The organism is Streptomyces sp. NPDC002328 (genome assembly GCF_042890065.1).
Taxonomy (GTDB): domain Bacteria; phylum Actinomycetota; class Actinomycetes; order Streptomycetales; family Streptomycetaceae; genus Streptomyces.
Genome location: NZ_JBIARQ010000022.1, coordinates 1 through 57,671 on the forward strand (window position 1 = coordinate 1; position 57,671 = coordinate 57,671).

The window sequence follows — 57,671 nt, forward strand, 5'->3', positions numbered from 1 at the left end:
ACATTCCGAACCCGGAAGCTAAGCCTTACAGCGCCGATGGTACTGCAGGGGGGACCCTGTGGGAGAGTAGGACGCCGCCGAACAATCATTCAAAGGGTTGGGCCCTGAACTTCGGTTCAGGGCCCAACCCTTTTTTGTTCCCGGTCACTTGAAGTTCACGTTGCGCGCCCAGCATCCAGCACATGGGTACTGCTGCATTGCTCAGGGCCGCAGGCGTCGGGATCGGTGACGAGGTCATCGTGCCGGCCTTCGGGAACGTCGACGTAGCCGAAGCGGTGGCCCAGGTGGGCGCGCTTCCCGTCTTCGCCGACGTCGACCCGACGACGTACTGCCTCGACGCGGCGGCCGTCGAAGCCGTCATAACTCCGCGGACCACAGGCGTCGTTGTCGTGCATCGCTTCGGGCGGCCCGCCGATCTTGTGCGGCTGCACGAACTGGGGCGGCGGCACCAGCTGTTGGTGCTCGAACGGGGAGAGACCGAAGCCCCGCACGACGAGGTCGCGCAGCGCAGGGAGCGAGCCGCGTACCTCAACTCACGCCTGCGGGGGGTGCGGACGCCGGACAGTGGCGACGGGCACACCTACCAGCAGTACGTGGTGCGGGTGCCGGGCAACGGCCGGCCCGATCGGGACGCGTTCGCAAGGGCCCTGCGCGCACGGGGAGTCGACTGCCGCGTGCCTGTGAAGACCCCGCTGCACCGGCTGCCCGAGTTCCGGCGCTGCGTCACCCTGCCGCAGACCGAGCTGGCCGCCGACGAGACGCTCGCGCTGCCCGTGGACGCCTCGCTCACCCGAAGGGACATGCAGCGCGTCGTCGCCGCCTGCAACGCGCTCGGCGGACTGCTTCAACCTGCCTTCTGAACGAGTTTGGGAACACCGGCCAGTTCGGGGTACGATCTGTTCTGTTGCCGCGAGGGAAGCCTCGAAAAGTGACCAGCCCCCTTAGCTCAGTCGGCAGAGCGTCTCCATGGTAAGGAGAAGGTCAACGGTTCGATTCCGTTAGGGGGCTCCACAAAGAAAGCCCCCGCCCATTCGGGCGGGGGCTTTCTTCATGTTCCGGATGTTCCGGGTGCCTTTCTCACGCCACTCGCATCGCCAGGATCGCCATGTCGTCGGACGGGGCGTCCGAGGCGAAGCGCTCCACCGCGCGCATGATGCGGGCCGCGACCGCGCCGGCCGTCAGGCCCGTGCAGGTGGTGAGGACGTCGGCGAGGCCGTCGTCGCCCAGCATGCGGGTGCCCTCACGGCGTTCGGTGACGCCGTCCGTGACACAGAGCAGGACGTCGCCGGGGTCGAGGGTGACCGTCTGCTCGTAGAGCTCCAGGTCCTCGATGACGCCGAGGAGCGGCTGCGGTTCGGCCGCGGGCTCGACGGTGCCGTCCTGGCGGAGGCGCAGCGGGAGGGGGTGGCCGGCGCAGACCACCTTCAGCTCGGCGCTGCCGTCCTCCTGCGGGCGCATCTCGCCGTAGAGCAGCGTGAGGAAGCGGCTGCGGGCGCCCTCGTCGAGGATCGCGGAGTTCAGACGCTCCAGGACCGCGGGACCGCTGAGGCCCTCCCGGGCAAGGAGCCGCAGGGCATGGCGGGCCAAGCCCGTCACCGCGGCGGCGTTCGGGCCCGTTCCGCAGACGTCGCCGATGGCGAAGCCGTACGCGCCGTCGCTGATCGGGAAGACGTCGTAGAAGTCGCCGCCGACCTCGTTGCCCTCGCCGGCCGCGCGGTAGATGACCTCCACCTCGACGCCGTCGACCTGCGGGAGCTCCGGGGGCAGCAGGCTGCGCTGGAGGGACTGGCTGATGGCCGTGCGCTCGGAGTAGAGGCGGGCGTTGTCGAGGGCGAGGGCCGCTCGGCGGCTCAGGTCCTCGGCCAGTTCCAGGATCTCCTGACGGAAGTGCTCGTCGGTGGGCTTGCCGAGGGTGAGCATGCCGATGACGCGGTTGCGGGCGACCAGGGGGAGGACGACGGTCTCGCCGCCGACCGCCGAGGCGGTGGCCAGCGTCGGACCGATGCCCGAGGTGACCTGGTGGGACGGGCCGCCGGTCAGGCCGAGGCTGCGCATGGAACTGCGCAGCGCCGCCTCGTGCGCGGCCTCGCCTGGGGCGGACCAGACGCGGGCGCCCGGGGTGGGGACCGGGTCCGGCGGGGCGATCTTCGAGAGCAACGACTTGATGCCGTCGATGAGTTCCTCGTCCTCGTGCAGGACGTACGACAGGTAGGGGTCGGAGGCCTGGTCGGCGATCGTGTAGACCGCGCACCAGGTCGCCAGGGTCGGGACCGTCATCTGGGCCATCAGGGCGAGGGTCTGGTCGCGGTCGAGGGTGCCGGCCAGGAGGTCGGAGGCCTCGACGAGGAAGCTGAGGGAGCCTCGGCGCAGCCGTTCCAGCTCGCCGAGGCGGGCCGACTCGACCGCCAGCGCGATGCGGTCCGCGGCGAACTGGAGGCGCAGGGCCTCCTCGTTGGAGTATCTGCCGGGGCCTTCGGCGGCGACGCCCAGGGAGCCGGTGAGGCGGCCCTCGACCTTCAGCGGGACGGTGACCACGGAGCGCATGCCCGTGCCGCCGAGCAGGGGCACCGCGCCGGGGACGGCGAGGAGGTCCTCGTGGACGGCCGGCATGCGCGCGGAGCCGTAGCGGCCGGGGCCCGCCTCCACGGGCACGCGCGCGAAGCGCTGGCGGGCGGAGGGCAGGCCGGTGGAGGCGCGGACCTCCAACTCCGTCTCGTCGTCGGTGGCGAGGAGGAGGAAGGCGGAGTCGCCGTCGAGCATGTCGCGGGCGCGTTCGACCGTGCGCTGGAGGAGGCCGTCGAGGTCGTCCGGGGCCGGGGAGCCGATGAACACCTCGAAGGGGTCGGCGTTCTGGCCGTCCCCGGAGGAGGAGGCGTCGGAGGACGGCAGGCGCAACGGGGTCTGGAGGACCGCGCGTTCGTGGTCGCGGACGAGGAGGCAGACGGTGGAGGGGTCGCCGTCGGTGTCGCGCACGCGCAGGTGCGAGGCGTAGACGGGGGTGACGCGGCCGTCGGCGCCGCGGATGCCGTAGCTGCCCTCCCAGCGCGAGAGTTGGAGCGCCTCGGCGATGCCGGTGCTGGTGCCGGGGGTGTGGGGCCAGGCGGCGAGGTCGGTGAGGGGTTTGCCGGTGACTTGGTCGGCGGGGTAGCCGAAGAGTTCCTCCGCGTCCTCGTTCCAGGCGGAGATGGCGCCCACGCGGTCGATCTGGACGACCGCGACGCGGACCCGGCTGTCGGCGAGGGGGAGGAGGTCGGAGGGGAGGGAGGGGCCCGCGGCGCGGGTGCCCACCGGGCGGTCGGGGAGGTCGAGTCGGAACCAGACCTGCTTGTGCGTCGGCGTGTACTCGACGCCCCAGCGGCCGGCGATCGCCGCGCACAGCTGGAGGCCGCGGCCGCCCTCGCGGTCGGGGCTGCCCATGGTGGCGGGGGAGCCCTGGAGCGGGATCTCGCGCTCCGGGTAGCGGTCGGAGACCTCGATGCGGATGCCGTCGTCGGTGCGCAGGCACAGGACGTCGGCGTGGGTGCCGGCGTGGACCACGGCGTTGGTGACCAGTTCGCTGGTGAGGACCACCGCGTCGTCGACGATGTCGGCGAATCCCCAGCCCTGGAGGGTGTCGCGGACGAAGGAGCGGGCGGTCGCTACCGATCGCCCGACGGGCTCGAAGCTGGCGGCCGCGCGCGCGGTGATCACAGAACTCCTCGGCCGGTTGTCGACATGCGGGGCTGCCCGGCCGTCCGGTTCGTGCCGCTGCTGCGGCAGCGTGCTCGTCGGCCGGGGGTCCGGGTTCTGTCCCCCCGGGATCAGTCCGGTGGTCATGTGTGCGGCCGCCCTCCGATGCCCGCTCGTGCTCGTGCCACCGCCCAGGCCGGACGGACCGGTGCGGCTGGACAGCCGCATGCAAGGTTACTTACCTTCCCCGTCCGTACGGATGCCGGTCGCCGGTGTTTCCGTCCCCGGCGTGTGCGGACCGTGTGCGAAGCTGCCGAACTGTTATGGCCTGGTTCGGCGAGGGTGAAACACTGGGCAAGCTTCTTGTGAAGGTCCGGGCAGACTGGGTGTCTTGTGTGTACGGCGGGCAGCAGCCCCTCGGGCCTGCCTGATTTCATCGGGCAGTAAGACGGTCGATCCCTGCGGGAGGGACAAGTGGAGTCTGGCGCAGCGACGCGGGGCACTAAGGCGCGCGCGAAAGGCGGACAGTCCCTGAACAGGCAGCGCACGTCCCGGACGGGGACCACGGAGGTGGACACGGCGGCGCTGCACCGGCTGCTGGCGGCTCTGGTGTCCATGCGGGACGGGAACTTCCGCAAGCGGCTCACGGTGTCCGGTGACGGCGTGATGTCGGAGATCTCGGCGGTCTTCAACGAGGTCGCCGACCGCAATCTCCACCTCACGGGTGAGTTGTCGCGGGTGCGGCGCGTGGTGGGACGTGAGGGAAAGCTCACGGAGCGGCTGGAGACGGGCGCCTGTGAGGGTTCCTGGGCGACCGCCGTCGACAACTCGAACGCGCTGGTCGACGACCTGGTGCGGCCGGTGTCGGAGGTCGGGCGGGTGCTGTCGGCGGTGGCCGAGGGCGATCTGTCGCCGCGTATGGAGCTGCGGGCGCACACCCCCGAGGGGGCCGGGCATCCGCTGCGCGGTGAGTTCCTGAAGGTGGGTCGGACCGTCAACAACCTGGTGGACCAGTTGTCGACGTTCACCGACGAGGTCACGCGTGTGGCCAGTGAGGTGGGGACCGAGGGCAAGCTGGGCGGTCAGGCCCAGGTGCGCGGTATGTCCGGTTCGTGGAAGGACCTCACGGAGTCCGTCAACACGATGGCGGAGCGGCTGACGGCGCAGGTGCGGGACATCGCGCTGGTGACGACGGCGGTGGCCAAGGGCGACCTGTCGCGGAAGGTCACCGTGCATGTCGAAGGCGAGATGCTGGAGCTGAAGAACACCGTCAACACGATGGTGGACCAGTTGTCGGCGTTCTCGTCCGAGGTGACGCGGGTGGCCCGTGAGGTGGGCACCGAGGGCATTCTGGGCGGTCAGGCTCAGGTGACCGGCGTGGACGGGGTGTGGAAAGAGCTGACGGATTCCGTGAACACCATGGCCGGCAATCTCACGGCCCAGGTGCGGGGGATCGCCGAGGTGACGACGGCGGTCGCGAACGGCGACCTGTCGCGGAAGGTGACGGTGCCGGCGCGCGGCGAGGTCGCGCAGCTCGCCGAGACGATCAACCAGATGACCGAGACGCTGCGGATCTTCGCGGACGAGGTCACGCGCGTGGCCAACGAGGTCGGCGCGGCGGGGCAGCTCGGCGGGCAGGCGAACGTGCCGGGTGCGGCGGGGACGTGGAAGGACCTGACGGACTCCGTCAACACGGTGTTCCGGAATCTGACCACGCAGGTGAGGGACATCGCCGCGGTGACGACGGCGGTGGCCAACGGTGATCTGTCGCAGAAGGTCACGGTGGACGTGGCCGGGGAGATGCTGGAGCTGAAGAACACCGTCAACGGGATGGTGGACCAGCTGTCGGCGTTCGGCGCCGAGGTGACGCGCGTGGCGCGGGAGATCGGTGTCGAGGGCGAGCTCGGCGGTCAGGCGCAGGTGTCGGGTGCGGCGGGGACGTGGAAGGACCTGACGGACTCCGTCAACACGGCGTTCCGGAATCTCACCGGACAGGTGAGGAACATCGCGCAGGTGACGACGGCGGTGGCCAACGGCGATCTGTCGCAGAAGGTCACCGTGGACGTGTCCGGTGAGATGGCGCAGCTGAAGAACACCGTGAACACGATGGTGGACCAGTTGTCGTCGTTCGCCGACCAGGTGACGCGGATGGCCCGGGACGTGGGCACGGAGGGTCGGCTCGGCGGTCAGGCCCGGGTGGACGGTGTCTCCGGCACGTGGAAGGAGCTCACCGACTCCGTCAACTTCATGGCCGGCAACCTCACCTCCCAGGTGCGGCAGATCGCGCAGGTGACGACGGCGGTGGCCCGCGGTGACCTGTCGCAGAAGATCGACGTGGACGCGCGCGGGGAGATCCTGGAGCTGAAGAACACCATCAACACGATGGTGGACCAGCTGTCGGCCTTCGCCGACCAGGTGACCCGGGTCGCGCGCGAGGTGGGCACGGAGGGCCGGCTGGGAGGTCAGGCGCAGGTGCCCGGCGTGGCCGGTGTGTGGCGCGATCTGACGGATTCCGTGAACGGCATGGCGTCCAACCTGACCGGCCAGGTGCGCAACATCGCCCAGGTGGCCACGGCGGTGGCGCGGGGCGACCTGTCCCAGAAGATCACCGTGGACGCGCGCGGGGAGATCCTGGAGCTGAAGAACACCCTGAACACGATGGTGGACCAGCTGTCGTCGTTCGCGGAGGAGGTCACAAGGGTGGCCCGTGAGGTGGGCACGGAGGGCATTCTCGGCGGTCAGGCCGAGGTGCAGGGCGTCTCCGGCACCTGGAAGGACCTCACGCAGTCGGTGAACTTCATGGCGAACAACCTGACGATCCAGGTGCGCAACATCGCCGAGGTCACGACCGCGGTCGCCAAGGGCGACCTGTCGAAGAAGATCACGGTCGACGCCAAGGGCGAGATCCTGGAGCTGGTGACGACCGTCAACACGATGGTGGACCAGCTGTCGTCGTTCGCCGAGCAGGTGACGCGGGTGGCCCGTGAGGTGGGCACCGAGGGCATCCTGGGCGGTCAGGCGCATGTGCCGGGCGTGGTGGGCATCTGGAAGGACCTCAGCGACAACGTCAACCTGATGGCCAAGAACCTGACCATGCAGGTGCGCAACATCTCCCAGGTCGCGGCGGCCGTCGCCAACGGCGATCTGACGCGGACGGTGACGATCGAGGCGCGTGGCGAGGTGCAGCAGCTCGCGGACACCTTCAACACGATGGTGAAGACGCTGAGCTCGTTCGCCGAGCAGGTCACCAAGGTGGCCCGTGAGGTGGGCACGGACGGCATCCTGGGCGGTCAGGCGCATGTGCCGGGTGTGGCGGGCACGTGGAAGGACCTCACCGACTCGGTGAACGGGATGGCGTCCAACCTGACGGGTCAGGTGCGCAACATCGCCATGGTGACGACGGCCATCGCCAAGGGCGACCTGACGAAGAAGATCGACATCGACGCGCGCGGGGAGATCCTCGAGCTGAAGACGACCATCAACACGATGGTCGACCAGCTGTCGTCGTTCGCCGAGGAGGTCACGCGGGTGGCCCGCGAGGTGGGCACCGAGGGGCAGCTCGGCGGTCAGGCACGCGTGCGTGACGTCGACGGCACCTGGCGCGACCTCACCGAGTCGGTGAACGAGATGGCCGGGAACCTGACCCGGCAGGTGCGTGCCATCGCGCGCGTGGCGACCGCGGTGACCCGCGGCGACCTGAACCTGAAGATCGACGTGGACGCGTCCGGCGAGATCCAGGAGCTCCAGGACTACATCAACAAGATGATCGCCAACCTGCGTGACACCACGATCGCCAACAAGGAGCAGGACTGGCTCAAGGGCAACCTCGCGCGCGTGTCCGCCCTGATGCAGGGGCGGCGCGACCTGGAGGACGTGGCTTCGCTGATCATGAGTGAGCTGCCGCCCCTGGTGGCCGCGCAGCACGGCGCGTTCTTCCTGGCGATGCCGTCGGCCGACGGCAGCGGTGACCACTACGAGTTGCGGATGCTGGGCTCGTACGGCTACTCGATGGGTTCGATGCCGACGTCTTTCCGCCCGGGTGAGGCGCTTGTGGGGACGGCCGCGGAGGAGAAGCGGACGATTCTCGTCTCCGACGCCCCGACCGGCTATCTGAAGATCTCCTCCGGGCTCGGTGAGGCGCCGCCCGCGCAGGTGATCGTGCTGCCGGTGCTGTTCGAGGGCCAGGTGCTGGGTGTGATCGAGCTGGCGTCGTTCACGCCGTTCACGCAGATCCAGAAGGACTTCCTCAATCAGCTCGCCGAGATGATCGCGACGAGCGTCAACACGATCTCCGTCAACACCAAGACGGAGCAGCTGCTGAAGCAGTCGCAGGAGCTCACCGAGCAACTGCGGGAGCGGTCGGCGGAGTTGGAGCAGCGGCAGAAGGCCCTCCAGGCGTCCAACGCCGAACTGGAGGAGAAAGCCGAGCTGTTGGCGCGGCAGAACCGGGACATCGAGGTGAAGAACACCGAGATCGAGGAGGCGCGCCAGGTCCTGGAGGAGCGGGCCGAGCAGCTCGCGGTGTCGATGCGCTACAAGAGCGAGTTCCTCGCCAACATGTCGCACGAGCTGCGCACGCCGCTCAACTCGCTGCTGATCCTGGCGAAGTTGCTCGCGGACAACGCGGACACGAACCTGACGCCCAAGCAGGTCGAGTTCGCCGAGACGATCCACGGCGCGGGTTCCGATCTGCTCCAGCTGATCAACGACATCCTCGACCTGTCGAAGGTGGAGGCGGGCAAGATGGACGTCTCGCCGACGCGGATCGCGCTGGTCCAGCTCGTCGACTACGTGGAGGCGACCTTCCGGCCGCTGACGGCGGAGAAGGGCCTGGACCTGTCGGTGCGGGTGTCGCCGGAGCTGCCGGCGACGCTGCACACGGACGAGCAGCGGTTGTTGCAGGTGCTGCGCAACCTGCTGTCCAACGCGGTGAAGTTCACCGATTCGGGGTCGGTCGAGCTGGTGATCCGGCCGGCCGGCGGGGATGTGCCGGTGGCGATCCGGGAGCAGTTGCTGGAGGCCGGGTCGCTGACCGACGCGGACGCGCCGCTGATCGCGTTCTCGGTGACCGACACCGGCATCGGGATCGCGGCCGGAAAGATGCGGGTGATCTTCGAGGCGTTCAAGCAGGCGGACGGCACGACGAGCCGCAAGTACGGCGGTACGGGTCTCGGGCTGTCCATCTCGCGGGAGATCGCGCAGTTGCTCGGCGGTGAGATCTACGCCCAGAGCGAGCCGGGCCGCGGTTCGACGTTCACGCTGTACCTGCCGCTGCATCCGAGCGAGCTGCCTCCGCAGGGCTACCAGCAGATCGTGCCCTCGCTGGAGGCGGGCGACCTGGTGGCGTCGGAGAACGGGACGGCGGAGGTGTCCGACGTGGAGGTCGAGACGCCGGCCGAGGTGAAGTCGTACCAGGAGACGCAGAACGGCGCCGCCGCGCTGTTCCGGCGCCGGCGGCGGACGGTGGCCGGCGACGAGCCTCAGGTCGGGCGGCCCGAGCAGTGGGCGCCGCTGGGGCAGGAGGCGGCGCGGCACGGGCACCGGGGCGTCCGGTTCGGCGGCGAGAAGGTGCTGATCGTCGATGACGACATCCGCAACGTGTTCGCGTTGACGAGCGTGCTGGAGCAGCACGGTCTGTCGGTGCTGTACGCGGAGAACGGCCGTGAGGGCATCGAGGTGCTGGAGCAGCACGACGACGTGGCGGTCGTCCTGATGGACATCATGATGCCCGAGATGGACGGGTATGCGACGACCAACGCGATCCGGCGGATGCCGCAGTTCTCCGGGCTGCCGATCATCGCGCTGACCGCGAAGGCGATGAAGGGCGACCGGGAGAAGGCGATCGAGTCGGGCGCCTCCGACTACGTCACCAAGCCGGTCGATCCCGATCATCTGCTGTCGGTGATGGAACAGTGGATGCGGGAGGAGTGACGGGAACCATCCGAGGACACGAGAAGTTGCTGACTCAGGGTGTCCGAAGTCGTGTAGCGGGGCGGGATTCGGGGAACCTTCTGGTCTCATGCCGCGTTCCTGCTACGTGCACAGTGACATCACGGTGACAGGGTGTGGCGACGGTCGGGGTACGGCTACCATGACCGGCACAAGGAAGGGCGGCGCAAAGGAGTCGTCCCCAGGGGCGGCGCCCGGTGCACTGCCGGGGCGAGGAGGGCGGGCCATGGTGCAGAAGGCCAAGATCCTCCTGGTCGATGACCGGCCGGAGAATCTGCTGGCGCTGGAGGCGATCCTCTCGGCGCTCGATCAGACGCTGGTGCGGGCATCGTCCGGGGAAGAGGCGCTCAAAGCACTGCTGACGGACGACTTCGCGGTCATTCTGCTGGATGTCCAGATGCCGGGAATGGACGGTTTCGAAACGGCCGCGCACATCAAGCGGCGAGAACGGACGCGGGACATCCCGATCATCTTCCTGACGGCGATCAACCACGGTCCCCACCACACCTTCCGCGGGTACGCGGCGGGCGCGGTGGACTACATCTCCAAGCCGTTCGACCCGTGGGTGCTGCGCGCGAAGGTGTCGGTGTTCGTCGAGCTGTACATGAAGAACTGCCAGCTGCGTGAGCAGGCGGCGCTGCTGCGGCTCCAGTTGGAGGGCGGCGGGAAGTCGGCGGTCGGCGGCGCCAAGGAGTCGGCCGGGCTGCTCGCCGAGCTCTCCGCGCGGCTCGCGGCGGTCGAGGAGCAGGCGGAGGCGCTGTCCAAGCAGCTCGACGACGAGTCGGCGGACGCGGCGGCGGTGGCCACGGCGGCGCATCTGGAGCGCAAACTCACCGGCCTGCGGCGGGCGCTGGACGCGCTGGAGCCGGGCACGGGCAGCGGTACGGCGTCGGTGCCGTCGCCGAGCTGAGCGGAACTGACGCGTGCCGCGCCGGGAGTTGCGCGTGAGCGGGCGTCAGTTTCACGCCTCTCCCCGGACGACACGAACGGGTGAAGCAGTGGCCACACGTGTCCGCTTGCGTCTCCACCGGTAATCTCACACCCATGGCCTCACGTCCCTCCGCAGCCAAGAAGCAGCCCGCCAGGAAGGCGGCTGCTCCCGCGAAGGCTCCGGCGAAGAAGGCCGCCGCGAAAAAGCCGCCGGCGAAGCGGGCGCCCGCGAAGAAGGCGGCCGTCAAGAAGGCCGTGGCCAAGAAGCCCGCACCCAAGCCGGCGCCCAACCCCACCGGGGGCGTGTACCGGCTCGTGCGCGCCCTCTGGCTGGGCCTGGCGCACGCTGTGGGCGCGGTGTTCCGCGGCATAGGGACCGGCGCGAAGAACCTCGACCCCGCCCACCGCAAGGACGGCGTCGCGCTGCTGCTGCTCGGCGTCGCGCTGATCGTCGCGGCGGGCACCTGGGCCGATCTGCGCGGCCCCGTCGGCGACCTCGTCGAGATCCTGGTGACCGGCTCCTTCGGCCGGCTCGACCTGCTCGTGCCCATCCTCTTCGCGGTCATCGCGGTGCGGTTCATCCGCCACCCCGAGCAGCCCGAGGCCAACGGCCGCATCGTGATCGGGCTGTCCGCGCTGGTCATCGGCGTGCTCGGCCAGGTCCACATCGCGTGCGGCGCGCCCGCCCGCAGCGACGGCATGCAGGCCATAAGGGACGCCGGCGGGCTCATCGGCTGGGGCGCGGCCACCCCGCTGACGTACGCCATGGGCGAGGTCCTCGCCGTGCCGCTGCTCGTGCTGCTCACGGTCTTCGGGCTGCTGGTGGTCACCGCCACGCCCGTCAACGCCATTCCGCAGCGGCTGCGGCAGCTCGGCGTGCGCCTGGGCGTACTGCACGACCCCGCCGACGACTACGACGAGTTCACGGACGACGTGGAGCGCTACGACGACGAGCGCTACGACGAACAGTGGCGCGAGGCGCTGCCCGCGCGCCCCCGCAGGCGGTCGGGCGCCCCGCAGGCGTACGACCCCGACGGGACCGAGCAGGATGCGCTCTCCCAGCGCCGCGGCAGGCCCCGGCGCTCCGCGGTGCCGCAGCCCGCGATGGACCGGGAGATGGACGCCGTGGACATCGCCGCCGCGGCGGCGGCCGACCTCGACGGGGCCGTCCTGCACGGCATGCCGCCCTCGCGGACCGTCGCCGACCTCACCCAGGGCGTGCGCACGGGCGAGCGGGAACCGGCCACGCCGACGCCCGTCCCCGCGCCGGACGCGCGCCCGGAGCAGGGGAGCACGCGCCCCGCGCCGGAGAGCGCGCGTCCCGAGCAGGAGAAGAAGTCCGCGTCGGGCCCGGTCCCCGACCTGACCAAGGCCGCCCCCGACCAGCCGCGCGACCTGCCGCCGCGCGCCGAGCAGCTCCAGCTGTCCGGCGACATCACCTACTCGCTGCCGGCGCTGGACCTCCTCACGCGCGGGGGGCCCGGCAAGGCGCGCAGCGCGGCCAACGACGCCGTCGTCGCCTCGCTCACGACCGTCTTCACCGAGTTCAAGGTCGACGCCGCCGTCACCGGCTTCACCCGCGGCCCGACGGTCACGCGCTACGAGGTCGAGCTCGGCCCCGCCGTCAAGGTCGAGCGGATCACCGCGCTGACGAAGAACATCGCGTACGCCGTCGCCAGCCCCGATGTGCGGATCATCTCGCCGATCCCCGGCAAGTCGGCGGTCGGCATCGAGATCCCCAACACCGACCGGGAGATGGTCAACCTCGGTGACGTGCTGCGGCTCGCGGAGTCCGCGGAGGACGACGACCCGATGCTGGTCGCCTTCGGCAAGGACGTCGAGGGCGGCTACGTCATGCACTCGCTGGCGAAGATGCCGCACATGCTGGTCGCCGGCGCCACCGGCTCCGGCAAGTCGTCCTGCATCAACTGCCTGATCACGTCGATCATGATGCGGGCGACGCCGGAGGACGTCCGGATGATCCTCGTCGACCCCAAGCGCGTCGAACTGACCGCCTACGAGGGCATCCCGCACCTGATCACGCCGATCATCACCAACCCCAAGCGGGCCGCCGAGGCCCTCCAGTGGGTCGTACGCGAGATGGACCTCAGGTATGACGACCTGGCGGCATACGGCTACCGGCACATCGACGACTTCAACCGCGCCGTGCGGGAGGGCAAGGTCAAGCCGCCCGAGGGCAGCGAACGCGAGCTCCAGCCGTACCCGTACCTGCTGGTGATCGTCGACGAGCTCGCGGACCTGATGATGGTCGCTCCGCGCGACGTCGAGGACTCGATCGTGCGGATCACGCAGCTCGCGCGCGCGGCCGGCATCCACCTGGTGCTCGCCACCCAGCGGCCCTCCGTCGACGTCGTCACCGGCCTGATCAAGGCGAACGTGCCCTCCCGGCTCGCCTTCGCCACGTCGTCGCTCGCCGACTCGCGGGTCATCCTCGACCAGCCCGGCGCCGAAAAGCTCATCGGCAAGGGCGACGGGCTGATCCTGCCGATGGGGGCCAACAAGCCGACCCGTATGCAGGGCGCGTTCGTCACCGAGGCCGAGGTCGCGGCCGTCGTGCAGCACTGCAAGGACCAGATGGCGCCCGTCTTCCGGGAGGACGTCACCGTCGGCTCCAAGCAGAAGAAGGAGATCGACGAGGACATCGGCGACGACCTCGACCTGCTGTGCCAGGCGGCCGAACTCGTCGTCTCCACGCAGTTCGGGTCGACGTCCATGCTCCAGCGCAAGCTGCGCGTCGGCTTCGCCAAGGCCGGCCGGCTGATGGACCTCATGGAGTCGCGCAACATCGTCGGGCCGAGCGAAGGATCGAAAGCACGTGACGTTCTTGTGAAACCCGACGAGTTGGACGGCGTGCTCGCGGTGATCCGTGGGGAGTCTGGAGGGTAGGCGTTTCCCGCGGGGAGGGAGGCCGTCCGTGACTCACCCGTTAGAGAGCGACGCGCAACCGTTTCCCGTCGGGACACGTCAAGTTCAGCGAGACAGACGAGGGTTCCGACCTCGGGATTCGCGTCTGACCCGTCATCGGCGTGTCCGGCCATACCGATGGCGTACAAAGTGCTACCGCCCGGTTGCCCCTCCCTTTGGCACCCCCCCTAGACTGAACCTCCAGCACAGGTGGCTACACGCTCGAAAGGCGCCCCCGTGTCCATCGGCAACTCCCCTGAAGACGAGCGTCCCTTCGCAGACGTTCCCGAGGAAGCCCGCCCGTCCATCGGCCGAACCCTGAAGCAGGCGCGCATCGCCGCCGGCATGACCGTCGACGACGTCAGCACCGCGACCCGGGTCCGCATCGCCATCGTGCACTCCATCGAGGCGGACGACTTCACCCCCTGCGGCGGTGACGTCTACGCGCGCGGGCACATCCGCAACCTCGCGCGGGCCGTCCGTCTCGATCCCGCCCCGCTGATGGAGCAGTTCGACGCCCTGCACGGCGGCCGGCCGGCGCCCACCCCGGCCGCCCCCCTGTTCGAGGCGGAACGCATCCGCCCCGAGCGGCGCGGCCCGAACTGGACCGCCGCCATGGTCGCCGCGATCGTCGCGGTGATCGGCTTCGTCGGCTTCACCGCGTTCAAGGGCGGCGACGAGGGGACCAAGGACGTCGCCGAGGGCGCCACCCCGTCGAGCAGCGCGCCCGCCGCCCCCGTCCCGAAGTCGGAGAAGCCCGTCGACGTGACGCCGGCGCCCTCCGACAGCGCCATCGCCGCCGCACCCCAGGACAAGGTGACCGTCCAGGTCAGTGCCGCCGACGGCAAGAGCTGGATCTACGCCAAGGACCACAACGGCCGGCTGCTGTTCGACGGGCTGCTCAAGAAGGGCGACAGCAAGACCTTCCAGGACAGCGAGAAGATCAGCCTCGTCCTCGGCGACGCCGGGGCGATCCAGCTGTACGTCAACGGCAAGAAGATCGACGACGACTTCCAGCCGGGAGCGGTCGAGCGGCTGACGTACACCAAGGGCGATCCGCAGGCCGGCTGAGCTCCTCCGCACGCGCGTACGGGATCGGCGGAGATCGCCAACCCCGTCGGCCGGGGGTGTCAGTGGGACGAAGTAGTCTTGAGCCCATGCCTGAACGCCGTACCGTCGCACTCGTCACCCTTGGCTGCGCCCGTAACGAGGTGGACTCGGAGGAGCTCGCAGGCCGTTTGGAGGCGGACGGCTGGCAGCTCGTGGAGGACGCCGAGAACGCGGACGTCGCCGTCGTCAACACCTGTGGCTTCGTCGAGGCCGCCAAGAAGGACTCCGTCGACGCCCTCCTGGAGGCCAACGACCTCAAGGGGCACGGCAGAACCCAGGCCGTCGTGGCGGTGGGCTGCATGGCCGAGCGGTACGGCAAGGACCTCGCCGAGGCCCTCCCGGAGGCCGACGGCGTGCTCGGCTTCGACGACTACGCCGACATCTCCGACCGCCTCCAGACCATCCTGAGCGGCGGCGTCCACGCCGCCCACACCCCGCGCGACCGGCGCAAGCTGCTGCCGATCAGCCCCGCCGAGCGGCAGTCCGCCTCCGGCGTCGCCCTGCCCGGACACGGCGCCCCGGCGGAGCTGGCCGACCTGGCCGAGGCCCCGGCCGACCTGCCGGAGGGCGTGGCACCGGTCTCCGGCCCGCGCGCGCCCCTGCGCCGCCGGCTCGACGGCGCCCCGGTCGCCTCGGTCAAGCTCGCCTCCGGCTGCGACCGGCGCTGCACGTTCTGCGCCATCCCGTCCTTCCGCGGCTCCTTCATCTCGCGCCGGCCGAGCGACGTGCTGAACGAGACGCGGTGGCTCGCCGAGCAGGGCGTCAAGGAGATCATGCTGGTCTCCGAGAACAACACCTCCTACGGCAAGGACCTCGGCGACATCCGCCTGCTGGAGTCGCTGCTGCCCGAGCTGGCCGAGGTCGACGGCATCGAGCGGGTGCGGGTCAGCTACCTCCAGCCGGCCGAGATGCGGCCCGGCCTGATCGACGTGCTGACCTCCACCCCGAAGGTCGCCCCCTACTTCGACCTGTCCTTCCAGCACTCCGCGCCCGGCGTGCTGCGCGCGATGCGCCGCTTCGGCGACACCGACCGCTTCCTGGAACTGCTCGACACCATCCGCGGCAAGGCGCCCCAGGCCGGCGTGCGCTCCAACTTCATCGTCGGCTTCCCCGGCGAGTCCGAGGCCGACCTCGCGGAGCTGGAGCGGTTCCTGAACCACGCCCGGCTCGACGCCATCGGCGTCTTCGGCTACTCCGACGAGGAGGGCACCGAGGCCGCCGGCTACGACGACAAGCTCGACGAGGACGTCGTCGCCGAACGGCTCGCCCGGGTCTCCCGGCTCGCCGAGGAACTCGTCTCGCAGCGCGCCGAGGAGCGGGTGGGCGAGACCGTGAGCGTGCTCGTGGAGTCGCTGGACGACGAGGGCGTCCACGGCCGGGGCGAGCACCAGGCGCCGGAGACCGACGGCCAGGTGCTGCTCACGTCGGGCGAGGGACTGGCCGTCGGCCGTATGGTCGAGGCGAAGGTGGTCGGCACGGAAGGCGTCGACCTGGTGGCCGAGCCCCTCCAGGGCTCGATCGGGTGTAGTGAGGAGGCAGCCAGATGACGGGTGTCCCGGCGTCGGCCGCAGGAGGCTCCTCGCAGGCGAAGGGGCCGGCCACGAGGCCCGCCTCCGCCACGGTCCCGGGCGTCGCAGCCGACGCGTCCGGCGCGGTGCCCGAGATGGGCGCCGACATGACCGGCGCCACCCCCGACGAACAGGGCACCCTGAGGCCCGCCCGGGGCGGGAAGATCGCGGCCGCGGCGGTCAACCAGGCGAGCGTCTGGAACATCGCCAACATGCTGACGATGCTCCGGCTGCTGCTGGTGCCCGGCTTCGTGGCCCTCATGCTCGCCGACGGCGGCTACGACCCGGCGTGGCGTTCGCTCGCCTGGGCGGCCTTCGCCATCGCCATGATCACCGACCTGTTCGACGGGCACCTGGCGCGGACCTACAACCTCGTCACCGACTTCGGGAAGATCGCCGACCCCATCGCCGACAAGGCCATCATGGGGGCGGCCCTGATCTGCCTCTCCTCCCTCGGCGACCTGCCCTGGTGGGTGACGGGCGTCATCCTCGGCCGGGAACTCGGCATCACCCTGATGCGTTTCCTCGTCATCCGGTACGGCGTCATCCCGGCGAGCCGGGGCGGCAAGCTCAAGACGCTCACCCAGGGCGTCGCCGTCGGCATGTACGTGCTGGCGCTGACGGGGTGGCTGGCCACCCTGCGGTGGTGGGTGATGGCCGCGGCGGTCGTGCTGACCGTGGTGACCGGACTCGACTATGTGAGACAGGCCATTGTGCTGCGCAGGCAGGGGATCGCCGAGCGCAAGGCCGCTCTGGAGGAGACGCAGGCGTGAGTTCGACGGCCACCGACGTGGTGCGACTACTCACCGTGAGGGGTGAGACGCTGGCCGTGGCCGAGTCGCTCACGGGTGGTCTGGTCGCGGCGGAGATCACGGCGGTCCCCGGCGCCTCCAAGGCCTTCCGGGGCTCGGTCACCGCCTACGCGACCTCCCTCAAGCAGGAACTGCTCGGCGTCGACGCCGACCTGCTGGCCGCCCGCGGAGCGGTGGACCCGCAGGTCGCGGCCCAGATGGCGGCCGGTGTGCGCAAGGCGCTGGGCGCCGACTGGGGCATCGCCACGACCGGCGTGGCCGGCCCCGACCCCCAGGACGGACAACCCGTCGGGACGGTCTTCGTGGCGGTGGACGGGCCGTTCGGGGCGGGCCCCCGTTCTGCCTCTGGCGGAAAAACGGAGGCTCTGCGGTTGAACGGCGACCGCGCGGAAATTCGTAGAGAGAGTGTACGGAGCGTACTCGCAGTGCTTCTGAGGGCGCTTGCGGACGAACAGACCGGGAATGAGCGGGCACAGGATACGGAACAGAACGGGGGGTTTTGATGTTTGCAGCCCTGAGTGAACACGACATCGCTCCCCGCACGGCCGCAGCGCAAGGCGGTACGGTGGGGCGTGAAGGATGCGGCTACGCGGTCCGAGGAGGGAGCCACCGATGATTCTGCTCCGTCGCCTGCTGGGTGACGTGCTGCGTCGGCAGCGCCAGCGCCAGGGCCGTACTCTGCGCGAAGTCTCCTCGTCCGCCCGAGTCTCACTCGGCTATCTCTCCGAGGTGGAGCGGGGGCAGAAGGAGGCTTCCTCTGAGCTGCTCTCCGCCATCTGCGACGCGCTGGACGTACGGATGTCCGAGCTCATGCGGGAAGTGAGCGACGAGCTCGCCCTCGCCGAGCTGGCCCAGTCTGCTGCCGCCACCCCCAGCGAGCCTGTGCCCACGCCGGTTCGTCCCATGCTGGGTTCCGTGTCGGTGACCGGTGTGCCACCGGAGCGGGTGACCATCAAGGCGCCCGCCGAGGCGGTGGACGTGGTCGCCGCCTGACCTGCCGCACGGCGCAGGCGCACACGACACGAAATGTGGAGGCCCCGGCCGGGGTTCTCCGGGATCGCCCGGAGAGCGCGGTCGGGGTTTTTGCGTGCGCGGATTTTGCGGGTGCGGAGGGCGGGGTCTGCCGGGTGCGTATGTCGGGGCCTGTTTGCCGAGGTCCGTTTATCGAGATCCGTTTGCCGGGGTGCGTTTGCCGAGGTCCGTTTGCCGGGGTGCGTTTGCCCGGGCCCGGCGCGGCGGTCATGGTGGAGAGGCTGAACGGGGCTGATCACCGGAGGTGCCGATGCGGAACGTCGTGGAGGGCTCGTTCCTGGCGGAGTGTGCGTGATAGCGCGGCGGGGGGCCGCTCTGGGGCTCGGCGCGGTGTGGTGGTGGGCGGTGGTGCGGCTCGCGGTGAGCCCCGGCGCGGGAGCGGTGGAGGGGGCGGTCGTCGCCGGCGGATGGGGACTGAGCCTGCTGCCGGTGCACTGTGTGGCGAAGGGGCGGGCGGCGGGGGCCGTGGCGGTGGGGCGGTGGAGGGCTGCTTGGCGTGGGGAGTGGTGAGAGGGGGAGGTTGCGAGGTGGCGGTGGGGGGCGGTCCGGGCTGGCGGCGGGGGAGGCGGGCCCGGGAGAGGCCGTTGCCGCGGAGGCGGGGGCGGTCGAGGCGGACGCGCGGGGGTCTGGCGGTTACCAGGGCATGGCGACGCCGCCGTTCGGGCGGAGGATCTGGCCCGTCGTGAACGATGACGCGTCCGAGGCCAGGTGCAGGACGGTGTGGGCGATCTCCTCCGGTTCACCGACCCGGCCCAGCGGTGACATCCGGGACATGAGCGCCTCGGTGCGCTCCTGTGCGCCGGTATCGCGGCGGTCGGTCATCGGCGTGCGGATCCAGCCCGGGGCGACGGCGTTGACGCGGATGCCGTGCGGGCCGACCTCGGTCGCCAGGGTCTTCGTCAGCTGGACCACGGCCGCCTTGGCGACGCCGTAGCACAGCAGACCGGGGCCGCCGGTGTCCACGGCGCCCGAGGCCATGGTGACGATGCTGCCCCGGGCCCCGTTCGAGATCATCAGCCGCGCGGCCTCCTGGCAGGCGTACAGCACGCCCTTGAAGTTGACGTCGAGAACCCGGTCGAGGTCCTCGTCGCGGGTCTCCAGGACGGGGCTGCTGTGCATGATCCCGGCGACGGCGGCCATGACGTCCAGGCGCTCACAGGAGGCGACGGCCTGCCGGACCTGGGCGCGGTCGGTGACGTCGAGGTGATGGGTGTGGGCGATGCCGCCCCGGTCCTTGATGAGGGTCGCCGTCTCGTGCAGGCCCGGCGCGTCGCGGTCCGCGCCGTGGACGAGGGCGCCGGCCTCGGCGAGCAGCACGGCGCAGGCACGGCCGATTCCGCTCGCGGCGCCGGTGACGAATGCGGTGCGTCCGGTGAGGTCGTACGCCTTCACGGCCATGAGGGGACCGTACGAAAGTTTCTGACGGTCCGTCAATTGACGGTGCGGGGACGGATGCGGCGCGTGGCCGGTGAGCCCGGGGCCGGTGCGGGGCCCGGCTGGCAGGCGGGGCACCAGTACGTGGGGCGCTCGCGGGAGCCGTCGCCCTGGTTGGCGGCGCGGACGGGCGTCCCGCAGCGCAGGCAGGGGCGGGGCGCGCGGCCGTAGACGAAGAGGTCCTGGCCGCGGCGGCCCGTCGTGGCGCGCACGGGGCGGTCGCGGTTGGCCTCCAGGAGCTGCTTGGCGAGGGCGGGCAGCTTGGCGGCGCGGTCGGCGGGGAGCGCGCCGACGGGGAGCCACGGGCTGACGCCGAGGAGGAAGCAGAGCTCGCACTTGTAGACGTTGCCGATGCCGGCGAGGTTGCGCTGGTCGAGGAGGGCCTCGCCCAGGGGGCGGGCGGGGTCCGCGAGGAGGTTGGCGAGGGCGCGCTCGGGGTTCCAGTCGGGGCCCAGCAGGTCGGGGCCGAGGTGACCCACGGCTCGTTCCTCGTCGGCGGTGCGCAGGAGTTCGAGGACGGGGAGGCGGTAGCCGACGGCCGTGCGGTCTTCCGTGCCGAGGATCGCGCGGATCTGGTGGCCGGGGCCGCCGGTCCAGCGCCGGCCGTTCGCGTACACCTTCCAGGAGCCGTCCATCCGCAGATGCGAGTGGAGCGTCAGGCCGCCTTCGACGCGGGTGAGGAGGTGCTTGCCGCGCGGGGTGACGTCCAGGACGGTGCGGCCGGTGAGGTCGGCGGTGGCGAACTTGGGCACGCGCAGGTCGGAGCGGGTCAGCACCTTGCCGGCGAGGGCGTCGTGCAGTCGCCGCGCGGCCTGCCAGACCGTGTCACCTTCGGGCATGGGTCAAGGGTGGCACGGGGGTGGGGGGACCGTCGGGGTGCCGGTGCCGGTGCCGGTGCCGGTGCGGGTGTCTGCGGTGGTCGGGGTCGGCGGTCGGGTGGGTTGTCATGCTCGCAGCCGGAGGCCTCGGGGGGTCGCGATGAAGCCCGCTGCCTCCAGGAGGCCGCCGAAGGGGGAGGTCAGGGCTGAGGCGCCGTTGACGCGCTCCACCGTGACCGTGCCGAGGGAGCCCGCGCGGGCGGCCTGGGCCAGTCCCTCCGCCGCCGCGTGCAGGCGGGGGTCGTCGGCGGGGGAGTCCTGGCCGTCCGGGGTGGCGGGCCAGGCCAGCAGGGTCTTGCCGCCGCGCTCCATGTACAGGGTCAGCTCGCCGTCGACGAGCACCACCAGGGAGCCCGCCTTGCGGCCCGGCTTGTGCCCGGCGTCGGTCGGCGGCTCGGGCCAGGACAGGGCGGCGCCGTACGCGTTCGCGGGGTCGGCCGCCGCGAGGACCACCGCGCGGGAGGCGGGCGACGGCGCACGGCGACCGCGGTCGGCGAAGCCGGAGGCGCGCGGGAGGGCGCGGGGAGCGCCCGAGGCGTACGGCGCGCCGTACGGGGAGCCGGTGCCGCCCCGGGGGCCGCCGGCGCCGGGCTCCCAGCCGAGGTCGTCGGACGGGGAGCCGTCGGGGAAGACGAAGCCGCCGTCGGATGTGCCGTCGTCTCCGTAGGACGTGCCGTCGAGGCCGAAGTCGAAGCCGGAGCCGGAGTCGGAGCCGGAGGACGCGTCGCCGGAACCGTCGGGACCGCCGGGGGTGCCCTCGGGACCGCCGGGCGTGACGGTCCCCCGGGCGGGGCCGGGCAGGGTCTCGCCGCGGTCGCGGGCGTTGGCCACCGCGCGGACGCGGTCCACGGCGCCGTCCATCGCGAACTGCGCGGCGCCGAGGCCCTCGACGACGTAACCGCGCCGGGCCTGGCCGCTCTCCTCGAAGGCGGACAGGATGCGGTACGTCGCCGAGAAGCCGCCCTCGACGCCCTCGGCGGCGACCGCGCCCCGGGTGACCACGCCGTGCCGGTCCAGGAGGGTGCGGGCGAGGGCGTGGGCGCGCACCGTGGGGTCGTCCTCCTGCGCGGGGAGGAGCGACCAGCGGCCGGCGACGGTCGGAGGGCCGCTGCGGGAGGCGGCGCGGGCGGCGGCCGTCAGCGAGCCGTAGCGTCCGCGCGGGACGGCGCGCTTGGCGCGGTGCGCCGTGGAGCCGGCTGTGCGGCCCGAGCCCAGGAGGGCGCGCAGCGGCGCGAGCGTGTCGTTGGTGAGACGGCCGGACCAGGCGAGATCCCAGAGGGCGTCGGCGAGTTGGGGGTCGGTGGCCTCGGGGTGGCCGGTGGCGCGGACCTGGTCGGCGATCTGCCGGAAGAACAGGCCGTAGCCGCCGGAGAGGGCGTCCAGGACGGACCGGTGCAGCGCGGTCGGCTCCAGGGGGTGAGGCGGGGGCAGGAGGAGCGGGGCCGCGTCCGTCAGATACAGCGAGACCCAGCCGTCCTTGCCGGGCAGAGCTCCGGCCCCGGCCCAGACCACCTCGCCGGAGGCGGTGAGCTCGTCGAGCATCGCCGGGTTGTAGTCCGTCACCCGGGACGGCAGCACGAGCCTCTCCAGGGCGGACGCGGGGACCGACGCGCCCTGGAGCTGTTCGAGCGCGCGCACCAGGCCGTCGACGCCGCGCAGGGCATGGCCCTTGCCGATGTGCTGCCACTGGGGCAGGAACTGGGCGAAGGCGGGGGGCGGGACCGGTTCCAGCTCGTGCCGCAGCGCGGCCAGGGAGCGGCGGCGCAGCCTGCGCAGGACGGTCGCGTCGCACCACTCCTGGCCGATGCCGGCCGGATGGAACTCGCCCTGGACGACGCGCCCGCCCGCCGCGAGCCGCTGGAGCGCGCCCTCGGTGACCGCCACGCCCAGGCCGAAGCGGGCCGCGGCCGTGGCGGAGGTGAACGGGCCGTGCGTGCGCGCGTAGCGGGCGAGGAGGTCGCCCAGCGGGTCCTTCACGGGTTCGGTGAAGGCCTCGGGGACGCCGACCGGCAGGGCCGTGCCCAGCGCGTCGCGCAGCCGGCCCGCGTCCTCGATCGTCGCCCAGTGGTCGGCGCCGGCGACACGGACCCTGATCACCCGGCGGGCGGAGGCCAGCTCCTCCGCCCAGGAGGGCTCGGCGCCGCGCTCGGCCAGCTCGGCGCCGGTGAGCGGGCCGAGCAGGCGCAGGATGTCCGCGACGCCCTCGGCGTCCTTCACGCGGCGGTCCTCGGTGAGCCACTGAAGCTCCCGCTCCAGCTCGGTGAGGACCTCGGCGTCGAGCAGTTCCCGCAGCTCCGCCTGGCCCAGCAGCTCGGCCAGCAGACGCGAGTCGAGGGACAGCGCGGCGGCACGGCGCTCGGCGAGCGGGGAGTCGCCTTCGTAGAGGAACTGGGCGACGTAGCCGAAGAGGAGGGAGCGGGCGAACGGGGACGGCTCCTGGGTGGTGACCTCGACCAGGCGCACCTTGCGGGACTCCAGGTCGCCCATCAGCTCCACGAGTCCGGGGACGTCGAAGACGTCCTGGAGGCACTCGCGGACGGCCTCCAGGACGATCGGGAACGAGCCGAACTCGCTCGCCACCTGGAGCAGTTGGGCGGCGCGCTGCCGCTGCTGCCACAGCGGCGTGCGCTTGCCCGGGTTGCGGCGCGGCAGCAGCAGCGCGCGGGCGGCGCACTCGCGGAACCGGGCCGCGAACAGCGCGGAGCCGCCGACCTGGTCGGTGACGATCTGGTCGACCTCGCCCTTGTCGAAGACGACGTCCGCCGCGCCGACGGGCGCCTGCTCGGCGTCGTACTCGGCGCCGGCCCGCGCGGGCTCCTGGTCGAGCAGGTCCAGGCCCATCAGGTCGGCGTCGGGCAGGCGCAGCACGATGCCGTCGTCGGCGTGCATCACCTGGGCGTCCATGCCGTAGCGCTCGGAGAGCTTGGCGCCGAGCGCGAGCGCCCAGGGGGCGTGCACCTGGGCGCCGAACGGGGAGTGCACGACGACGCGCCAGTCGCCGAGTTCGTCGCGGAAGCGTTCCACGACGATCGTCCGGTCGTCGGGCACATGGCCGCAGGCCTGGCGCTGTTCGTCGAGGTAGGAGAGCACGTTGTCGGCAGCCCAGGCGTCCAGGCCGGCGGTGAGCAGGCGGAGCCGGGCGTCGTCCGCGGGCAGGGAACCGACCTCGCGCAGGAACGCGCCCACCGCGCGGCCCAGTTCCAGCGGGCGGCCCAGCTGGTCGCCCTTCCAGAACGGCAGCCGGCCCGGGACGCCGGGCGCGGGGGAGACCAGGACGCGGTCGCGGGTGATGTCCTCGATGCGCCAGGAGCTCGTGCCCAGCGTGAACACATCGCCCACGCGGGACTCGTAGACCATCTCCTCGTCGAGCTCCCCGACGCGCCCGCCGCCCTTCTTGGGGTCGGCGCCGGCCAGGAACACTCCGAACAGGCCCCGGTCGGGGATGGTGCCGCCGGAGGTCACGGCCAGCCGCTGGGCGCCCGGGCGGCCGGTGACCGTGCCGGCGACCCGGTCCCACACCACGCGCGGGCGCAGCTCCGCGAACGCGTCGGACGGGTAGCGCCCGGCGAGCATGTCCAGGACCGCCGTGAACGCGGACTCGGGGAGGGAGGCGAAGGGCGCGGCCCGGCGCACGAGGGCGAGCAGGTCGTCGAACTGCCAGGTGTCCAGCGAGGTCATCGCGACGAGCTGCTGGGCGAGCACGTCCAGCGGGTTCGCCGGGACCCTGAGGGACTCGATGGAGCCCGTGCGCATCCGCTCGGTGACGACGGCCGCCTGGACCAGGTCGCCGCGGTACTTGGGGAAGACCACGCCGGTCGAGACGGCCCCGACCTGGTGTCCCGCGCGGCCCACGCGTTGCAGCCCGGAGGCCACGGAGGGCGGGGACTCCACCTGGACGACCAGGTCGACGGCGCCCATGTCGATGCCCAGCTCCAGGCTGGAGGTGGCGACCACGGCGGGCAGCCGGCCCGCCTTGAGGTCCTCCTCGACGAGCGCGCGCTGCTCCTTGGACACCGAGCCGTGGTGGGCGCGCGCGATGACGGACGGCGCGCCCTGCGCCGCGCCCGAGCCGCCCATCAGCTCGGCGGGGGCGTGGTGTTCGTCGAGCGGTTCGCCGGTGGCCCGCTCGTAGGCGATCTCGTTGAGACGGTTGCACAGCCGCTCGGCGAGCCGGCGGGAGTTCGCGAACACGATCGTGGAGCGGTGCGCCTGGACGAGGTCGGCGATGCGCTCCTCGACGTGCGGCCAGATCGACGGGCGTTCCGCGCCCTCGGAGCCCTCGGCGACCGGGGAGCCGCCCAGCTCGCCCAGGTCCTCGACGGGGACCACCACGGACAGGTCGAACTCCTTGCCCGACTTCGGCTGGACGATCTCCACCTTGCGGCGCGGGGAGAGGTAGCGGGCCACCTCGTCGACCGGGCGGACCGTCGCCGAGAGGCCGATCCGGCGGGCCGGCGCGGGCAGGAGCTCGTCGAGGCGCTCCAGGGAGAGGGCGAGATGCGCGCCGCGCTTGGTGCCGGCCACGGCGTGGACCTCGTCCAGGATCACCGTCTCGATGCCGGTCAGCGCGTCGCGCGTGGCCGACGTCAGCATCAGGAACAGGGACTCCGGAGTGGTGATCAGGATGTCCGGCGGGCGCGTGGAGAGCGCGCGGCGCTCGGCGGCTGGGGTATCCCCGGAGCGGATGCCGACCCTGACCTCGGGCTCGGGCAGGCCCAGGCGGACGGATTCCTGGCGGATGCCGGTCAGGGGGCTGCGCAGGTTGCGTTCGACGTCGACCGCGAGGGCCTTGAGGGGGGAGACGTACAGGACCCGGCAGCGCTTCTTCGGGTCGGCCGGCGGGGGCGTCGAGGCCAGCTGGTCCAGGGCGGCGAGGAACGCGGCCAGGGTCTTGCCGGACCCGGTCGGGGCCACCACCAGCACGTCCGAGCCCTCACGGATGGCCTGCCACGCGCCCGCCTGGGCCGCGGTGGGCGCGGAGAACGCCCCCGTGAACCAACCGCGGGTCGCGGGGGAGAAGCCGTCCATGGCTCGGTGTGCGTCGCTGACCATGCGTCCATCCTGCACCCGGGCACTGACAATGGCGCTGACCTGCGGCTCCGGCGGCGGCTGGGTCTGGGGCGGCCACGGCTCTGACGGCGTGTCGCGTAGCGTCGCGTCACGTCACGGAGAATGGGGGCATGGCGGGTTCCCGTGAGATGGCGCGGCACTGGCAGTACGCGGAGTTGCCGGACGTCGATCTGCTCCGTGCCCGTTACGTCCGCAAAACGTTCGTCCGGCACACCCACGAGCACTTCGTCATCGCCGCCATCGCCGACGGGGTCGAGGTGTTCGACCACCGGGGGACCGACCAGTACGCCGGAGCCGGCGCGCTCGCGCTGGTCAACCCGGACACCCCGCACACCGGGCGGGCCGGCGTGCCCGAGGGCTGGCGGTACGGAGCTGTGTACCCGTCGCCCGAGGTGGTGGCCGCGATCGCGGCGGAGACGACGATGCTGAAGGGCGCGCCGGGGTTCGTGAGCCCGGTGCTCGACGACCCGTACGCCGTCGCCCTGGTGTACCGGATCCTGCGGGCCGCCGACGAGGGCAACGCGCTCGCCGCCGACACACTGCTGCGGGTGGCCGTGACGCGGCTGCTGCGGCTCAACGGCGGACCGGCGCCCCAGCGGGCGGTGCGCACGGCCGGGGAGCGGATCGCCGCACGCGCGCGTGCCGTGTTGGAGGAGCGGATGACCGATCCGCCCACCCTGGAGCGGCTGGCGCAGGACCTCGGCACCGGCCCCTTCGCCCTGCTGCGGGCCTTCCGCGACGCCTACGGGATGCCGCCGCACACCTGGCTCACCGACGCCCGCGTCCGCCGGGCGCGACGGCTGCTGGACGCCGGCACACCGCCCGCCGAGGCGGCCGTCGCGGTCGGCTTCACCGACCAGCCCCACCTCAACCGCCACTTCGCGCGGATCGTCGGCGTGCCTCCGGGCGCGTACCGGCGGGAGCGCAAGAACGTACAAGACGCGCGGCGGCGGCTGCTCCTACCGTCCGACGTGTGGCAGAACAGACAGCACGCGCAGACATACGGACCGACGGAGGAGGCAAGCCGGACGCCGCCGTCGTACGGGACGCCCTCGGCGTCGGGATCGCCGTCGGACTCTCCGGGTTCGCCTTCGGAGTGACCTCGGCGGGCAGCGGGCTCACGGTGTGGCAGACCTGTGCGCTCAGTCTGCTGGTGTTCACCGGCGCGTCCCAGTTCGCGCTGGTCGGGGCGCTGGCGGCCGGCGGCAATCCCCTCACGGCCGCCGCGGGCGCCTTCTTCCTGGGAGTGCGCAACGCCTTCTACGGCCTGCGCCTGTCGCAGTTGCTGGCCCTCCCGCGCGCGGTGCGCCCGTTCGCCGCCCAGTGGGTGATCGACGAGACGACCGCCGTCTCGCTGGCGCAGCGCGACCGGCGCGGCGCGCGGATCGGGTTCGCCGTCACCGGGCTCACCCTCTACGTGCTGTGGAACCTCACGACGCTGCTGGGCGCGCTGGGCGCCGAGGCCATCGGCGACACGGACGCGTGGGGGCTCGACGCGGCCGGGCCCGCCGTCTTCCTGGCGCTGCTCGCGCCCATGCTGACGACCGCCACCGAGCGGTTCGTCGCCGGCCTCGCGGTCCTGCTGGGGCTCGGCCTGCTGCCCGTCCTGCCCGCCGGAGTGCCCGTCCTGGTGGCCGCGCTGGCCGCCCCGGTCGCTCTCTGGGCCGAGGGCCGCCGCGGTGCTCGGAGGCGCGGCGACGCGGCGCGGGGGCTGGAGGGGGCGCAGGGGCAGCAGGCGTCGCAGCGGCGGGAGGCCTCGCAGGGGCAGCAGGCGTCGCAGCGGCGGGAGGCCTCGCAGGGGCGGGAGGCCTCGCAGGGGCAGGAGGGAGAGCGGTGAACGTCTGGATCGCCATCGGCGTGACCGCCGTCGCCTGCTACGCCGTCAAGCTCGCCGGGCTGCTCGTCCCCGCGGGCGTCCTCGAACGGCCCCTGGTCCGGCGGCTCGCCGCCCTGCTGCCGGTCGCCCTCCTCGCCGCCCTCACGGCACAGCAGACGTTCGCGGACGGGCACGCGCTCGTGCTCGACGCGAGGGCGGCGGGCCTCGCCGCGGCCGCCGTGGCACTCGTCCTGCGCGCGCCCTTCCTGCTCGTCGTGGCGGCGGCCGTGCTGGTGACGGCGGGGGTGCGGGCCCTGGGAGGGTGAGGCGGCCGACGGCGGCGGGCGGCGGTGGGTGGCGGTGGGTGGCCGCGCGCGGGGACGCCGTGCCGCGTGACGTCAGCCGATCGTGCGGCCGTAGGCCCTCAGGGTGAGCAGAGCCTCGATCGTCACCATGGGGCGTGCCTCAAGGGCGGTGCCGGGCGCCCACTCGCGCCAGCGGATCGGCCAGCCGCCGTCCTCCCGTTGATCTGCGGCGAGGAAGCCCAGGGAGCGGGCCATCTCGTCGTCCGTGAACCACGCGCGCGCGAGGGAGCCCGGGGTCCGGGCGAAGTCGTGGGGGAAGTGGCGCTCGCCGGGGGCGTAGCCGGGCGCGACCGGGTACGCGTCCAGGCGGTCCGGGTCCAGCACGGCGAGCCGCTGCTCGCGCACCAGGCGGCCCAGCCGGTCGGCGGCGGCCTCCGCGCGCGGGCGGTCGGGGGCGGAGTCCAGGAAGGCCACGGCCGCCTCGATCTCGTAGGGGTGGGACGTCTTCAGGGAGTCCACCGCCTGCCAGCAGAAGTCCGTGGCTCTGAAGAGCCAGGCGTGCCACACCTCGTTGCGGTGCAGCAGACCGACCACCGGCCCGGTGGCCAGGAGTTCGCTGGGCGGGTCGTCCACGATCGGGACGAAGGGCGCGGCCGGATAGCCGCGTTGGCCGGGGTGGACCGCCGGCAGGGCTCCGTCGGGGGTGGACACGGCGGTGAGGTAGCGGCACACCCGTTCCACGCGCTGACCGCCGCAGCGCCCGAGGCGGTCGAGGACGCGCAGCGCCCGCGCGGTGTGCAGGGGCTGGCTGACGGGGCCGCGCAGATCGGGTTCGAGCGCGTGGCCGTATCCGCCGTCCTCATTGCGGTAGGCGTCGAGCGCGGTCTCGACGGGATCGGCGCCGCCGTGGAGGAAGTGGTACGCGAAGAGGCGCTGTTCGAGCACGCGCGCGGTGAGCCAGACGAATTGCTCGGCGCGCGAGAGCGGGGAGCGCGCCGAAGGCGTCGTGGGGAGTGGGGATGCTCCGGTTTCGTCCATGGGTCGACCGTAGGCCGCGAAACGCTCTCAACAGGCGGTCCCGGCCAGCGCCACCCCCGGGCGCGGGACACCGGCGTCATGCGGTTGACGGTCTTCCGGCACGGCCGAAACCACGCCTGTCAATACGCCATGTGACGCCTTGACCCCACAGCGCCATCACGGTTGCATGCTGGTGAGCCTTCGGTGGGGAACTGGAGGAGAGACCGTGTCCTGGGGGGAAGATGAGGGGAAACGCGAGCTGGAGTACCACCAGACGTGTGCGGGCCGGCCTGACCGCGGCGGTCGCGGTCTGTGCGGTCACGGTGGTGCCACACGGAGCGGCCTCCGCCGAGTCCGCGGGCATCGCGGGTGACGGCGGTGCCGGTGTCGAGATCGTCAGTGTCGCGGCCGACGGCACCCAGGCCGACGACGACTCCGCCGGCGCCTCGATCACGACCGACGGCAGCCGTATCGTCTTCATGTCGTCGGCGAAGAACCTGATACCCGGCGACACGACGGCAGGCGACAGCGTGTTCCTCCGCGACCAGCGGACGAGGCAGACCAAGCGGATGGGGTACCACAGCCCACTCCAGCCCCCGGCGATCAGCGGGGACGGGGAATATCTCGCCTATCCGCACGTGTGGTTCCGCAACAATCGGATCAGCCAGGTTCAGGTGGGGACGACATCCGAGATCTCCGCCAACTGCTGGTACAGCTGCAACCAGCCGTCGCTGAGCGCGGACGGCCGCTACATCGCCCTCGTCGAACGCTACTTCAAGCCGCAGTCGTCCAGGCAGACCATCGAGGTTCTGGACTATGACGACTACAACACCAAGAAGGCCATCGCCACCTTCGACCACGCCCTCCCGTCCTGGCCGTCCATCAGCGGTGACGGCCGCTATGTCGCCTACCAGAACGGCAAGACGGAGGACGTCTTCGTGTGGGACCGGACCGACGGCACCACATCCGACCCGATCGAGGGCCCGTCCAAGGCGGCGACTCTCGTCCAGCTCAGCGAGGACGGCAGCAAGGTCGTCTACCTCTCGGGCTCCGACACCTACGTCCACGACGTGAGCTCGGGCACCGACCAACCGGTGCCGAACGTACGAGGCGTGGCCATCGATCCCACCGGCCGCTATCTGCTGTACGCCCCGCACGACACGACCGGACCGTCGCTCGCGCTGCGCGACCTGGAGACGGGCACCGACCAGGTCGTCTCGGACCAGCCCGCCTCGGCCGGGACCGACGCGGTCAGCGCCGGTGGGCGCGACGTGGTCTTCCAGTCCACGGCCGACGACATCGTGCCCGGCGACACCAACGGCAAGTCGGACGTCTTCGTCCGCCGCTTCTACTGATCGCCCCTGGAAGCGGCGACCGGTCGAATCCACCACACGCGCCCGACAGCGTCCGTGGGGAATTTCCCCGCCGTACCCCTCCTGTTGGCCAGGTCTGGCTACCTTCGCCGCGCCCGGTCCGGTACAGGAGAGGTACATCCATGAGCACGCCGATCCACCGCACCTCGACACGGCAGTCCGCAGCCGTCCTGATGTCGGCCCGGCACCGTGAGGGAGGGAGCCGGACCGGGAGTACGTCCGCACGCTCGCCGGAGCGCGCCCTCCTGGAGATGCAGTCCCGCGCCGGCAACCGGGCCACGACCGCGGCGGTGCAGCGCGCCCGGGACACCGAGAGAGGCACTGAGGCGGCGAACGGCGACGCGTCCCCCGGAGCGACGAAGAAGAACTACCGCGACCGGATCGCCGCGCTCCTCGACAGGTTCAAGAAGAATCTCGAACCCATCGACACCTTCATCAAGGGCTTCCAGACCCCCACCAACGCGGCCTTCACCCAGCAGGCCGCCGTCGCGGCCAACGAGGGCCTCAAGCACTCCGCCGCCGCCTCGGGGACCTCCGCGGCGTCGGGCAACCTCCTCACGGAGGCCGCCGGCACCGTGGTCAGTGGCATGGACGCGTACAAGAACATGAAGGGCGCCCAGAAGCACGAGACCGGGGCCGACCACCACACGGCGAAGAAGAAGGCCAAGACCAAGGGGGCCGACGCGGTCGTCGGCGCCGCCAGTTCGGGAAGCTACAGCGCCGCCATCGCCAAGGAGGTGACCAAGATCCAGAAGGCGGCGGACGCCGCGGTGGCCTCCGAGGCGAGCGGTATCGCCAGCGCTTCCATCGGCGCGATCAAGGGCATGCGGTCCGCCTTCCGCATCGGGGGAGCGGCCAGCAAGTACAAGCAGGTCAAACAGCTGGGAGATCCCCACCTCGTCCACGCGGGGGCACTGGCACGGCTGAACGAGTCGAAGGAGCAGGCCGACTGGGCCGCGGCAGAGGCCTACGTCGCGCTCGACTCCTACTGGAAGGACGACGGCCCGGGACGGCTGGAGCTCGTTTCCGAGGCCATCGACGCCGCCTGGGAGGCGATGGGTGAAGCCCGTGACGCCGCCGAGAACCTCCAGCGCGCCGAGAACGACGTGGAAAAGCTGAGCAAGGTGCAGCAGTACGCGAAGAAGAAGCAGCTCACCAAGATCGGCAAGGAGACGGCCGGCGGCGCGGGCGAGTCCGTCAAGGCCGCAGCCGGCGTCGTGACGGCGGTCGCGGCGGGAACAGCCGGGCTGGCGAGCAACCCGGTCGGATGGGGCCTCGCCGGGGCCGGGGCCGGTCTCGTCCTCGGCGTCACCATGTACAAGGCGCTCCGCGCCGCCACGAAGCGCTACGAAGAGGTCCACCACCCCGAGCGCTGGGCGCTGCCGGGCGAGACCCCGGCGGAGGCCGCCTCCCGCAAGGAGTCGCTGAAGCACGCGTTGACGTTCTGGAAGAAGGTGTCGAAGGGCGAACGCCAGGCCATGGCGCGCGAGATCTACGCCCTGGCGGCGGGCCCCGACATCTCCGGGAAAACCACGGCCGAGATGCGGGAGTCCGCCAGGGCCCTGCTCATCGCCCTCAAATCCGGCCCCGCCCAGCACAAGCTGGAGCCGGACGCATGGGCCGAGACCCTCAACGACCCGGCGAAGACCTCCGCTTGGATCGCGGAGATAGCGGAGCAGCTGGCCTCGGGGTGACCTTGACGTTCTTGGAGGCGCGGACGTGAAGGGCGGCGGGGGCCGTGGTCGTCTGTCGTCTCCCTCGCCCGCCGGCTCGGGCACGCCGATCCTGGCTTTACGCTGCATATCATGAGGTTGACGGTCTTCTGGCAGCGGATGGACGAGCACTTCGGGGCGGGGTACGCCGACACCTTCGCGCGTGATCACGTGATGACGGAGCTCGGCGGGCGTACCGTGCACGAGGCGCTGGCGGCCGGCTGGGACGCCAAGGACGTGTGGCGCGTGGTGTGCACGGTGATGAACGTTCCGCGGGAGAACCGCTGATCCGCGCCGATCCGCGCCGATCCGTTATGAAGATCGCACCGGGGTCTCCGATTGTCGGTGCCGTGGGCGAGACTTGAGCCGTGGCACCCACTGAAGAGACAGGGCAGGTCGCCCCACCCGCGACCCCGTCGGGCACGACGCCGCCCACCGGGCCTCCGCCCGGCACCGACACCGCCCCCGGCGCGCGCATGCCGCGCTGGCTCCCGCGCGCTATGGTGCTCGCGCTCGCCCTCTTCGGCCTGTTCCAGCTGGGCACTTGGGCCTTCCATCAGCTCATCGGCCTGCTGACCAACATCCTCATCGCGTTCTTCCTGGCCCTGGCCGTCGAACCCGCGGTGAGCCGCATGGCCGCCCGCGGCGTGCGCAGGGGTATCGCCACCTTCGTGGTCTTCATCGGTCTGCTGATCGCGTTCGCGGGCTTCTTCACCCTGCTCGGCTCGATGCTCGCCGGACAGATCATCAAGATGATCGAGGACTTCCCCCAGTACCTCGATTCCGTGATCAACTGGGTCAACACCACGTTCCACACCGAGCTGCGACGCGTGGACATCCAGGAGGGCCTGCTCCACTCCGACTGGCTGAGGAGATACGCCCAGAACAGCGCCGCCGGCGTCCTGGACGTCTCCACCCAGGTCCTCGGCGGTCTCTTCCAGCTGCTGACGGTCGCGCTGTTCTCGTTCTACTTCGCGGCCGACGGGCCCCGACTGCGGCGCGCCCTGTGCTCGGTGCTGCCGCCGGCCCGGCAGGCCGAGGTACTGCGCGCGTGGGAGATCGCCGTCGACAAGACCGGCGGATACCTGTACTCGCGCGGGCTGATGGCGCTGATCTCCGGCGCCGCGCACTACATACTCTTCCAGTTCCTCGGCATCCCGTACGCGCCCGTGCTCGCGGTGTGGGTGGGCGTGGTCTCGCAGTTCATCCCGACCATCGGCACGTATCTCGCGGGCGCGCTGCCCATGCTGATCGCCTTCACGGTCGACCCCTGGTACGCGCTGTGGGTGCTGATCTTCGTCGTGGTCTACCAGCAGTTCGAGAACTACATGCTCCAGCCCAAGCTGACGTCGAAGACCGTCGACATCCACCCGGCCGTCGCCTTCGGCTCGGTCGTCGCCGGCACCGCGCTCCTCGGCGCGGTCGGCGCGCTGATCTCCATCCCGGCGGTCGCCACGCTCCAGGCGTTCCTGGGCGCGTACGTGAAGCGGTACGACGTGACGGACGACCCCCGTGTCCACGGGCACCGCAGACGGGGCGAGGGGCCGGGCCCGTTCACACGGGTGCGGCGGGTGTGGGCCAAGGCGACGGAGCGTGCGGCGGGGCCGGGGCAGCGGTCCGGCTGACTGCTGGGCATGGCAGGGCAGGGCAGGGCGGGGGCTGCACAAGACCGGCCGGATGTCGCCGGGCCGGAGGCCGACCCCTGTGGCTGCGGCAAGGCCGGGAGCGGCGCTGTCCGGGTGTGGGTGAAGGCTCGCGAGTGCCGCGTGGTGCGCTTGACACGAAAATCGAACATCTATTCTTATGGAAGCTCCGGCGAGGCTCTCGGCGGGTATTTCGTCCCGTTTTGATCGGGTGAGTGCCCGAGTTATCCACAGGCTGGACCAGCGTCGGGGCGCATTGTCAGTGGCAGGCGTTAGCGTCTTTGACGTGAAGCGATCGACTCAAGCAAACCGGGTGGAACCCATGGCAGGAACCGACCGCGAGAAGGCTCTCGAAGCCGCACTCGCACAGATTGAACGGCAATTCGGCAAGGGCGCGGTCATGCGCATGGGCGAGCGGTCGATGGAGCCCATCGAGGTCATCTCGACCGGGTCGACCGCCCTCGACGTGGCTCTCGGCGTCGGCGGCCTGCCGCGCGGCCGTGTCGTGGAGATCTACGGGCCGGAGTCCTCCGGCAAGACCACGCTGACCCTGCACGCGGTGGCCAACGCCCAGAAGGCCGGCGGCCAGGTCGCCTTCGTGGACGCGGAGCACGCCCTCGACCCCGAGTACGCGAAGAAGCTCGGCGTCGACATCGACAACCTCATCCTCTCCCAGCCCGACAACGGCGAGCAGGCCCTGGAGATCGTGGACATGCTGGTCCGCTCCGGCGCCCTCGACCTCATCGTCATCGACTCCGTCGCCGCGCTCGTCCCGCGCGCGGAGATCGAGGGAGAGATGGGCGACAGCCACGTCGGTCTTCAGGCCCGCCTCATGAGCCAGGCCCTCCGGAAGATCACCAGCGCGCTCAACCAGTCCAAGACCACCGCCATCTTCATCAACCAGCTCCGCGAGAAGATCGGCGTCATGTTCGGCTCCCCGGAGACCACGACCGGTGGCCGGGCCCTGAAGTTCTACGCCTCGGTGCGCATCGACATCCGCCGCATCGAAACCCTGAAGGACGGCACCGAGGCGGTCGGCAACCGCACCCGCTGCAAGGTCGTCAAGAACAAGGTCGCGCCGCCCTTCAAGCAGGCCGAGTTCGACATCCTCTACGGCCAGGGCATCAGCCGTGAGGGCGGTCTGATCGACATGGGCGTGGAGCACGGCTTCGTCCGCAAGGCCGGCGCCTGGTACACGTACGAGGGCGACCAGCTCGGCCAGGGCAAGGAGAACGCCCGCAATTTCCTGAAGGACAACCCCGACCTCGCCAACGAGATCGAGAGGAAGATCAAGGAGAAGCTGGGCGTCGGCGTGCGCCCGGAGGAGCCCGCCGCCGAGCCGGGCGCGGACGCCTCGGCCGCCACGGGGGCGGCGGCGGACGACGCCGCCAAGACGGTTCCCGCTCCCGCCGCCAAGGCCGCCAAGACCAAGGCCGCGGCTGCCAAGAGCTGATCCGTGACACGACGAACGGACTGGGCCGAGTACGACGCCCACCCCGGCCCGCACGCCCCACCCGGGGCGGGCGAGGAGCCGGGGGGCGGGGGCGGCGAGGGACGGTTCGCCGCCGACGGCCGCCGAGCGGGGGGCGGCGGCGAGGACGGTCCACGGTCGCGCGGCGGGCGGGGGCGCCGTCGCCGCGGCTTCGGGGAACCGTCCGCCGAGGACGAAGGCGCCTCCTCCTCGTCGAGGGCCGAGCGGGAGGCGTCTTCAGGGGACCCGGCTGAGCGGGCACGGGCTGTCTGCCTGCGCCTGCTCACCGGGACCCCGCGCACGCGGAAGCAACTCGCCGACGCCCTGCGCAAGCGGGAGATCCCGGACGACGTGGCCGAGGAGGTGCTCTCGCGGTTCGAGGACGTCGGACTGATCGACGACGGCGCCTTTGCGGAGGCCTGGGTGGAGTCCCGCCATCATGGCCGGGGGCTCGCCCGCCGGGCGCTCGCGCAGGAACTGCGCACCAAGGGCGTCGAGCCGACGCTGATCGACGAGGCCGTCGCCCAGCTCGACTCCGAGCAGGAGGAGACGACCGCGCGCGAACTGGTCGACCGCAAGCTGCGGGCCACCCGCGGCCTCGACCGCGACAAACGGCTCCGCCGCCTGGCCGGGATGCTCGCGCGCAAGGGCTACTCCCAGGGCATGGCCCTGCGTGTGGTCCGCCAGGCGCTGGAGGAGGAGGGGGAGGACACGGAGTTCCTGGGGGAGGGCGGGGAGTTCTAACGCCGGTCTCCCGGTCCGCCGGTCAGCCGGTGCCCGTCCGTCGGTCCGCCTGATCACCGAGGAGCACGGGACAGCGCGGACACGGCCGCTGAACTGCCCGCCGCCGAGTCCCCCAGGCCGGGCGTGCCGCATCACGACGCCTACGACGTGACCGGCAGCGCCCGCCCTGTCTCCTGCAACTCGTCCACGCCCGGCGGCCGTCAGCCCGGCGTGCTCACTGCCAGTCCTCCGGGCGCTCGACCTGCTCCAGATGCAGGACCTGGCCCGTCCGGCTGTAGCGGCGGATGCGGGGGAGCGGCGGGTAGTAGGCGTGCACGGAGATCGCGTGCTCGTCGGCGGAGGCGTTGAGGACCTCGTGGACGTGGTGGCGTCCGAAGGCGCGGCCCTGGCCGGCGGTGAGCCGGCGTTCGCGGTCCACGCCGTCCGTCAGCTCCAGGCTCTGCCAGCCGTCGGTGGGCAGCCGCACGGCGAGCGAGTACTCCTGGAGTTCGCCGCTGGCGGTGAGGAAGGCGCCCACCGAGTCCGCGTGGTCGTGCCAGCCGGTGCCGGAGCCGGGCGGCCAGCCGATCAGCCAGGCCTCGCTGCCGCCGGGCCCCTCCAGGCGTACCCAGGTGCGGCCCTCGGGGTCGAGGGGGAGCGAGGCGATCAGCTCGGCGTCGGCGGCCGTCCGGCGGACGAAGTCGAGGAGATCCGCCTGCGTCGGCGCGACGCCTTCGGCGGACACGGAGGGTGACGGGGAAGGCGATGCGGAAGGCGACGTGGCGGGAGGCGGAGAAGCGGGCAGGCGGGCAGACAGGGAGCCAGACACGGGTACCGTCCTGAGAGCGTTCGCGGGCGGCGCGCGGCAGCGCGAGAGCGCTCCGGCAGCGCACGCCGGTGGAGGAAGGGATGCGAAGTCAGCAGGACGGACGACACACGCAGCCCGCATAGCGGACGAGGTCCATATGGACCCTCCGCCACAGGCGCACATAGGTGTCGGTCACGATTCGGAGTACACCATGCCGGTGCACACCGGTCAACTCACTGTCACGATGTGGACCGCAGACCGCAGCCGGCGGACCGCGCGTTCACTTCACGCCCGCCCCGCCCCGGCTCCGGCCCCCGCCCCAGCCCCCGCCGTGGCTCCCGCTTCCGCCCCCGCCCCCGTCTCGGCCCCGGCCGCCCCGCCCACCGCCGCCTCCGCCGCCGCGTACAGATCGGCGGGGCGGACCCCGCTGAGCGCGGTGACCAGATGGCCGTCGGGCCGGACCAGCAGCACGGTGTGCGCGGCCGCGCCCGGGTAGCTCTCGGCCACCAGCAGCTCGGCCGGTGCCGGCAGCGCCGTCACCGCGGCGGCGAGCCGGGGCATGACGCCCGCGCTCACCCAGTGCTTGCGCTCCCAGACGCCCGTGCCCGGCGCGATCAGCACGACGAGCAGGGAGCCGCGTCCGAGCCGGTCCCGCAGCCGGACGAACGAGCCGTCCTCCGCGGTGACGCGTACGTCCTCCACGGGCGAGCCCAACGGCGTGTCCACCGGGGCCTCGGCCTCCAGGTGCCGGGGCGCGAGCGGTGAGCCGGCGTACGCGCCCGGCGCGCCCAGCGGGCCGCGCCCGAGGTGGCCTTCCGTGAGCAGTACGTCGTGGCCGCGCGCGGCGCCCGGGACGTACGCCCTTATGCCACCGCCGCCGCGCAGCAGCGGCAGCGCCTGGTCGGCCGCGCGCAGCCGGGCGGCGACGACCGCGCGCCGCTCCGTCTGGTAGCTGTCGAGCAGCGCCTCGTGCGGCCCGTGGTGCCAGGCCAGCGCGAGCTTCCAGGCGAGGTTGTCGGCGTCCCGGAGGCCCTCGTCGAGGCCCTGTGTGCCGAGCGCGCCGAGCAGCCGCGCGGCGTCCCCGGCGAGGAAGACCCGACCGGCCCGCCAGCGCCGGGCCAGCCGGTGGTGGACCGTGTGCACACCGGTGTCGAGCAGTTCGTACGCCGGGGACGCTTCGCCGCTCCAGCCCGCGAGGGTCTCGCGGACCCGGGCCACCAGCAGCTCGGGCGTGACGAGGTCCTTGCCGGGCGGCAGCAGCCAGTCCAGACGCCAGACGCCGTCCGGCAGCGGACGGCCGGTGACCTCCCCGGCCGAGGGGCCCGACGTCCGCCACGGCGGCATCCGATGGAGCAACGCCTCGTCGGTCCACGGAAGTTCCGTGCGCAGCGCGGCCACGGCGTGTCGCTCCACCGCCGTACGCCCGGGGAAGCGGATGTCCTGGAGCTTGCGGACCGTGGAGCGCGGGCCGTCGCAGCCGACGAGGTAACTGCCGCGCCACCACGTGCCCTTGGGGCCGCGGGTGTGGGCGGTGACTCCGGAGGGCTCCTGCTCGACCGTGTCCAGCCGGCTGTCCACGGCGATCCGCACCAGCCGTTCGCCCGCGAGGGCCGTGCGCAGGGCGCCCGTCAGCACGTGCTGGGCGAGGTGCAGGGGAGCCGGTTCGGCGTCGTCGAAGGTGATCTCGCGCGTCACCTGCTTGCGCCGCATCGCCCGCCATCCGGCCCAGTGGACGCCGGCCTCCTCCAGGGACGTCCCGGTGAGCCGCTCGACCAGGGCGGTGGTGTCCTCGCGCAGGACGACGGTGCGCGCCAGCCGCGGTTCGTCCTTGCCCGGGCCCTCGTCCAGGACGATCGACGGCACCTCCTGACGCGCCAGCGCCAGGGCCAGCGTGAGCCCCACGGGCCCCGCGCCGACGATGATCACCGGGTCCACGGCGCGACGCCCCCTGCCTGCGACGGAGTCCTCGGGGACGTAAGTGAACAAGAGGTAGGAGCAGGGTGCACGATCACAGAACGTATGCAACCTATTGCCGGTTCCCGCGTCAAGCGACGGAGGCAGTGGCGCGCACGCCACTGCCTCCGTACAGGTCACACCGTGTGAGCCGGCGTCAGATCGCGCCGCCCGCGCCCGTCCCCATGGAGCCGGGGATCGCGGCCGGGTTGTCCTCGACGTCGTCCGGCGCCAGCACCGCGCCCGTGCCGCGCTTGCTGCGCCGCAGTCGTCCCTCCAGCCACGAGGCGAAGGAGGTCAGGAGGAAGTTCAGCACGATGAAGATGATCGCGACCACGATGAAGCTGGGGACCACGTTGGCGTAGTTGGCGGCCAGCGTGCTGCGCGCGTTGAGCAGCTCGGTGAAGCCGAGCATCACGCCGCCCAGCGCGGTGTCCTTCACGATGACCACCAGCTGGCTGACGATGGCCGGCAGCATCGCGGTGACGGCCTGCGGCAGCAGGATGCTGGTCATCGTCTGGCCCTTGCGCAGACCGATCGCGTACGCGGCCTCCGTCTGGCCCCGGGGCAGGGCGAGGATGCCGGCCCGGACGACCTCGGCGAGCACCGAGGCGTTGTAGAGCACCAGGCCGGTGACGACCGCGTAGAGCGGTCGGTCCTCGCTGCTGACGTCCGTGGAGCGGACGTAGAACTCGTAGGCGAACAGCATCAGCAACAGCACCGGGATGGCGCGGAAGAACTCGACCACCGCACCGGCCGGGACGCTCACCCAGCGGTGGTCGGACATCCGGGAGATGCCGAGGAAGGCGCCCAGCGGGAGGGCGATGACCATGGCCAGCGCCGCGGCCTTCAGGGTGTCGCCGAGGCCCGGCAGCAGGTAGGTGGTCCATGCCTCGGAGGTGGTGAACGGCTCCCACAGGGCCCATTCGAGCTGCTGCTTGTCGTCCATCTTCTGCCAGACCCACCACAGGCCCAGCGCGAGGAGGACGACGAAGAGGACCGAGAGGAGGATGTTGCGCTGTTTGGCCCGGGGGCCGGGGGAGTCGTACAGGACGGAACTCATCGCTTCACCGCCAGTCGCTTGCCGAGCCAGCCGAGCAGCAGGCCGGTGGGAAGGGTCAGGACCACGAAACCGAAGGCGAAGACCGCGCCGATGGCCACCGTCTGGGCCTCGTTCTCGATCATTTCCTTCATCAGGTAGGCCGCTTCGGCCACGCTGATCGCGGCGGCCACGGTGGTGTTCTTGGTCAGGGCGATCAGGACGTTGGCGAGCGGCCCGATAACCGCGCGGAACGCCTGCGGCAGCACGATGAGCAGCAGCGTCTGGCTGAAGCCCAGCCCGATCGCGCGCGCCGCCTCGGCCTGGCCGAGGGGCACGGTGTTGATGCCGGAGCGGATCGCCTCACAGACGAAGGCCGCGGTGTAGGCGACCAGACCGAGCACCGCGAGCCGGAAGCCCTGGAGCGCGAAGTCGTCGGACGCGCCCATCGTCATACCGAAGATGTCGGCGAGGCCGAGCGAGGTGAAGACGATGATGACCGTCAGAGGGATGTTCCGGACGATGTGGACGTAGGCGGTGCCGAATCCGCGCATCAGCGGCACGGGGCTGACGCGCATCGCGGCCAGCAGGGTGCCCCAGACCAGGGAGCCGACGGCGGAGAAGACGGTCAGTTTGATCGTCATCCAGAACGCCGCGAGGACGTCGTAGCCTTCAAGAAAGTCGAACACGATCTCCCGCGCTTCCGGGTGTGTGGCGTACGTGGAGGGCGTGACGGGCCGCCCGCCGTGATCGCGACGGCGGGCGGCCCGCCCGCGGAACCCCACGTCGGGCGCGGGATTCCAGTGGCGGCGGGTGCCGGGTTACTTGACGATCACGCCGATCTTCGGAGCCGGCTCGTTCTTGTAGTTGGCCGGGCCGAAGTTCGCGTCGACCGCCTTCTTCCAGGAGCCGTCGCTGACCATCTTCTCCAGCGCGGTGTTGATCTTGTCGACGGTGGCCTTGTCGCCCTTCTTGACGCCGATGCCGTAGTTCTCGTTGCTGAGCTGCTCGCCCACCAGTTTGAACTTGCCCTTGTACTTGTCCTGCGCGGCGTAGCCCGCGAGGATCGAGTCGTCGGTGGTCACCGCGTCGACCGCGCCGCTCTGGAGGGCGGCGATGCACTCGGAGTAGCCGGAGTTCGTCCGCAGGTTGGCCTTGGGGGCGATCTTGTCCCGGAGGTTCGTCGCCGAGGTCGAGCCGGCCACCGAACACAGGTTCTTGCCGTTGAGGTCCGCACCCTTGGCGATCGTGGAGTCGGCCTTGACGAGCAGGTCCTGGTGGGCCAGCAGGTACGGGCCGGCGAAGTCGACCTTGGCCTTGCGCTTGTCGTTGATCGAGTACGAGGCCACGATGAACTTCACGTCGCCGCGGGCGAGCGCGTTCTCACGGTCGGCGCTCTTGGTCTCGACGAACTCGATCTGGTTCGGCTCGTAGCCGAGCTCTTTCGCCACGTAGGTGGCCACGTCGATGTCGAAGCCGGAGAAGGAACCGTCCGGCTCCTTCAGGCCGATGCCGGGCTGGTCGTACTTGATGCCGACCTTGACCTTGTCGCCGCCGGAGCCGCTGCCCGAGTCCTTGTCGTCGCCGCCGCACGCGGTGGCGCTCAGGGCGAGGGCGAGAACGGCGGCCGAGGCGGCGGTGACCTTGCGAAGCTTCATGGTGAACTTCCTTTGGATGATGCCTTCGAGTGGATGAAGGAATGCGGGCCGTCGAGGCCGTCGAAAGGCGGTTGGCGCGGACCGGGACGCGGTCGTCGCCGGGGCGTCGTCAGTGGTGCAGGATCTTCGACAGGAAGTCCTTGGCACGGTCGCTGCGCGGGTTGCTGAAGAACTGGTCGGGCGTGGCCTCTTCGACGATCCGGCCGTCCGCCATGAACACCACACGGTTCGCTGCCGATCGCGCGAAACCCATCTCATGGGTGACGACGATCATGGTCATGCCGTCCCGGGCGAGCTGCTGCATGACCTCCAGCACCTCGTTGATCATCTCCGGGTCGAGCGCCGAGGTCGGCTCGTCGAAGAGCATCACCTTCGGGTTCATGGCCAGGGCCCGCGCGATGGCGACGCGCTGCTGCTGGCCGCCGGAGAGCTGGGCGGGGTACTTGTCGGCCTGGGTGCCCACGCCGACCCGGTCGAGGAGCTCGCGGGCCCTCTCCTCGGCCTTGCTCTTGTCCGTCTTGCGGACCTTGATCTGGCCCAGCATCACGTTCTGCAACACGGTCTTGTGCGCGAACAGGTTGAACGACTGGAAGACCATGCCGACGTCGGCGCGCAGCCGGGCCAGCTCCTTGCCCTCCTGGGGCAGCGGCTTCCCGTCGATCGTGATCGTCCCCGCGTCGATCGTCTCCAGGCGGTTGATGGTGCGGCACAGGGTGGACTTCCCGGACCCGGAGGGTCCGATGACCACGACGACCTCTCCGCGCTCGATCGTGAGATCGATGTCCTGGAGAACGTGCAACGCGCCGAAGTGCTTGTTGACGCTCTTCAGGACGACCAGTTCGCCGGGCGCGGCCGCGTCTTCCTTGGCCACCGATACTTCGGTCATCGCTCTAAGGCTCCGTCCTCCTCGGTTTCGGAGGACAGTAGTAACCACCCACGACCAGCGTCATTACATCTGAGGGGAATCTGAGCATCACGATCCGATAGCAATCGGACACGTGTCGTAGCACTTGTGACCTGGGCGCGTATCGGGCGGATAACTAAAGCCCCACGCAACCGGAACCCACTTGACGGCGTCCTCGTCCATCAGCGTGACTGCCATCGTGCACACGCGTGTGAGACGCCCCTTCGGGCGCGCCGGAACCGTACGCCTTGTTCGTACGACTTTCTACAGAATCAGATCGTACGCCCGATGAACCGAAGGAGGCCGGGATGAGACTGCTGCTCGTCGAGGACGACAACCATGTCGCAGCCGCCCTGTCGGCGGTCCTCAAGCGGCACGGGTTCGACGTCACCCACGCGCGCAGCGGTGAAGAGGCGCTCCAGGCGCTCGTCCCGGAAGGCCCCGGCTTCGGGGTCGTCCTGCTCGACCTGGGCCTGCCCGACCAGGACGGCTACGAGGTCTGCGGCAAGATCCGCAAGCGCACCGCCACCCCGGTGATCATGGTGACCGCCCGCTCCGACGTGCGCTCCCGCATCCACGGCCTCAACCTGGGCGCCGACGACTACGTGGTCAAGCCGTACGACACCGGCGAGCTGCTCGCCCGTATCCACGCCGTCAGCCGGCGCACCGTCCACGAGGACCCGGCCGCCGTCGGCGAGAACGAACTGCGCCTCGGCTCCGTCCACATCGAGCTGCCCACCCGACGCGTCACCGTCGACGGTTCGGTGATCCAGCTGACCCGCAAGGAGTTCGACCTGCTCGCGCTGCTCGCCCAGCGCCCCGGCGTCGTCTTCCGCCGGGAGCAGATCATCAGCGAGGTGTGGCGCACCAGCTGGGAGGGGACCGGGCGCACCCTTGAGGTGCACGTCGCCTCACTGCGCGCCAAGCTGCGCATGCCCGCGCTGATCGAGACCGTACGCGGCGTCGGGTACCGGCTCGTCGCCCCGGCTGCCTGACGGGGACGGTTTTGCGGACACGTCTTCTCCCGCTGCTCATCGTCCTGATGGCGGCAGTGCTCCTCGCGCTCGGCGTGCCGCTGGCCGTCAGCGGGGCCCGGGCCGAGCAACAGGACGTGGTCGTCGACCGCATCGACGACACGGCCCGTTTCGCCGCCCTCGCCCAGTTCGTCACCGCGCCGACGGCCGTCGCGCCCACGTCGAACGACGAACGGCGCGAGACGCTCATCCGCGAGCTGGCGAGCTACTACGACGTCTACGGCATTCGTGCCGGCGTCTTCTACGGCACCGACGCCCCCATGGCTCATGCGCCGAGGGACTGGTACCTCCCCGAAACGGGCGAGGTGCGCGACGCCTTCGAGGAGGCGCTGCTCAGCCGGCGCAGCCACGACCCCAAGCAGGTGTGGCCCTGGCAGCGCAACCGGCTCGTGGTCGCCTCACCGGTCATCCGGGACGGCGACGTCGTCGCAGTCGTCGTCACCGACTCGCCCACCGGTGCGATGCGCTCGCGGATCCTGCACGGCTGGCTCGTCGTCGGCGCGGGCGAGATCGCCGCGATGCTCCTCGCCATCGGCGCCGCCCTGCGGCTGACCGGCTGGGTGCTCCGGCCCGTGCGCGTCCTGGACGCCACCACCCACGACATCGCCACCGGCCGGCTGAAGTCCCGGGTCGCGGTCGCCAGCGGTCCGCCGGAACTGCGGCGGCTGGCCCGGTCGTTCAACGAGATGGCGGACAACGTCGAGGACGTCCTGGAACAGCAGCGCGCCTTCGTCGCCGACGCCTCGCACCAGTTGCGCAACCCGCTCGCGGCGCTGCTGCTGCGCATCGAACTGCTGGCCTACGAACTCCCCGAGGGCAACGAGGAGATCGCCTCCGTCCAGAACGAGGGCAAGCGCCTCGCCCAGGTCCTGGACGACCTGCTCGACCTGGCCCTGGCCGAGCACACCGAGGCCGACCTCAGGGTCACCGACATCGGCGCGCTCACCGCGGAGCGCGTCGCGGCCTGGGCGCCGACCGCCGAGGCCAAGGGCGTCCGCCTGGTCGGGGACTGCCCGGCCACCACCGCCTGGGCCGACCCGGTCACGCTGTCCAGCGCCCTGGACGCCGTGATCGACAACGCGGTGAAGTTCACGCCGGAGGGCGAGAGCGTCGAGGTCACGGTCGCCTGCGACGGCGGCGTCACGACCGTCGTCGTCACCGACAACGGCCCCGGACTGACCGACGAGGAACTCACGCGCGTGGGCGACCGTTTCTGGCGCAGCGGACGCCACCAGAACATCAAGGGCTCCGGTCTGGGCCTGTCCATCTCCCGCACGCTGCTCGCGGCCGGCGGCGGCTCCCTCACCTACGACCACCACGAGCCCAGCGGCCTCAGGGTGACCGTGTCGGTGCCGAGGTCACGGCCCCTGACGTGAGGGCCGCGGGCGGCACCGCCGCTACGGCTTGACCGACTGGTAGTAGCGCTTGGCGCCCTCGTGCAGGGGCAGCGGATCGGTGTAGATCGCCGTGCGCAGGTCGACCAGCTGCGCGGAGTGGACGTGCCGGCCGATGCCGTCCCGGCTCTTGATCACGGTCCGGGTGAGCCACTCGGTGAGCCTCGGGTCCACGTCCGTGCGGGTCATCAGCAGGTTGGACACCGCGATCGTCGGCACGGTCGCGCCGTTCTGGATGGTCGGGTAGGCCGACTCGGGCATGTTCGTGGCCCGGTAGTAGCCGGTGGCGTCGTCCTGCTCGTGCATCTTCGCCACCAGCTCCGGGCCGATCGGCACGAACCGGAACGTGAACCGGTTGGCGAGGTCCTGGAGCCCGGCCGTCGGCACCCCGCCGGACCAGAAGAACGCGTCGATCCCGCCCCGTCGCAGCTGCTCCGGACCGGTGTCGATGCCCTGGGACACGGCCTCGATGTCCTTCGCGGGATCCAGGCCCGCCGCTTGCAGCACGCGCTCCGCTATGAGCCGGACACCCGACCGGGGCAGCCCCGTCGCGACCGTCTTCCCCCTGAGGTCCGCGACGGAGCGGACGTCGGAGTCGCGCGGCACGACGAGCTGCACGTAGTCGTCGTAGAGCCGGGCGACACCGCGCAGCCGGGCGGTCGCGTCGGCGTGCTGCGCCTCGTACGTCTCCACGGCGTCGGCGGCGGCGATGGCGAAGTCGGCCTGGCCCGTCGCCACGCGCGCGACGTTCTCCTGCGAACCGTTGCTGGCGGCCAGCTCCACGTCCAGGTCGGGCATGTCCTCGGCGAGCTCGTTGCGCAGCCGGCTGCCGTACTCGTAGTAGACGCCGCTCGTGGTGCCCGTGCTGAGGGTGATGCTCCCGCTCGGCGGCTCCTCGCCCAGCGGCACCAGCCACCACAGCAGCAGCCCGAGCACGACGACGCCGACGGCCGAGCCCCACAGGGCCTGGCGCCTGCCGACACGGGGGAACACCTTGGACATGCGCGCGATCCTGCCAGGTGGGGGCGGCGGGGGCCAGGGCGAGGGTCACAGGGGCGGGCCGGGCGGCCGGCTGAGGGACAGCGGGGGCGGTGCGGGCAGGGGCCGGCCCGGGTGTCAGTGGTCGTCGTTACAGTCGGTGCATGAGTTCCTCGCCCGCCGACCTGGTCCGTCAGTTCCACCTCGCCTTCGGCCTCGACGCCCGCAGCACGCCGACCCAGGTGCCGCCGCGGCTCGCCGAGCACCGCGGCGAGCTGCTCGCCGAGGAGGCCGCCGAGGTGGCCGAGGTGGGGGTGAGCGGCCCGCTGGACCGGCTCGCGCACGAACTGGCCGACGTCGTCTACGTCGCCTACGGCACCGCCCTGGTGCACGGCATCGACCTCGACGCGGTGATAGCCGAGATCCACCGCTCCAACATGACCAAGCTGGGGCCCGACGGACAGGTCGCCCGCCGGGCCGACGGCAAGGTCCTCAAGGGGGAGCACTACGAGGCCCCGGACGTGACGGCGGTGCTGCGCCGCCAGGGGTGGACGCCGGACGGCGCGGCCTGATCACAGCCTGCGGGGGCTGGGGCTGGGGCTCCGGCTGGGCTGGGCCGGTGCGGGTGAGTCTCTGAAGCCCCCCGCCGGCCCCGCCCTCAGTCGCCCACCGGCGTCTCCTTGCGCAGCTCGGGCGCCTGCTCCGGAGCGCTCGGGCCGGCCTCGCCGCGTCGCCGCCGCGTCCACCACAGGGCCAGCGGTTCCGTGTAGCGGGCGGTGAGGGGGCCGACGACGACGAGGATCAGGACGTACGCCGTCGCCAGCGGGCCGAGGGACGGCTCGATGCCGGCCGTGACCGCCAGCCCGGCGATGACGATCGAGAACTCCCCGCGGGCCACGAGCGCACCGCCCGCGCGCCAGCGTCCCTTCACCGAGATCCCGGCCCGCCGGGCCGCCCAGTAGCCGGTGGCGATCTTCGTCGCGGCGGTGACGACGGCCAGCGCGAGCGCGGGCAGCAGCACCGGAGGGATGCTCGCCGGATCGGTGTGCAGGCCGAAGAAGACGAAGAAGACCGCGGCGAACAGGTCCCGCAACGGGCTCAGCAGGGTGTGCGCCCCCTCGGCGACCTCCCCGGACAACGCGATGCCCACCAGGAACGCGCCGACCGCCGCCGACACCTGGAGCTGCTGCGCGACACCGGCGACCAGGATCGTCAGCCCCAGCACGACCAGCAGCAGCTTCTCGGGGTCGTCGCTGGACACGAAGCGGGAGATGACCCGCCCGTAGCGCACCGCCACGAACAGCACGAGGCCCGCGACGCCCAGCGCGATCGCGAGGGTCACGCTGCCGGCCGCGAGGGAGACCCCGGCCACCAGCGCGGTGACGATCGGCAGGTAGACCGCCATCGCCAGGTCCTCCAGCACCAGGACGCTGAGGATCACCGGTGTCTCCCGGTTGCCGACGCGGCCCAGATCGCCCAGCACCTTGGCGATCACGCCGGACGACGAGATCCAGGTGACGCCCGCCAGCACCACCGCCGCGACCGGACCCCAGCCCAGCAGCAGCGCGGCGGCCGCACCCGGCAGGGCATTCAGGGCGCAGTCCACGAGCCCGGACGGGTAGTGGGCCTTGAGGTTGGAGACCAGGTCGCTCGCCGTGTACTCCAGGCCGAGCATCAACAGCAGCAGGATGACGCCGATCTCGGCGCCGATGGCCACGAACTCCTCGCTCGCGCCGAGCGGCAGCAGCCCGCCCTCGCCGAAGGCAAGACCGGCCAGCAGATACAGCGGGATCGGCGAGAACTGGAACCGGGCGGCGAACCGGCCGAGCAGGCCGAGGCCCAGGATGATGGAACCGAACTCGATCAGCAGAACAGCGGAAGAGTGCACCCTCTCACTCCCCGCCGAGTATCGCCGCGGCCGCGTCCACGCCCTCACGCGTGCCGATCACGATGAGGGTGTCACCGCCCGAGAGGCGGAAGTCGGGCGCCGGCGACGGGATCGCCTCGGCCCGCCGCAGCACCGCCACGATCGACGCGCCGGTCTCCGTGCGCATCCGGGTGTCGCCCAGCAGCCGCCCGTTCCAGCGCGAGGCGGCGGCCACCTCGACCCGCTCGGCGACCAGTCCCAGGTCGGTGGTGTAGAGCAGGTTCGCGCTGTGGTGGGACGGCATCAGCGCGTCGATCAGCGAGCCCGCCTCGGCGACGGTCAGCCGCAGGGACTGGGCACAGGAGTCCGGGTCGTCGGCGCGGTACACGCTCACCGTCCGGGCGCCGTCGCGGTGCGCCACCACGGACAGATGGCGTTGCTCCCGCGTCACGAGGTCGTACTGGACGCCGATGCCCGGCAGCGGGGTCGTCCGCAGGCGTGGAGCAGACACGTTTCTCTTCTCCTTGGCTTTGTCGATTCTGGCGGTCTGGTGGTTCGGCGTTCTGGCGTTCTGGTGGATCGGCGGTCGCGGGGGACCGTCGATCAAGGGTGCGCGGAGCCGCCATGCTGCCATCCCGCCGTACGGTGGCGACATGGGTGTCGTCACGGATGGACAGCGTCGGCGGCGGGCGGAGAGGCTGGTCACGGCGGTGCTACGGGTACCCGCCGGGAGAGGAGCAGTCCCGCACGTGTCGCTGTTCTGGCGGATCTTCGCCCTCAACGCCGTCGGCCTCGTCGTGGCCGCCGCGATGCTGCTGGGCCCGGTCACCGTCTCCACGCCCGTTCTGCCGGCCGAGGCGCTGGTCGTCGTGGGCGGCCTGGCCGCGCTGCTGGCCGTCAACGCGGTGGTGCTGCACGTCGGGCTGGCCCCGCTCGGACGTCTCGGCCGGGCGATGGCCGACGCGGATCTGCTGCACCCCGGGCCCCGGACCGTGGTCTCGGGCCCGGTGGAGGCGGCCGAGCTGATCGCCACCTACAACGCGATGCTCGACCGGCTGCGGGCCGAGCGGGCCGCGAGCGCCGGCCGGGCCCTCTCCGCGCAGGAGCGCGAACGCCACCGCATCGCCCGCGAGCTGCACGACGAGGTGGGCCAGACCCTGACCGCCGTGCTGCTCCAGCTCAAGCGCGTCGCCGACCGGGCCCCGCAGGATCTGCGCGAGGAGGTGGGCCAGGCGCAGGAGGCCACGCGCGCCGGACTCGACGAGATCCGCCGTATCGCCCGCCGGCTGCGCCCCGGCGTCCTGGAGGAGCTCGGCCTGGTCAGCGGGCTGCGGTCGCTCGCGGCCGAGTTCACCGCCCACGGGCTCACCGTGCGCCCCGACCTCCGGCCCGGCCTGCCCCCGCTGACCGAGGAGACCGAACTGGTGCTCTACCGCGTCGCCCAGGAGGCCCTCACCAACACGGCCCGCCACTCCGGGGCCGACCGCGCGGAGCTCCGGCTGCGCCCGGTCGCGGACGGCGTCGAACTCCTCGTCCGGGACAACGGCGCCGGCATGGCCCCGGCGTCGGGCGAGGGCGCCGGCATCCGGGGCATGCGCGAACGCGCCTTGCTGATCGGAGCGGACCTCGCGGTGGGCTCGGGCCCGGAAGGGGGAACAGAGGTGCGACTGCTGGTCCGGACGACGTCGGCAGAGGACGCCGGCCCGGCCGACGGAAGCGACGCAGAGGCCCACGTCGAGACCCATGCCCACGCGGAGACCCACGCGCGCGGGGGCGACGCCGCCGAGGGACCGCATGCCGGCACCCAGCTTTCCGACACCCCGCGTTCCGGCTCCCCCAGGGACACCCCCCGCTCCCGCCCCTCCGACCCCCCGTCCGCCCCCGCCGTCACCCCCGGAGACCCCTGATGACCGACGAGAAGCCCCCGCAGGACGCCCGGTCCGGCCGTGTCGTCCGGGTTCTTCTTGCCGACGACCACACCCTCGTCCGCCGCGGCGTGCGGCTCATCCTGGACGGTGAACCCGATCTGACGGTCGTCGCCGAGGCCGGGGACGGGGCGGAGGCCGTCGAGCGGGCCCGGGAGGGAGACATCGACCTCGCCGTCCTCGACGTGGCCATGCCCCGGACGACCGGCCTCCAGGCGGCCCGCGAACTGTCCCGCCGCCTTCCCGGCCTGCGCATCCTGATCCTCACCATGTACGACAACGAGCAGTACTTCTTCGAGGCGCTCAAGGCCGGGGCCGGCGGCTATGTGCTGAAGTCCGTCGCCGACCGCGACCTCGTCGAGGCGTGCCGGGCGGTGATGCGCGACGAGCCGTTCATCTACCCGGGCGCGGAACGGGCGCTCGTCCGCTCCTACCTGGACCGGCTGCACCGCGGCGACGGCGTCGACGGCCTCCCCGAGCGGCCCATCACCGAACGCGAGGAGGAGATCCTCAAGCTCGTCGCCGAGGGGCACACCTCCAAGGAGATCGGCGCGCTCCTCTTCATCAGCGCCAAAACGGTCGAACGGCACCGCGCCAACCTGCTCCAGAAACTCGGCATGCGCGACCGCCTGGAACTCGCCCGCTACGCCATCCGCGCCGGCCTCATCGACCCCTGAGCGCACCGCGGTCCGGGGCGCGGGGCGGATTCCCGGGAACCTCTGGCGGCGTGCGGGCGTCGCATGCACCATCGGCGCGCTGGGGCGTACAGGCCGCGCTGGGTCGTACAGGCCGCGCTGGGGCGTACAGGCAGGGGGTCCGATGGGCCGGTTCGAGTTCGGGGAGTACCGGACGCTCGCGCTGCTCGGGGCGGGCGGCATGGGCCGTGCGTATCTGGCCCGCTCGGCGTCGGGGCGGCTCGTCGTGGTCAAGGTGATGCACGCGCACCTCGCCACCGAGCCGCTGTTCCGGGAGCGGCTGCGGCGTGAGGTGCGGGCGGCGCGCGCCGTGACCGGCCCGTTCACCGCGGCCGTGCTCGACGCGCGGACGCGGGCCCCGCAGCCGTGGCTGGCCGTCGAGTACTGCGCGGGCCCCACCCTGTCGGAGGCCGTGGCCGGGTGCGGGCCGCCGGCGGCCGGCGATCTCGCCTCGCTCGGCGCCGCCCTCGCCGAGGCGCTCACCGCGATCCACGCGGCGGGCCTCGCGCACCGCGACCTGAAGCCGGCCAATGTCCTGGTCACCGCCCAGGGACCGCGTGTCATCGACTTCGGTATCGCGAAGGTGCTCGCTGACGCACCCGCCTCCGGACCGTCGCAGGAGGCGCTGACGGGGAGCGGGGAGATGCTCGGCTCCACCGGCTTCATGGCGCCCGAGCAGATCACGTACGCCACCGAACCCACGGCCTCCTGCGACGTGTTCGCGCTCGGGGCGCTGCTCGCGCTGGCGGCGACGGGCCGCAACCCCCACGGCGGGGGCACGGCCCCGCAGATCGTGTACCGCACGCTGCACGAGGAACCGGACCTCGCCGGCGTGCCGGACGCGGAGTGGGCGGCCTTCCTGAGCCGCTGTCTGGCGAAGGCGCCGGGTGCGCGTCCCGCCGCGACGGAGGTCCTTCACTGGTGTGCCGCCCGCGCGGCCGAACGGCCGTGGTGGGAGCGGCCGGAGGTGACCGCCCTGATCGACGCCCACGAGGAGGCGGTCGCGCGCCGGATCGCCGCGGCGGCCGACGCCGACGAGGAGGGCGCCACCCGCGTCGGCCCACCGCCGGCCCCCGCGGGCCCGTCGCGCAGACGCGTCCTCGCATGGGCGGGGGCCGGCGTCACGACCGCCGTGTCGGTGCCGACGGCGATCGCCCTCCTGGGGGACGAGCCCGCCGCGGGGCGGCGACAGCCGGTCACCTCGTCCTGGCGCACCGGCGCCCCGCTGTGGACCCGCGAGGTGGGCGCCCTCGAATACGGCGGCACGCTGACCCTGACGGCCGACGCCCTGTACGTGTGCTTCGACGGCGCGGCCCGCCGACTCGACCCGGGCACCGGCGCCGTGGCCTGGGAGTTCGCTGACGCGTCCGCCGTCCTGCCCTACGGCGACAGGGTGTACGTCACTCACCACCGTGAGGGCGGCCCGTCCCCCGTGATCGTGGCGCTCGACGCGGCCCACGGCGCGGAGCGGTGGCGCACGGACGCCCTGGAGTCGAACCCGCACCGCCCCTACGGTTTCGGCTCGCCCGACGCCGGCTCGACGCTGCTCGCCGTCACGCCCCGCACGTTGTGCCTGGTCACGTTCGCCGAGTACGACTCGTCGTGGGCGCGGCGCACGAACCGGGGCCGGCGCTGGCGGGCGTACGGCTTCGACCTGCCGACGGGCGCCCCGCTGTGGTTCCGGACCGGTGCGGAGCCGCACGTGACGGCGCTGAACGCGGCTGGCGGCCGGTTCGCCCTGGCCTCGGCGGCCGAGACCCCCGGCCCCCTGTACGTGCTCCGCGAGCGCTCGGGCGCGGAGGAGTCCAGCATCCCCGACGGCTCGGCCATGCCCGAGGTGCACCCGGGGGCGCGGGGAACCCGCTACTACGCGACGGGGACGTCCGTGCGCCGGGTGGACCTGGCCACGGGGAAGACGGCGTGGACACGGCCCTTGGCGGACGCGAGGGTCACACCGCTGGACGGCGGTGAACTCGTCGTCGTCGCCGCCACGGCCGACGGCCTGGGCGCGCTGGACGCGGCCGACGGCGACCGGCGCTGGTGGCGCGACGACGTCCGCGCGCTCACCACCACCGACGGTCGCCCCCTGGCGGACGGCGACGTGGTCTACACGGCGGGCCCTCGCCCGGGCGTCTCCGCCACATCTTCGGGCACCTCCGCGTGGGGCGTCCACGCTCTGGCGGCCGCCACGGGCGGGCTGCGCTGGGCCGTCCCGGTCGACGGGCTGACCACCCTGGCGTACGGGGCGGCGGGCGGCGGCCTGATCCATGTCTGCACCGACACGACACTGCGGACGTTCCGCGGGCCGTGAGCCACGCCGGTCCGCGCGAGCAGGCACGACGGCAGGAGCACCCGCCCACAGACGACCACTCCCGACGGCGAGGGAAAGGCTCACAGGAGGCCCGCGCATGACCACCGCCCTTCTCCCCGAGGACCCCAGACGGCTGGGCCGGCACCACCTGATCGCCCGGCTCGGCGCCGGCGGCATGGGCCAGGTCTACCTCGCCCGCTCGCCGGGCGGCCGTCTCACCGCCGTCAAGACGATCCACGAGCACCTGGCCGCGGACCCGCACTACAGGGAACGGTTCCGCCGCGAGGCGACCGCCGCCCGCCGGGTCACCGGCGTCTACACGGCCGCCGTCCTGGACGCCGACCCCGACGCCCGGCTCCCCTGGCTGGCCACCGCCTTCCTGCCCGGAGTGACCCTGAGCCGCGCCGTCGCGGCGACCGGCCCGCTGCCCGCACCGGCCGTGTGCGCCCTCGCCGCCGCCCTCGCCGAGGCGTTGCGCGACATCCACGCGGCCGGCCTCGTCCACCGCGACCTGAAGCCGTCGAACATCCTGCTCACCCGGGACGGCCCCCGCGTCATCGACTTCGGCGTCGCCCGCGCCCAGGACGACCGGGCCCTGACGGAGACCGGCGGGATGATCGGCACCCCCGGGTACATGTCCCCGGAGCAGATCCTCGACGGCCCGGCGGTGACCGCGGCGACGGACGTCTTCGCGCTGGGCGTGGTGCTCGCGTTCGCGGCGACGGGAGAGAACGCCTTCGGGGCGGCCCCCGTGCCCGCGCTGCTCTACCGGATCGTCCACGAAGAGCCCGAACTCGACGACGTACCCGTGGAACTGGGCTTGAAGGACCTGATCGCGGCCTGTCTCGACAAGTCCCCCGGCAACCGACCCGATGCCGCCGCGGTGCTCCAACGTGTCGTCACGCCCGCCCCGTCGGCCTGGTGGCGTGACGAACCGCTGCGTTCCCTGCTGGCCGACGCCGAGCCGACGCCGCACCCCGGCCCGGAACCGAGGCCCGCCCCCACCGTTTCGCTGCCGAGCCCGGCCCCCTCCCGGCGGGCCGAGTGGCCCCGACGTGCCGCCCTCGCGGCCGGCGGCGCCGCCCTCGCCGGCCTGTTCGGCTACGCGGTGGCGCGGGGCGGCACCGACGGCCAGGACGACGATCCGGACGCCTGGAAGGTGACCGCGGGAACGGCCGCCACCGGCGCGATCCGCTGGCGGCTGAGCGCCGGCGAAGGCCGCGTGGACGCCCTGCTCGCCACGCCGGCCGGGCTCGTCCTGCACGGGCTCGAAGGAACCGTCACCAGTCACGGTTCGACCCAGCTGCGCACCGCGTCGTCGGGGCGTCTGAGCTGGGCGGCCGAGACCTCCGCGGACGTCCCGGACGACTGGGGCGTCACCGACGACGGGCTGCTCCTCGCGGGCGGCATCCGCCTCGCCCCCACCGCCACCGGCACGGGCAAGCCCCTCTCCGGGGCGGCCGCCATGCCCGGGCCCACCCAGCGGTGGTACGCGCTCGCCGGCGCCGTCATGGTCGTCAGCGACACGGACGTGCTGCGCGCCGTCTCGCTCACCTCCGGAACCGAACTGTGGCGTCGCGAGCAGCGCACCGAATGGCGTCGTCCCGCCGTCGTCGGCCAAGCGCTCCTGCTCACCGAAGAACTCGCCCGTCCGACCTGCGTGGACGCGACGACCGGCGAAGAGCTGTGGTCCTACCGGGAGTTGGGCCGAGGAGACACGGTGACGGCCGTGGGCGCACTGCCGCCGGACCGGTTCGCGCTGCTCACCGAGAAGGGCGTGCTGCACATCGTCGCCGCCCGCAGCGGAGCACGGACGGTCGCCCGCGCCCTCAAGACCGATATCGCCCGCGGGGCCACGGCCCTCGCCCGCACCGGCGCCGTCGGCCTCCTCCTGACCGGCTCCACCCTGCACGGCTTCGGCCTCGACGACGCCCGCCTGATCTGGAGCACGCCCGCGCTCGGCCTCGACGCCTGCTGGCCCCTGCGCCCCGGCGGCGTCCGCGTTCCCGTCGTCGCGGGCGGGCTGCTGCCGCACTGGAAGGACGGCCGTACGCTCACCGCTCTCGATCCGCGCACCGGCCGGTCCCGCGGCCCGGCACGGCGGTTCGAGGGCGCCGGCCCCGCCCAGTGCCCACCCGCCGTCGCACCGGACGGCACCACGGTGTACGCGGCAGCCGGCCGCGCTTGCGCGGCACTGCGGACGACCGCGAAGGGCCTGACCACGACCCACACCCGCACGGCCCCCGCCCCCGTGACCGCCCTCACCGCCGACGCCCTCGGCTGGTACGCCTGCGCGGGCCGCGAGACCGTGATGGCGGTCAACGGATGACCCTCCTGGGCTGCCATCTCATGTGGTCGGGGCGGGCGGCGGCGGGCGCGGGGACCGCCGTGGAGGGGGCGCTCCCGGCGCGCCCTTACTCTTGAGGCATGACCAGCAGCAGTGACCGGAGCCAGGCAGAGGGCGTGAAGACCTACGAAGTCCGCACCTACGGGTGCCAGATGAACGTCCACGACTCCGAACGGCTGTCCGGGCTGCTCGAGGACGCCGGATACGTGCGCGCCCCCCAGGGATCGGACGGGGACGCGGACGTCGTCGTCTTCAACACCTGCGCGGTCCGCGAGAACGCCGACAACCGCCTGTACGGCAACCTCGGCCGGCTCGCGCCGAAGAAGGCCTCCCGGCCCGGCATGCAGATCGCGGTCGGCGGCTGCCTCGCCCAGAAGGACCGCGACACCATCGTCAAGAAGGCGCCCTGGGTGGACGTCGTCTTCGGCACGCACAACATCGGCAAGCTGCCGGTCCTGCTGGAACGCGCACGCGTGCAGGAGGAGGCGCAGGTCGAGATCGCCGAGTCGCTCGAGGCGTTCCCGTCGACCCTGCCGACCCGCCGCGAGAGCGCGTACGCGGCCTGGGTCTCCATCTCCGTCGGCTGCAACAACACCTGCACCTTCTGCATCGTCCCGGCGCTGCGCGGCAAGGAGAAGGACCGTCGCCCCGGCGACATCCTCGCCGAGGTGGAGGCGCTGGTCGCCGAGGGCGTCTCCGAGATCACGCTGCTCGGCCAGAACGTCAACGCCTACGGCTCCGACATCGGCGACCGCGAGGCCTTCAGCAAGCTGCTGCGCGCCTGCGGGAACGTCGAGGGCCTGGAGCGCGTGCGCTTCACCTCGCCGCACCCCCGCGACTTCACGGACGACGTGATCGCGGCCATGGCCGAGACGCCGAACGTGATGCCGCAGCTGCACATGCCCCTCCAGTCCGGCTCGGACACCGTCCTTAAGGCGATGCGCCGCTCGTACCGGCAGGAGCGCTACCTCGGGATCATCGAGAAGGTGCGCGCCGCCATCCCGCACGCCGCGATCACCACCGACATCATCGTGGGCTTCCCCGGCGAGACCGAGGAGGACTTCGAGCAGACGATGCACGTCGTGCGCGAGGCCCGCTTCTCGCAGGCGTTCACCTTCCAGTACTCCAAGCGCCCCGGCACCCCCGCGGCCACCATGGACGGGCAGATCCCCAAGGAGGTCGTCCAGGCGCGCTACGAGCGGCTCGTGGCTCTCCAGGAGGACATCTCCTGGTCGGAGAACAAGAACCAGGTCGGCCGGACGCTGGAGCTGATGGTCGCCGAGGGCGAGGGCCGCAAGGACGGCGCCACCCACCGCCTCTCCGGCCGCGCCCCCGACAACCGCCTGGTCCACTTCACCAAGCCCGAGCGGGAGGTGCGCCCAGGCGACGTGGTGACCGTCGAGATCACCTACGCCGCCCCGCACCACCTCCTCGCCGAGGGCGCGGTCCTGGACGTGCGCCGCACGCGCGCGGGCGACGCCTGGGAGAAGCGCAACGCCGAAAAGGCCGCCAAGGCCGCCGGCGTCATGCTCGGCCTGCCCAGGATCGGCGTCCCCGCGCCGCTCCCGGCGGCCACGGGCAGCGGCTGCGGCTGCGACTGATCATGCTGGTCGCCGCCGCCGTCTGCCCCTGCCCGCCGCTGCTCGTGCCCGAGGTCGCCGCGGGCGCCGCACCCGAGCTGGACGCCGCGCGCGCCGCCTGCGCCGACGCGCTGGGCGTGCTCGCCGCGGCCCGGCCGGACCGCCTCGTGGTCGTCGGCCCCGCCGACGAACCCGGAGGCGGACCGCACCCCGAGGGCGCGCACGGCTCCTTCCGCGGGTTCGGCGTGGATCTCTCGGTGCGGCTGGGACGCGGCGGCGCCGACGCCGCCTCCGGCCGCGAGCTGCCGCCCTCCCTCGCCGTCGCCGCCTGGCTGCTGGAGCGCGCCGAGTGGCCGGACATCCCGGTCGAGGGACTCGGCGTGGGCGAGCCGCTCGCCGCCGAGCGCTGCGTCGACGTCGGCAGGGAGATCGGCGCGCGGGCGGGACGGGTCGCGCTGCTGGTCATGGGCGACGGCAGCGCCTGCCGGACGGTGAAGGCGCCGGGGTACCTCGACGAGCGGGCGGCGCCCTTCGACGCGGCGGTCGCCCGAGCGCTCGGCTCGGCCGACGTCGAGGCCCTCTTGGCGCTCGACGCACGCCTGGCGCGCGAGCTGAAGGCCTCCGGCCGGGCTCCCTGGCAGGTGCTCGCGGGCGCGGCGGAGTCCGTCGGCCTGACGGGCACGCCGCTGTACGAGGACGCGCCGTACGGCGTGGGCTACGTGGTCGCGGCCTGGTCGTAGGGGCAGCGGGAGTTCTCGGTCCGGGAACGGCGGACGGCCGCGAGCGTGTGTGCTGCGCGGCCGTCCGCCGTTCGTGCTGTTGCTGCCGAAGCGCTGGTCAGGAGGTCGGCGGGGGCGCGGTCGGCGGCGTGAACCGGTCGCCGCCCGCCCCGGGCTCGTCCTTGTGCGCGAGCCGCTCCATGGCGCCCTTCGCCTTGCCGGTGCCCGTGTGGATCCTGTCGCTGTACTTGCCCTTGGTCCGCTCGTCGACGATCTTCGCGGCCTTGTCGATCCCGTGCTGGACCTTGTCCTCGTGCCGCTGCGCGAGGTGCGAGACCTTGCCCTTGGCCGGGCCGAGCTTGGACTTCAAGTTGTTCAGAAGACCCATGGGTCACCTTCCCTGCCGGGGCCGTTACGTGCGGGCGTTCTCGTCGGCCTCACGCTCGGCGGTGTCCTCGACGGACTGCTGCCGGGGGATCCCGACACCGCCGTCGGCGTCGGCCGCGTCGGTCGCCCGCGCGGTCCCGGACCCGGCGGGCTCGCCGGCCCGAGCCGCGTGATCCGCTCGATCCGCCTGGTCCGCCTGGTCCGCCCGGTCCACGTCCGCCTGATCCGTCTCGGCGACCGTGTCCGCCTCGACGGCGGCCTGCCCGGCCTCCGCGACGGTCACCGCCGTCACCGTCTCCTCCGTCACCGTCTCCTCGACGACCGCGCCCTCCCCGGCCGTCTCCTCAGAGGTCTTCGACTTCCCGAAAAACCATGACAGAACGCCCATATCCACTCCATACGGTACTCGTGCGGGCGACATCCCGCGTTGCCCGGTGCGTCCGATCGCGCCGCCGGGGTGCGCCGCACCGCGAACGGGCGACGGGAATCTCGCAACGGGCAACGACCCCGGACCGTCCCCGTCACCTAACTCGTTCGAGGGCAGGGCGCGAGGTTTGGGAGACTGTCACGGTGAGCAGCGCACTCCCCACCCCCCGCGTCATCGCGGTCGTCGGCCCCACCGCGGCCGGAAAGTC

General features: G+C 72.1%; 45 protein-coding genes, 1 tRNA gene, 1 rRNA gene and 1 pseudogene (1 of these 48 running past the window's edge). 31 read left to right on the forward strand and 17 right to left on the reverse strand.

Annotation, left to right across the window (positions count from 1 at the left end):
• The 3 genes from rrf to ACFYX4_RS35325 form a co-directional block, all read left to right on the forward strand.
• Positions 1-83 (forward strand): 5S ribosomal RNA (rrf, locus tag ACFYX4_RS35315); the annotation flags it as partial.
• Between the two features lie 114 nt (positions 84-197).
• Positions 198-860: a DegT/DnrJ/EryC1/StrS family aminotransferase gene (locus ACFYX4_RS35320; protein ID WP_389342653.1), complete on the forward strand. Its 663-nt coding sequence runs from the start codon at positions 198-200 to the stop codon at positions 858-860.
• Between the two features lie 75 nt (positions 861-935).
• Positions 936-1,011, forward strand: a tRNA-Thr gene (locus ACFYX4_RS35325).
• A gap of 66 nt (positions 1,012-1,077) precedes the next feature.
• Here ACFYX4_RS35325 and ACFYX4_RS35330 read toward each other — a convergent pair.
• Complete coding sequence (locus ACFYX4_RS35330) at positions 1,078-3,816, reverse strand: SpoIIE family protein phosphatase (RefSeq protein ID WP_389342425.1); 2,739 nt, start codon at positions 3,814-3,816, stop codon at positions 1,078-1,080.
• A 327-nt stretch (positions 3,817-4,143) separates the two neighbouring features.
• Here ACFYX4_RS35330 and ACFYX4_RS35335 point away from each other — a divergent pair, with 327 nt between their 5' ends.
• The 9 genes from ACFYX4_RS35335 to ACFYX4_RS35375 all read left to right on the forward strand — a co-directional run bounded on the left by ACFYX4_RS35335 (position 4,144) and on the right by ACFYX4_RS35375 (position 18,505).
• The gene (locus ACFYX4_RS35335) at positions 4,144-9,600 is read left to right on the forward strand and encodes a HAMP domain-containing protein (protein WP_389342428.1); all 5,457 of its coding nucleotides are present in this window, start codon (positions 4,144-4,146) and stop codon (positions 9,598-9,600) included.
• 244 nt (positions 9,601-9,844) lie between these two features.
• The gene (locus tag ACFYX4_RS35340; RefSeq protein ID WP_389342432.1) at positions 9,845-10,528 is read left to right on the forward strand and encodes a two-component system response regulator; all 684 of its coding nucleotides are present in this window, start codon (positions 9,845-9,847) and stop codon (positions 10,526-10,528) included.
• 134 nt (positions 10,529-10,662) lie between these two features.
• The gene (locus ACFYX4_RS35345; RefSeq protein ID WP_389342435.1) at positions 10,663-13,455 is read left to right on the forward strand and encodes a DNA translocase FtsK; all 2,793 of its coding nucleotides are present in this window, start codon (positions 10,663-10,665) and stop codon (positions 13,453-13,455) included.
• Between the two features lie 255 nt (positions 13,456-13,710).
• Positions 13,711-14,544, forward strand: a complete 834-nt coding sequence (locus ACFYX4_RS35350; RefSeq protein ID WP_389342438.1) for a helix-turn-helix domain-containing protein — start codon at positions 13,711-13,713, stop codon at positions 14,542-14,544.
• An 86-nt stretch (positions 14,545-14,630) separates the two neighbouring features.
• Positions 14,631-16,130, forward strand: a complete 1,500-nt coding sequence (rimO, locus tag ACFYX4_RS35355; RefSeq protein ID WP_389342441.1) for a 30S ribosomal protein S12 methylthiotransferase RimO — start codon at positions 14,631-14,633, stop codon at positions 16,128-16,130.
• A complete protein-coding gene (gene pgsA / locus ACFYX4_RS35360) occupies positions 16,127-16,924 on the forward strand; it encodes a CDP-diacylglycerol--glycerol-3-phosphate 3-phosphatidyltransferase (RefSeq protein ID WP_389342444.1) in 798 nt (265 codons plus the stop codon). Before rimO ends, pgsA begins: the two co-directional genes overlap by 4 nt.
• On the forward strand, positions 16,921-17,466 hold the full coding sequence (locus tag ACFYX4_RS35365) for a CinA family protein (RefSeq protein ID WP_389342447.1): 546 nt from the start codon (positions 16,921-16,923) through the stop codon (positions 17,464-17,466). Before pgsA ends, ACFYX4_RS35365 begins: the two co-directional genes overlap by 4 nt.
• Positions 17,467-17,575: 109 nt before the next feature.
• Complete coding sequence (locus ACFYX4_RS35370; RefSeq protein ID WP_003993396.1) at positions 17,576-17,956, forward strand: helix-turn-helix domain-containing protein; 381 nt, start codon at positions 17,576-17,578, stop codon at positions 17,954-17,956.
• 330 nt (positions 17,957-18,286) lie between these two features.
• The gene (locus tag ACFYX4_RS35375) at positions 18,287-18,505 is read left to right on the forward strand and encodes a hypothetical protein (RefSeq protein WP_389342450.1); all 219 of its coding nucleotides are present in this window, start codon (positions 18,287-18,289) and stop codon (positions 18,503-18,505) included.
• Between the two features lie 123 nt (positions 18,506-18,628).
• Here ACFYX4_RS35375 and ACFYX4_RS35380 read toward each other — a convergent pair whose 3' ends face one another.
• The 3 genes from ACFYX4_RS35380 to ACFYX4_RS35390 all read right to left on the reverse strand — a co-directional run bounded on the left by ACFYX4_RS35380 (position 18,629) and on the right by ACFYX4_RS35390 (position 25,359).
• On the reverse strand, positions 18,629-19,393 hold the full coding sequence (locus ACFYX4_RS35380) for an SDR family NAD(P)-dependent oxidoreductase (protein WP_389342453.1): 765 nt from the start codon (positions 19,391-19,393) through the stop codon (positions 18,629-18,631).
• Positions 19,394-19,425: 32 nt separating this feature from the next.
• Positions 19,426-20,268 (reverse strand): Fpg/Nei family DNA glycosylase, encoded by an 843-nt coding sequence (locus tag ACFYX4_RS35385; protein WP_389342456.1) that lies wholly within the window; start codon positions 20,266-20,268, stop codon positions 19,426-19,428.
• A 105-nt stretch (positions 20,269-20,373) separates the two neighbouring features.
• Complete coding sequence (locus tag ACFYX4_RS35390; RefSeq protein ID WP_389342459.1) at positions 20,374-25,359, reverse strand: ATP-dependent helicase; 4,986 nt, start codon at positions 25,357-25,359, stop codon at positions 20,374-20,376.
• 128 nt (positions 25,360-25,487) lie between these two features.
• Between ACFYX4_RS35390 and ACFYX4_RS35395 the strand changes: the two genes are divergently transcribed.
• From ACFYX4_RS35395 to ACFYX4_RS35405, 3 genes are read left to right on the forward strand one after another with little or no spacing between them, the layout of a single operon-like run.
• Complete coding sequence (locus tag ACFYX4_RS35395) at positions 25,488-26,477, forward strand: AraC family transcriptional regulator (RefSeq protein WP_389342462.1); 990 nt, start codon at positions 25,488-25,490, stop codon at positions 26,475-26,477.
• A complete protein-coding gene (locus ACFYX4_RS35400; RefSeq protein ID WP_389342656.1) occupies positions 26,378-27,214 on the forward strand; it encodes an AzlC family ABC transporter permease in 837 nt (278 codons plus the stop codon). Before ACFYX4_RS35395 ends, ACFYX4_RS35400 begins: the two co-directional genes overlap by 100 nt.
• The gene (locus ACFYX4_RS35405) at positions 27,211-27,519 is read left to right on the forward strand and encodes an AzlD domain-containing protein (protein ID WP_389342465.1); all 309 of its coding nucleotides are present in this window, start codon (positions 27,211-27,213) and stop codon (positions 27,517-27,519) included. Before ACFYX4_RS35400 ends, ACFYX4_RS35405 begins: the two co-directional genes overlap by 4 nt.
• A gap of 72 nt (positions 27,520-27,591) precedes the next feature.
• Here the strand turns inward: ACFYX4_RS35405 and ACFYX4_RS35410 are convergent, their stop codons facing one another.
• On the reverse strand, positions 27,592-28,536 hold the full coding sequence (locus tag ACFYX4_RS35410; protein ID WP_389342468.1) for a hypothetical protein: 945 nt from the start codon (positions 28,534-28,536) through the stop codon (positions 27,592-27,594).
• Positions 28,537-28,793: 257 nt separating this feature from the next.
• Here ACFYX4_RS35410 and ACFYX4_RS35415 point away from each other — a divergent pair, with 257 nt between their 5' ends.
• From ACFYX4_RS35415 to recX, 6 genes are all read left to right on the forward strand, one after another.
• Complete coding sequence (locus ACFYX4_RS35415) at positions 28,794-29,870, forward strand: hypothetical protein (RefSeq protein ID WP_389342471.1); 1,077 nt, start codon at positions 28,794-28,796, stop codon at positions 29,868-29,870.
• 140 nt (positions 29,871-30,010) lie between these two features.
• Positions 30,011-31,582 carry a hypothetical protein gene (locus ACFYX4_RS35420; RefSeq protein ID WP_389342474.1) on the forward strand — a complete coding sequence of 524 codons (1,572 nt, stop codon included), beginning with the start codon at positions 30,011-30,013 and terminating at the stop codon, positions 31,580-31,582.
• Between the two features lie 111 nt (positions 31,583-31,693).
• Complete coding sequence (locus ACFYX4_RS35425) at positions 31,694-31,888, forward strand: DUF3046 domain-containing protein (RefSeq protein WP_389342477.1); 195 nt, start codon at positions 31,694-31,696, stop codon at positions 31,886-31,888.
• 80 nt (positions 31,889-31,968) lie between these two features.
• The gene (locus ACFYX4_RS35430; RefSeq protein WP_389342480.1) at positions 31,969-33,225 is read left to right on the forward strand and encodes an AI-2E family transporter; all 1,257 of its coding nucleotides are present in this window, start codon (positions 31,969-31,971) and stop codon (positions 33,223-33,225) included.
• A 340-nt stretch (positions 33,226-33,565) separates the two neighbouring features.
• On the forward strand, positions 33,566-34,696 hold the full coding sequence (gene recA / locus ACFYX4_RS35435) for a recombinase RecA (RefSeq protein WP_389342483.1): 1,131 nt from the start codon (positions 33,566-33,568) through the stop codon (positions 34,694-34,696).
• 3 nt (positions 34,697-34,699) lie between these two features.
• The gene (gene recX / locus ACFYX4_RS35440; RefSeq protein ID WP_389342486.1) at positions 34,700-35,458 is read left to right on the forward strand and encodes a recombination regulator RecX; all 759 of its coding nucleotides are present in this window, start codon (positions 34,700-34,702) and stop codon (positions 35,456-35,458) included.
• 214 nt (positions 35,459-35,672) lie between these two features.
• On the opposite strand, the gene ACFYX4_RS35445 is transcribed toward recX, so the two are convergent.
• The 7 genes from ACFYX4_RS35445 to ACFYX4_RS35475 form a co-directional block, all read right to left on the reverse strand.
• Positions 35,673-36,182, reverse strand: a complete 510-nt coding sequence (locus ACFYX4_RS35445; protein WP_389342489.1) for a cysteine dioxygenase — start codon at positions 36,180-36,182, stop codon at positions 35,673-35,675.
• A gap of 172 nt (positions 36,183-36,354) precedes the next feature.
• A complete protein-coding gene (locus ACFYX4_RS35450) occupies positions 36,355-36,402 on the reverse strand; it encodes a hypothetical protein (protein ID WP_309506048.1) in 48 nt (15 codons plus the stop codon).
• A gap of 128 nt (positions 36,403-36,530) precedes the next feature.
• Positions 36,531-38,180 (reverse strand): FAD-dependent monooxygenase, encoded by a 1,650-nt coding sequence (locus ACFYX4_RS35455; RefSeq protein ID WP_389342492.1) that lies wholly within the window; start codon positions 38,178-38,180, stop codon positions 36,531-36,533.
• Between the two features lie 175 nt (positions 38,181-38,355).
• A complete protein-coding gene (locus ACFYX4_RS35460) occupies positions 38,356-39,261 on the reverse strand; it encodes an amino acid ABC transporter permease (protein WP_389342495.1) in 906 nt (301 codons plus the stop codon).
• Positions 39,258-39,926, reverse strand: a complete 669-nt coding sequence (locus ACFYX4_RS35465) for an amino acid ABC transporter permease (RefSeq protein WP_389342498.1) — start codon at positions 39,924-39,926, stop codon at positions 39,258-39,260. The genes ACFYX4_RS35460 and ACFYX4_RS35465 overlap by 4 nt, the downstream gene beginning before the upstream one ends.
• A 132-nt stretch (positions 39,927-40,058) precedes the next feature.
• Positions 40,059-40,895 carry a glutamate ABC transporter substrate-binding protein gene (locus ACFYX4_RS35470; RefSeq protein ID WP_389342502.1) on the reverse strand — a complete coding sequence of 279 codons (837 nt, stop codon included), beginning with the start codon at positions 40,893-40,895 and terminating at the stop codon, positions 40,059-40,061.
• A 109-nt stretch (positions 40,896-41,004) separates the two neighbouring features.
• Entirely contained in the window at positions 41,005-41,781 is a 777-nt protein-coding gene (locus tag ACFYX4_RS35475) for an amino acid ABC transporter ATP-binding protein (protein ID WP_389342505.1), read from the reverse strand.
• 326 nt (positions 41,782-42,107) lie between these two features.
• Here ACFYX4_RS35475 and ACFYX4_RS35480 point away from each other — a divergent pair, with 326 nt between their 5' ends.
• Positions 42,108-42,794 (forward strand): response regulator transcription factor, encoded by a 687-nt coding sequence (locus tag ACFYX4_RS35480; RefSeq protein ID WP_389342508.1) that lies wholly within the window; start codon positions 42,108-42,110, stop codon positions 42,792-42,794.
• Between the two features lie 11 nt (positions 42,795-42,805).
• A complete protein-coding gene (locus ACFYX4_RS35485) occupies positions 42,806-44,209 on the forward strand; it encodes an ATP-binding protein (RefSeq protein ID WP_389342511.1) in 1,404 nt (467 codons plus the stop codon).
• 21 nt (positions 44,210-44,230) lie between these two features.
• Here the strand turns inward: ACFYX4_RS35485 and ACFYX4_RS35490 are convergent, their stop codons facing one another.
• Positions 44,231-45,229 (reverse strand): TAXI family TRAP transporter solute-binding subunit, encoded by a 999-nt coding sequence (locus tag ACFYX4_RS35490; RefSeq protein ID WP_389342514.1) that lies wholly within the window; start codon positions 45,227-45,229, stop codon positions 44,231-44,233.
• Positions 45,230-45,369: 140 nt separating this feature from the next.
• Between ACFYX4_RS35490 and ACFYX4_RS35495 the strand changes: the two genes are divergently transcribed.
• Positions 45,370-45,777, forward strand: coding sequence for a MazG nucleotide pyrophosphohydrolase domain-containing protein (locus ACFYX4_RS35495; RefSeq protein WP_389342517.1), 408 nt, complete (start codon positions 45,370-45,372; stop codon positions 45,775-45,777).
• Positions 45,778-45,863: 86 nt separating this feature from the next.
• On the opposite strand, the gene ACFYX4_RS35500 is transcribed toward ACFYX4_RS35495, so the two are convergent.
• The gene (locus tag ACFYX4_RS35500) at positions 45,864-47,093 is read right to left on the reverse strand and encodes a cation:proton antiporter (protein ID WP_389342520.1); all 1,230 of its coding nucleotides are present in this window, start codon (positions 47,091-47,093) and stop codon (positions 45,864-45,866) included.
• Positions 47,094-47,097: 4 nt separating this feature from the next.
• Complete coding sequence (locus ACFYX4_RS35505) at positions 47,098-47,583, reverse strand: cation:proton antiporter regulatory subunit (protein ID WP_389342523.1); 486 nt, start codon at positions 47,581-47,583, stop codon at positions 47,098-47,100.
• 142 nt (positions 47,584-47,725) lie between these two features.
• Between ACFYX4_RS35505 and ACFYX4_RS35510 the strand changes: the two are divergent.
• The 6 genes and pseudogenes from ACFYX4_RS35510 to ACFYX4_RS35535 form a co-directional block, all read left to right on the forward strand.
• Positions 47,726-48,748: pseudogene (locus ACFYX4_RS35510) on the forward strand (sensor histidine kinase); the annotation flags it as partial.
• 230 nt (positions 48,749-48,978) lie between these two features.
• Entirely contained in the window at positions 48,979-49,674 is a 696-nt protein-coding gene (locus ACFYX4_RS35515) for a response regulator (protein ID WP_389342526.1), read from the forward strand.
• 142 nt (positions 49,675-49,816) lie between these two features.
• A complete protein-coding gene (locus ACFYX4_RS35520) occupies positions 49,817-52,003 on the forward strand; it encodes a protein kinase (RefSeq protein WP_389342529.1) in 2,187 nt (728 codons plus the stop codon).
• Between the two features lie 97 nt (positions 52,004-52,100).
• Complete coding sequence (locus tag ACFYX4_RS35525) at positions 52,101-54,332, forward strand: protein kinase (RefSeq protein WP_389342532.1); 2,232 nt, start codon at positions 52,101-52,103, stop codon at positions 54,330-54,332.
• A gap of 98 nt (positions 54,333-54,430) precedes the next feature.
• A complete protein-coding gene (gene miaB, locus ACFYX4_RS35530; protein WP_389342535.1) occupies positions 54,431-55,951 on the forward strand; it encodes a tRNA (N6-isopentenyl adenosine(37)-C2)-methylthiotransferase MiaB in 1,521 nt (506 codons plus the stop codon).
• 2 nt (positions 55,952-55,953) lie between these two features.
• Complete coding sequence (locus tag ACFYX4_RS35535) at positions 55,954-56,670, forward strand: class III extradiol dioxygenase subunit B-like domain-containing protein (protein WP_389342538.1); 717 nt, start codon at positions 55,954-55,956, stop codon at positions 56,668-56,670.
• A 97-nt stretch (positions 56,671-56,767) separates the two neighbouring features.
• Here the strand turns inward: ACFYX4_RS35535 and ACFYX4_RS35540 are convergent, their stop codons facing one another.
• Together ACFYX4_RS35540 and ACFYX4_RS35545 are read right to left on the reverse strand one after the other, a co-directional pair.
• Positions 56,768-57,037 carry an antitoxin gene (locus ACFYX4_RS35540; RefSeq protein ID WP_389342541.1) on the reverse strand — a complete coding sequence of 90 codons (270 nt, stop codon included), beginning with the start codon at positions 57,035-57,037 and terminating at the stop codon, positions 56,768-56,770.
• A gap of 24 nt (positions 57,038-57,061) precedes the next feature.
• Positions 57,062-57,424 (reverse strand): hypothetical protein, encoded by a 363-nt coding sequence (locus ACFYX4_RS35545; RefSeq protein ID WP_389342544.1) that lies wholly within the window; start codon positions 57,422-57,424, stop codon positions 57,062-57,064.
• 182 nt (positions 57,425-57,606) lie between these two features.
• Between ACFYX4_RS35545 and miaA the strand changes: the two genes are divergently transcribed.
• Positions 57,607-57,671, forward strand: partial view of a tRNA (adenosine(37)-N6)-dimethylallyltransferase MiaA gene (miaA, locus tag ACFYX4_RS35550; RefSeq protein ID WP_389342547.1) — the beginning only. The gene runs 874 nt beyond the window's last position; only the first 65 of its 939 coding nucleotides appear in the window; the start codon lies at positions 57,607-57,609; its stop codon lies beyond the right edge, outside the window.

What these genes read in the sequence shown, in the direction of transcription:
- ACFYX4_RS35390 (WP_389342459.1), bottom strand. Translation starts at nt 25,359, where the DNA reads ATGGTCAGCGACGCACACCGAGCCATGGACGGCTTCTCCCCCGCGACC.
- ACFYX4_RS35470 (WP_389342502.1), bottom strand. Translation starts at nt 40,895, where the DNA reads ATGAAGCTTCGCAAGGTCACCGCCGCCTCGGCCGCCGTTCTCGCCCTC.
- ACFYX4_RS35480 (WP_389342508.1), top strand. Translation starts at nt 42,108, where the DNA reads ATGAGACTGCTGCTCGTCGAGGACGACAACCATGTCGCAGCCGCCCTG.
- ACFYX4_RS35385 (WP_389342456.1), bottom strand. Translation starts at nt 20,268, where the DNA reads ATGCCCGAAGGTGACACGGTCTGGCAGGCCGCGCGGCGACTGCACGAC.
- ACFYX4_RS35495 (WP_389342517.1), top strand. Translation starts at nt 45,370, where the DNA reads ATGAGTTCCTCGCCCGCCGACCTGGTCCGTCAGTTCCACCTCGCCTTC.
- ACFYX4_RS35340 (WP_389342432.1), top strand. Translation starts at nt 9,845, where the DNA reads ATGGTGCAGAAGGCCAAGATCCTCCTGGTCGATGACCGGCCGGAGAAT.
- ACFYX4_RS35425 (WP_389342477.1), top strand. Translation starts at nt 31,694, where the DNA reads ATGAGGTTGACGGTCTTCTGGCAGCGGATGGACGAGCACTTCGGGGCG.
- ACFYX4_RS35460 (WP_389342495.1), bottom strand. Translation starts at nt 39,261, where the DNA reads ATGAGTTCCGTCCTGTACGACTCCCCCGGCCCCCGGGCCAAACAGCGC.
- ACFYX4_RS35535 (WP_389342538.1), top strand. Translation starts at nt 55,954, where the DNA reads ATGCTGGTCGCCGCCGCCGTCTGCCCCTGCCCGCCGCTGCTCGTGCCC.
- ACFYX4_RS35490 (WP_389342514.1), bottom strand. Translation starts at nt 45,229, where the DNA reads ATGTCCAAGGTGTTCCCCCGTGTCGGCAGGCGCCAGGCCCTGTGGGGC.
- ACFYX4_RS35330 (WP_389342425.1), bottom strand. Translation starts at nt 3,816, where the DNA reads ATGACCACCGGACTGATCCCGGGGGGACAGAACCCGGACCCCCGGCCG.
- ACFYX4_RS35540 (WP_389342541.1), bottom strand. Translation starts at nt 57,037, where the DNA reads ATGGGTCTTCTGAACAACTTGAAGTCCAAGCTCGGCCCGGCCAAGGGC.
- ACFYX4_RS35410 (WP_389342468.1), bottom strand. Translation starts at nt 28,536, where the DNA reads ATGGACGAAACCGGAGCATCCCCACTCCCCACGACGCCTTCGGCGCGC.
- recA (WP_389342483.1), top strand. Translation starts at nt 33,566, where the DNA reads ATGGCAGGAACCGACCGCGAGAAGGCTCTCGAAGCCGCACTCGCACAG.
- ACFYX4_RS35370 (WP_003993396.1), top strand. Translation starts at nt 17,576, where the DNA reads ATGATTCTGCTCCGTCGCCTGCTGGGTGACGTGCTGCGTCGGCAGCGC.
- ACFYX4_RS35420 (WP_389342474.1), top strand. Translation starts at nt 30,011, where the DNA reads ATGAGCACGCCGATCCACCGCACCTCGACACGGCAGTCCGCAGCCGTC.
- ACFYX4_RS35545 (WP_389342544.1), bottom strand. Translation starts at nt 57,424, where the DNA reads ATGGGCGTTCTGTCATGGTTTTTCGGGAAGTCGAAGACCTCTGAGGAG.
- ACFYX4_RS35525 (WP_389342532.1), top strand. Translation starts at nt 52,101, where the DNA reads ATGACCACCGCCCTTCTCCCCGAGGACCCCAGACGGCTGGGCCGGCAC.
- ACFYX4_RS35345 (WP_389342435.1), top strand. Translation starts at nt 10,663, where the DNA reads ATGGCCTCACGTCCCTCCGCAGCCAAGAAGCAGCCCGCCAGGAAGGCG.
- miaB (WP_389342535.1), top strand. Translation starts at nt 54,431, where the DNA reads ATGACCAGCAGCAGTGACCGGAGCCAGGCAGAGGGCGTGAAGACCTAC.
- pgsA (WP_389342444.1), top strand. Translation starts at nt 16,127, where the DNA reads ATGACGGGTGTCCCGGCGTCGGCCGCAGGAGGCTCCTCGCAGGCGAAG.
- ACFYX4_RS35395 (WP_389342462.1), top strand. Translation starts at nt 25,488, where the DNA reads ATGGCGGGTTCCCGTGAGATGGCGCGGCACTGGCAGTACGCGGAGTTG.
- ACFYX4_RS35520 (WP_389342529.1), top strand. Translation starts at nt 49,817, where the DNA reads ATGGGCCGGTTCGAGTTCGGGGAGTACCGGACGCTCGCGCTGCTCGGG.
- ACFYX4_RS35380 (WP_389342453.1), bottom strand. Translation starts at nt 19,393, where the DNA reads ATGGCCGTGAAGGCGTACGACCTCACCGGACGCACCGCATTCGTCACC.
- ACFYX4_RS35515 (WP_389342526.1), top strand. Translation starts at nt 48,979, where the DNA reads ATGACCGACGAGAAGCCCCCGCAGGACGCCCGGTCCGGCCGTGTCGTC.
- ACFYX4_RS35475 (WP_389342505.1), bottom strand. Translation starts at nt 41,781, where the DNA reads ATGACCGAAGTATCGGTGGCCAAGGAAGACGCGGCCGCGCCCGGCGAA.
- rimO (WP_389342441.1), top strand. Translation starts at nt 14,631, where the DNA reads ATGCCTGAACGCCGTACCGTCGCACTCGTCACCCTTGGCTGCGCCCGT.